The organism is Pseudomonas sp. Pseusp11, from assembly GCF_047304405.1.
Taxonomy (GTDB): domain Bacteria; phylum Pseudomonadota; class Gammaproteobacteria; order Pseudomonadales; family Pseudomonadaceae; genus Aquipseudomonas.
In genome coordinates this window covers 113707-171377 of sequence record NZ_JBGLZF010000006.1, presented here as the reverse complement: position 1 = coordinate 171377, position 57671 = coordinate 113707, and the positions used below count along the sequence as shown (strand labels likewise).

Genomic DNA, 57671 nt, shown 5'->3' with positions numbered 1-57671 from the left:
CACCGTCAAAACGGGCGGACCGATACCGCAGGATCCGATGATCCTGGCGGTGAAAGACTCTGCCGGTAATGACATAACCAATGGCGGGACCACCAACGCCACCCAGGTGACGATCAGCGGCAGCGCAATGGCCGGCCAACCACTGGAGATACTGGACGGGCAGACCGTCATAGGCATGATCACGGCAGTTTCCGGTGTCTGGGAGCTTGCGGTATCTGCGTTGACGGGCGGCCTGCACGTATTCACCGCCCGGCCCTTGAATGGCGGCGGTGGGGGCTCCACGCCGTGGACGATCGACGTCGTGCTGCTAAACTTGGAGTTGACGATTGCAGAGGCGCCCGATAACGGCAATCTGGATCCTCTTGCGGCCTTGACGAGGCTGACGGCTGTCCTGGATTACAACATGCAGGCCAACGACAGGATCAGGGTCATCTGGACGGCTGCGCCAGGAACACCCGCGGCGGGCTCGCACACCACCAATACCGTTCAGGCCGGCACTACCATCCGACCCAGGATAATCCAGCTGCCCGTTACGCTGTTGGCTTTCAGCTTGGGCAAACGGGTGACGGTGAGCTTCGAATATGATCGCGGAACAGCACCACCGGTGGATTCACGGCCGCTTGTCCTGAACATTGGGACTATTCCGGCAGACCGGTTCGTCCCTCCGGTGATCACCCAGGCGAACGGTACGACGGTGCTGAGTCTGGCCGATGTGCAAGCCGGGGCAACGCTCCTGTTTGGCGGTTGGCCGCTTATTGCCTCCGGTCAGCCGATCTGGCTGGATTTGGAGGGCCAGAACGCCAGTGGGGGCAGCCACAATCTCACCATGTGGACGGGCCTCAACTTTGCAGTGCATCGAAGTTGGGTATTGAACGGCCGCTACAGCGTTACCGTTTTGTACAGCTATTTGCAGGATCTGGCGGAAGGCAGCACGTTGTCCATTCGCTTCAGGGTCAATATGGATCAGGTCCCGAATCCGGCGACGGCGGTGGTCTTCGCCGCACGTCAGTACACCATTCGGGCCATTCCTTGAAGAAGGGCTGGCGGGAGGTTTTGGCGTTCAGTGGGTTGTGTTTAACGGCGTTTATCGTTACTTGATGAAAGCTACAGATCCTTGCGCCGTTGCCTACGACTGCGCCAGAATCCGCCGGCTTGTGCGCTTTGGGCCTGGTCTTTATCGTTTCCGTATCGCTGCCAATCAGCGATCGGGTTTAGCGACTCGACTATTCAAAGTGCATCAGTGCTCCAGACTTTATTGCCGACTTTTGACGTCTGCATAACGTTATGGTGGCTGTATGCGGGAGACTCTCGGGTCTACCGGGTGCCTTTGACCGGTTCGCTAACCTGCATACAGTCGCCACTCTTACTTGTTTAGCGACAGGTTCTGGTGGTGCTATTTCCAAAGGAGATTCACCATGTTCAAAGCCACACCTAACCCGCCAGCAACCGACGATGTTTCCCCCTACGATCCCCTCGATCCCAAAAAACTCCACGAAGCCGCCGAGCGCGCCCTCGATCACTACCTCAAGCCGTCCGATCCCAAGCCCCCGCGCAAACCGAGCACGATTTACACCGTCGCCCCGGACATCAACATCGAAGAGCTGCTGGCCAATGCCTGCGAGTCCTTTGCCTCGGCCAAGGTGATCGCCAGTGACTGTGCCGGGTTTCTGGAGGGGCCGCAGCGCAATACGATACTGGGCGTCGCGCAGCTCATCATGTTCGGCGAGTTGGCGGTGAATCGGGCGCTGGACAGTCTGGAGCTGAAGGCCAACCCGGCCCTATGACCTGAGGTCAAACGCTGACCCCTGTGGCGAGGGAGCTTGCTCCCGCTCGGCTGCGCAGCAGTCGTAAACCCTGTACATGCGGTCTACCTGATGCAATTGGGTCGAATGGTTTTGGGGCCGCTTCGCAGCCCAGCGGGAGCAAGCTCCCTCGCCACAATTCCCGCGGTACAAAGAGAGCACGTACATTCAATTTTTCCCTACCCCTTGGCGGCACTATTCAATCCAATGATTGAACAGGGGTGAGCCATGAACGCTTCGCAACGGGATGAACAGGCGCGGGATGTCGGGCTGCTGTTTCTGCGGGTCAGCGGTGGTCTGTTTCTGCTGTGGGTTCACGGCTTGCCCAAGCTGCTGGACTTCAGTGCGCAGCTGCAACTGATCGAAGACCCGTTCCACCTCGGTGCCCACCTCACCCTCAGCCTGGCGATTTTCGCCGAAGTGCTGTGCCCGCTGCTGATTGTCGCTGGTGTTCTGGCGCGTCTGGCGTGCTTGCCTATTCTGTTTGTGCTGCTGGTGGCGCTGCTGGTCGTGCACCCGCAATGGAGCGTGGCCGAAGGGCAGTTCGGCTGGCTGTTGTTGATCATCTTCACCTCTGTGTTTATCGCCGGGCCTGGACGGCTGGCGCTCAATGTTCGTTTGCCCGGAGTGCTCCGTTATGTCTGAAGCCCAAACTCAAAAAGCGCCGGGGTCCGATGAGATCGTGACGCTGATCGTCAAGCACCGGGTCAAGGCCGGTTTCGAAGCAGCCTATGAAGCCTGGCTGCGCAACATCGTCAGCGTCGCGGGGCGCACGGAAGGGCATCTGGGCGTGGACGTGATCCGCGGCAAGAACGCGGGCCTGGACATGTTCACCTGCGTGCTGCGCTTTTGCTCCACCGAGGCCATGCAGCACTGGCTCGATTCGCCGCAACGTCAATCGTTGATCGATGAAGCCGCGCCGATGCTGGCCGACGGCGACCAGACCGAGGTCAACCCGGTCAACGAATTCTGGTTTGCGCCGCTGGCCGATGCCGCCTCGCCGCCACCGCGCTGGAAGCAGGCCGTGGTGTCGTTGCTGGTAATTCTGCCGCACACCTTGCTGGTGCCGCTGCTCTGGGGGCCGCTGCTCAAACTCAACGCTTTTCTCTCCAACTACTTGGTCGCCACGTTCCTGATCACCCTGACCATCGTGGTGTCGGTGGTGTACGTGTGCATGCCGGCTGCGACTCGCTTGTTTGCGCCTTGGCTGACGGCCAGTCAGCCGCGGGAGCACCTCGAATCCAACGCAAATTCGCCGCGCTGAGCCGGCGCTTTTTTGCTTCATTTCACTGATGACGAAGGAACTGCGATGAACGCCGATCTGATTCTGTTCAATGGTAAATTTCATACCGTAGACCGCGAAAAGCCCCTCGCCAGCGCCGTAGCGATCAAGGGCGGCCGCTTCGTCGCGGTCGGCACCGACGCCGAAGCCATGGCCCTGCGCGGCTCGGGCACTCAGGTGATCGACCTCAAGGGCCGCTGTGTCATCCCTGGCCTCAACGACTCGCACCTGCACCTGATCCGTGGCGGTTTGAACTACAACCTCGAACTGCGCTGGGAAGGCGTGCCGTCCCTGGCTGATGCGTTGCGCATGCTCAAGGAGCAAGCCGACCGCACACCGACGCCGCAATGGGTACGGGTAGTCGGTGGCTGGAACGAATTCCAGTTTGCCGAGAAGCGCATGCCGACCCTGGAAGAGCTCAACCAGGCGGCACCAGACACCCCGGTGTTCGTGCTGCATTTGTACGACCGCGCCTTGCTCAACCGCGCTGCATTGCGGGTTGCCGGTTACACCCGCGACACGCCGAACCCGCCGGGTGGCGAAATCGTGCGTGATACCAACGGCAATCCGACCGGCATGTTGGTCGCAAGGCCGAACGCGATGATCCTGTACTCGACCCTGGCCAAGGGGCCGAAGCTGCCGCTTGAGTATCAGGTCAACTCGACCCGCCAGTTCATGCGTGAGCTCAACCGCCTCGGCCTGACCAGCGCGATCGATGCCGGCGGTGGTTTCCAGAATTACCCGGACGATTACCAGGTGATCGAGCAGTTGGCGAAAGATGATCAACTGACCGTGCGTATCGCCTACAACCTGTTTACCCAGAAGCCGAAAGAAGAGCTGACCGATTTCCAGAACTGGACTGGCAGCGTCAAGTTGCACCAGGGCGACGACTACCTGCGGCACAACGGCGCCGGCGAGATGCTGGTGTTCTCGGCGGCGGATTTCGAGGACTTCCTCGAACCGCGTCCGGACCTGCCGCAGACCATGGAGCAGGAGCTGGAACCGGTGGTCCGCCATCTGGTGGAACAGCGCTGGCCGTTCCGTTTGCACGCTACTTACAACGAATCCATCAGCCACATGCTCGACGTGTTCGAGAAGGTCAACCGCGACATTCCGTTCAACGGCCTGCCATGGTTCTTCGACCACGCTGAAACCATCACCCCACAGAACATCGAGCGGGTAAGGGCGCTGGGCGGTGGCATTGCGATCCAGGACCGCATGGCGTTCCAGGGTGAATATTTTGTCGACCGCTACGGCAAGCAGGCCGCCGAATCTACGCCACCGATCAAGCGCATGCTGGCCGAGGGTGTACCGGTCGGCGCCGGCACCGATGCCACGCGAGTGTCCAGCTACAATCCATGGACCTCGCTGTACTGGATGGTCAGCGGCCGTACCGTCGGTGGTCTGGCGCTGTACGAGGAAGGTTTGCCGCGCACCACTGCACTGGAACTGTTCACTCATGGCAGCGCCTGGTTCTCGTCGGAACAAGGCAAGAAAGGCCAGATCAAGGTCGGGCAACTGGCGGACCTGGTAGCACTGAGCGCGGACTTCTTCAGCGTCGAGGAAGAAGCGATCAAGTGGATCGAGTCGGTATTGACCGTGGTCGGCGGCAAGGTGGTGTACGCCGCCGGCGACTTCGAAAAACTCGGGCCTGTCAGCCTGCCGGTGCTGCCGGATTGGTCGCCGGTGGCGAAGGTTCCGGGACACTGGCGGCCGAACGCGCCAATGCAGGCGCAGGTGCACCAGTGCAGCGGCCCGTGCGCCGTGCATACCCACAGCCATGAGAAGGCCCGTATGTCGAGCGTGCCGGTGAGTGACTTCGCCGGTTTCTGGGGCGCCTTCGGCTGTTCCTGCTTCGCGTTCTGAGTCTTGCAACAAAAGCGTCGACCATGTGTGGTCGACGCTTCACTCACCACCCTCCGAGGAGTTTCACATGAGCAACGTTCCTTACAAACGTCTGAACAAAGATGACGCCGTTGTGCTGCTGGTCGATCACCAGACCGGCCTGATCTCTCTGGTGCAGGATTTCTCGCCCAACGAATTCAAGAACAACGTGCTGGCCCTGGGCGACATCGCCAAGTTCTTCAACCTGCCGACCATCCTCACCACCAGTTTCGACGCAGGCCCGAACGGCCCGATCGTGCCTGAACTGCGCGAGCAATTCCCGGACGCGCCGTTCATTCAGCGTCCAGGCCAGATCAACGCCTGGGACAACGAAGACTTCGTCAAAGCCATCAAGGCCACCGGCCGCAAGCAACTGATCATCGCGGGTGTGGTGACTGACGTGTGCGTGGCGTTCCCGACCCTGTCGGCCATTGCCGAAGGTTTTGAAGTGTTCGTGGTAACCGACTCTTCCGGCACCTTCAACACCACCGTGCAACAAGCGGCGTGGGCGCGGATGTCGGCGGCGGGTGCACACCTGCTGAACTGGTTCGCCGTGGCCTGCGAGCTGCAAGGCGACTGGCGCAACGACATGGAAGGCCTGGCCAACCTGTTGTCCCAGCGTCTGCCGAACTATCGCAACCTGATCAACAGCTACACCAAGTTCACCGCCAAGTAAGGCGTTGAAGAAAAATGCCCGCGATGTGCGGGCATTTTTTTGTGCTGCTCGAATGTCCGCTGCATCAGCGCTTCTGCAACCATCCCAGAGACCCACCTTTCCTGATCGGCACCGGTTTGGCCATCAACGCCTGCCGACTGTTCTGCTGCCGCACCGCCTGCAACTTGTTCAACGCCCGGCCCACTTCGCTGCGCTGTTCCATGCACTGGCGGGTCAGGTTCTTGTCCAGACGGTAGATGATCGAAGATGTCAGCGCGGTGAACGTTGCCTGCGACGGCGTATCGGCCAGGATGCTCTGTTCGCCCATGACTTCGCTCGGCCCCATGCGACCGGCCTCGGTGAAACCATTGCCGTCCGGCACGCTGGCGCTGACGACGCCAGTGGCGATCACGAACAGGCTGTCCGGCACTTCAGCCAGATCCAGCACCACCTCGCCGGCGGCGTATTGTTGCGCGACCATCGATTCGGCGAGGCGGTCGCGTTCCTCATGGCTCAGCGAGCGGAAAATCTTCACTTCATCGAGCAGTGCGCGGGCGCGGGTCGAGGGTTCGATCACGCCGTCGGGGTGCCGCGATATGCCGGCCGCTTCCAGGTGGCGATGGGCGAGGTCGAACAGTTGATTGCGCACGTCGCTTTTCTTGCCCAGCTCGGCGATGAAACCGCTGGCCACGTATTCGGACATCTCTTCGCCGGCCTCTTTCAACACCGCTTTGGGTGCCGGGTTCAGCAACAGGTTGCTGCTGCCTTGCAGCGTGCGGTCGAGGGCGTCGAGCACCCGGCGTGGGCGGATGTGGTTCGCCACCTTGATGCTGATCGACACCCCGTGCAGGTTGTTCGGGCGGCTGAGGTTGACGATCTTGGCCTTGGCCGCCACCGAGTTCGGCACCACGGCCATCGTGCCGGCGCTGCTCAACAGGTGCGTGGCGCGCCAGTTAATGTCCAGCACTTTGCCTTCGACGCCATCGATCACCACAAAGTCGTCCACCTGATAGGGTTTGGTGGTGTTGAGCACAATGCCGGAGAACACGTCGGCCAACGTACTCTGCAACGCCAGACCGACCACGATGGCGAACACGCCGGAAGTCGCCAGCAGACCCTTGACCGGCAGATCCAGCACATAACCGGCGGCCGCGACGATGGAGGCCAGAAACACCAGCGCACCGATCACGTCCTGCAGCAAACGGCCGCTGTGACCTATGCGTCGCATCAGCACCAGGCCGAACACCTCGGTGAGCACTCGTGCGGCGTACAGCCACCAGATAATCCCCAGCGCCGTAGCACCGAGTTGCGCCACCTGGTCATCGGCAATCAACGGTGTCTGCAACGGGCTGACGCCAGCGTTGATAATCAGCGCGCTGAACGCCAGAAACAGCACCAGCCGCACACCGACCTTTGGCGCGCGATGCTTGAACGGGACGAGGTGCCAGAGCAGGGCGTCGAGCACCAGCAGCAGGGCGCTCCAAGGCAACAGGTGGGCAGAGAAAAGGCTCATGGATTGCACTCCAGCGGGCACAAAAAAACTCGCCACACCCTGAGGTGTGGCGAGAGGTTGGGCTTAGTTCAGATGCGTCTTGAGCTCAGCCGCGGCCTGACGTACCGCCGCTTTGACTTCCGGAATCCGGTTCAGCGGATTGAGCAGGCCAAAGTCATGAATCATCCCGTTGTAGCGCACCGAGGTCACCGGCACACCGGCCGCATCGAGGTGGCGGGCGTAGCCTTCGCCTTCGTCACGCAGCACGTCGAATTCGGCGGTCTGCACCAGTGCGGCAGGCAGGCCCTTGAGTTGTTCGGCGCTGGCGTTGAGCGGCGAGGCATGAATCTGCGCACGCTCGGCCGGGTTGGTGGTGTAGTTGTCCCAGAACCACTGCATCATCCCTTTGGTGAGGAAGTGCCCCTCGGCGAATTGCTGGTACGAACCGTCGTCGAACTGCGCGTTGGTCACCGGCCACATCAACAGCTGGAAGCGCAGGGCAGGGGTTTTCTGTTCCTTGGCCATCAGCGCCACGACCGCCGCCATGTTGCCGCCGACGCTGTTGCCGGCCACCGCCAGTCGCTTGCCATCGACACCGATCTCTTTGCCATGCTCGGCTACCCATTTGGTCGCGGTGTAGGCTTGGTTGATGGCGGTCGGATAGTGCGCTTCCGGCGACGGCGTGTAGTCGACGTATACCGCGACTGCGCCGGAGCCCACTACCAGGTCACGGATCAGGCGCTGGTGAGTCGGGAAGTCGCCCAATACCCAGCCGCCACCGTGGAAGAACATGAACACCGGCAACTCGCCCTTGACCTTGGCCGGACGCACCACTTTCAGGTTGATGGTCTGGCCGTCGACCTTGATCGCCTTGTCGCTGACTTCAACACCCGACAGATCTACCTTCACCGAAGCCTGGGCACCGGTCAGCACCGCGCGGGCGTCTTTCGGGCTCAGTTGTTCCAGCGGTTTGCCACCGCCGGCGGCGAGGGCATCGAGGAAGGCCTGGGTGTTGTGTTCGACACCGGGGTTGCCGGCAGCGAATGCGTTGCCGATGGACAGGGCGAGAACGGAAGTGGCGAGGGTTTTCTTGATGTTCATGTGCAAATCCTTTTTAAACCGTTTGAGTTTTTATGCCTTGGGATCGGGCTGCTGTGGCGCTGGGGTTCAGGCCTCAGCAACACCGTGAACACAGATTAATGAGATGCCGGAAAGTGAAAAAGCGGCTATAAAGCGATTAACTGTCAACCAGAGAGTGACAATGAACCCGTTCGAAGACATGCGTATTTTTTGCCAGGTCATGGACTCCGGCAGCTTCACCGCGGCGGCCGATCAGTTGGGCCTGTCCAAGCAGTTCGTCAGCCGCCGGCTGATGCAACTCGAAGAGCGCCTCGGCGTGCGCCTGCTCAACCGCTCCACCCGGCGGCTGGACGTCACCCCGCTGGGGCAGAGCTATTACGAATCGGCCCTGCGCCTGCTCAGTGAAGTCGAGCAAGTGGAGCAGGGCATCGCCGGCCAGACCATCGAGCCTCGCGGGACCATTCGCCTGAGTGCACCGCTGTCGTTTGCCGTGGCGCATTTGGGCTGTTTGCTGCCAGTATTTTTGCAGCGTTATCGCGACGTCACCGTCGAGGTCGACCTGAGTGATCGGCCGGTGGACTTGCTCGGTGAGGGATACGATTTGGCCTTGCGCATCGGCGTGCTGGAAGACTCGACACTGATCGCCCGGCGCATCGCCTCCATCGAGCGTTTGTACTGCGCCAGCCCGGCGTATCTGGCCGAGCGTGGCACGCCGCTCAAACCCGAGGATCTGCACACCCACGATTGCCTGCCTTACGGCCATGGTCGCCAGGTGCAATGGCGGTTCGAGGGGCGGGGCAAGCCGATGACCGTCAACGTCACCGGGCGGATGCGGGTCAACAACGGTGAACTGCTCAAGGACGCGGCCATCGCCGGCATGGGCATCACGTACTTGCCGACCTTCATCGTCGATTCGGCCCTGGAAGACGGCCGGCTGGTGCCGGTACTGGATGATTTCCGCCCCGAGCCACTGACCTTGTCGGCGGTCTACCCGCAGCACCGTCAGGCCTCGCGGCCGGTGCAGGCGCTGATCGAGTTCTTGCGTGAGCGGCTGAATAAACAATAAGAGGGCTCATGTCATCGTTGATTACAAGATTGCAACAAACCCCAGATGTGGTTTTTCCTGACGCTGATCTAGACTCGTGCCGGTCAATCGAAGACCCGTGTTCTGGAGCGTGCAATGGAAGTGCCGACAAACGAAAAAGCCATCGCCAGCAATCGCGATGCATGGAATGACTCCGCCCAACACCACAAAGACACCCCCGAATGGCGGGCCCGTTTGAGTGCGGTGAGCCATGGCGATTTTTCCTGCCTGGATGACACCCTCACCGGGTTGCTCCAACAGGTCGGTGTCGACGGCAAGGATGTGGTGCAACTGGGCTGCAACAATGGCCGGGAAAGTCTTTCGCTGTTTGCGCTGGGGGCCCGCAGCGTGGTGGGCGTCGACCAGTCCGGGGCCTTTCTCGATCAGGCCCGGGAGCTGGCATCCCGTTCGCCTCATCAGCCCGAATTCATCGAGGCTGATATCCATCACCTGCCGACAGAGCTGCACCTACGCTTCGACGTGGCGCTGATCACCATCGGCGTATTGAACTGGATGCCGGACATCGGCGAGTTTTTGCGCCATGTCGCGCAAACCCTCAAGCCCGGCGGCAGCCTGGTGATTTACGAAACCCACCCGTTCCTGGAAATGTTCGACCCCGAGTCAGCCGATCCCTATCGCCCGGACAGCTCGTATTTTCGCAGTGAGCCTTTCGTCCAGGACCAACCGATCGTCTACGAAGGCAAAGTCGAACAGCAGGCCTCGGCGTCCTACTGGTTCGTCCACACCCTGGGCGCCATCTTCACCGGTGCCGTCGAAGCGGGGTTGCAGATCTGCCATTTCAAGGAGTACCCGCATTCCAATCGCGAAGAACTCTACGACAAGTATCAGCAGCAAAAGGCGCAGTTGCCGTTGTGTTACACGTTGGTGGCGGTGAAGCGAGCGACGTAGTGCCAGGGGTATTTTCAGAGCGTTGAGTGATTTGCCGCGTGCCCTGGTTGCGCGCAGAGATCAATGCCCAAGGCATGAATGACCTTTAGAACCGTATCAAAACGTGGTTTCGCCCCGGGTGCGAAGGCCTTGTACAGGCTTTCGCGCCCCATTCCGGAATCTTTGGCAATTTGTGTCATGCCGCGGGCCTTTACCACGTAGCCGATAGCACGAAGAAACTCTTCGTTGTCGCCGTCCGCCAATACCTGAGAGAGGTATTCGCTGATGGCTTCGTCACTGTCGAGCAGTGCCGCCATGTCGAAGTTTGTTAGTTTTTGATTCATGCTTCTGGCTCCTCATTCCTGTGCGAATGTATCTGTTAGCGCAGGCATGAGGAGTCAGTTGGTTCTTTTGTAATGGGTGTATTTTTCCCTGAACTGTGTAGGCAACTGACGCCATCGCGGGCAAGCCACGCTCCCACATGGGGCTGAGTCGGCCGCGAAAAAGTGGCTGATTGAGATCGATGTGGAAGCCAATCACGCCTGCGCCGCCGTCACCGGCTGCTGTTCCGGTTTGCGCAGTGCCGTCAGCCGTGAGCCGGTGTAGTAGGTTTCGCGGAAGAAGCGCCAGCGGCCGAACAGGTCGTAGACGTGGGTGATGCGCCCTTGCTCCTGGTAGTCCATGCGGATGTGCATTTTCATCGCCTGGATGTTGCGGGTATCGCAGACGTCGACGATCTTGTTGCAGCCTTTGGCCCGCATCGCGTCCCAGAGCTTGAACTGGGCGTCCATCGACAGGCTGGTGCCAAAGTAGAGCGGGATCATTTCACCGCCGAACTCGAAAAACTCACCGGGGTTGATCCGGAACCAGCAGCCGTAATAGTGCCGGTCGAAGTAGTCCCTGGCGCTGCCCCAGATGAATCCTATGGCATCACCTTCCTCGTTCACGTACATGTGTCCGGTGTGACCCTCGGCGGCGATTTCGGCCATGGCCTTGACGCGGTTACCGTAATACTTGGTGAACGCGGTGGCGTTTTCCGGGGTGATGTTCACCAGGCGCAAGCCCGAATAGGGCCGTAGATTTTGCGGCGCCACCGGGGTCACCAGATCACGTCCCAGCCACAGCAACTCCCGATGGAAGTACACATAGCGCTTCCAGAGCGACTGGAGCGTGTGGAGCAGGCCTTTTTGTTTGATGCGTTCGCGAATCTTGTCGATGGCGCTCATGAAGTCCTCCGAGGCCGAAGCCAGGGTGTGGTGGGTAACGTTTTCGATGGCGAAAAATCAGGATTTCAACGGGTGCAGTTCGGTCGGGTAGTGCGGCTCCTCTTTGGACGCCCTCGGCACAACGGCATAGGACACCCTTGGAACACCCGCAAGACGCTGTTCCAGCACAAGGCTCAGCGACTCGCCCGGGTCCAGATAGGCATCGCCAAAGTCGGCGCCGATATGGATCGGATGGACGACGATTTCCAGCAGGCCGTCGATTGGCATTGCCACGGTGCGCAGGTCGACCGGGGTGCAGACGTTCTGGGCGGTCGCTCCGGACAGGCTGTTCAAGCGATGGTTGAGCAACGTCTTGAACACTCGCTTGGGCACACTCAAATTACTGCCCAGATCGCGTGCCAGTCGCACGGGCACCCCTTGGCGGGCGGCAAACCGTGCGACGATTTCTCCGATGGGCCAGATGTTGTGCACGTGCTGATGGGAATCGAGGTGGCTGGGGTGCAGGCCGTTGTCCAGGCAGCGTTGCCATTGGGCTTCGAGTTCCTCCAGCACCGCGTCGCGATCCAGGCGGTTGAGCCAGAGGCTGTGGCGGGGCAGGCTGAGGTCGAACTCACCCTGGCTGTCGCAAAACGTCGAACGTGTGAGAATCGACAGGCTCAACGGCCGGCCATACGTGAGGTTGAAGTGCAGCCCGATCCGCCCCTTGAGCAATGGCTGCCGGGCCAGGACGCAGGCCGCTTCGAAGGCCGGCATGTTGGCCATGGCGGTCGCGGAACTGATGACCCCGGCGTGGAAGGCACCCAGTATCACCGCGTTTTCGCTCGGGCTGAGGCCGAAATCGTCAGCGTTGACTATGACTTGGCGAGGCATGGCTGCCCTCTTGGTCTTTTTCGGTGGGTGCGGCGTCTTTCGCGACAATAGGAGTCTGTATAGGTGTAAGCGTAGGAGTAACCAGCGCCGCTGCACGCCTGGCTTGCCATTTTTTTAACCAGGGTTTGATGCGGTGCCAGAGTCGCAGGGCCAGCCCGAGGGCAAGGCCGCTGGGACGCCAGGAATAGAAACTCCAGCGCCAGTGCTCCAGTTGTCCGGTCATGCGCTCCAGGAGTTGATGACTGGAGTTTTCCAGGCTGATCCGCGAGGCATCGACCCAGTGCCAGTTGTCGTCCAGCCCCCAGTGGATCCACTCTTCGAGCAGCACGCGACCACTGCCCAGGCCGGCGTACTGCGGCAAGAACGCCAGGTTGTAGTCGTACAACCGACCCCGTTCCAGCAAGCCGATGCGATAGCTGATGCAGCGCCCGTCCAGTTCCAGCACCACCACCCGCACCAGTCCCAGTTCGGCGAGGGCGGTGAACGCTTGCTCGATCCATTGCCGGTAGCGGTCATTGGTGAAAATTCCCACGCCTTGAAGGCCTTTCCAGCTCAGTGCTTCGACTTTGCCGAGGGTCCGCAACAGTGGCCTGATGGTGGCGGCGTCGGGGGTTATCCGCCGGACCTCGGCACCGCAGGCCGCAATGCGTTTACGCGCACGGCGCAGTTTGTAGCGCGGGTCGCCGGATACCTCCTGGTGGTCGGCGTCGCTGATCAGGTGCACCGGCACCCGACAACTGAGGCGGCGTTCGCCGGTCGAGCTGTGGGCCATCCAGGTGGTCAGCGCACTTTCCTCGCCGATGGGTTCGGACAATTCATTGAGTTGCAGCATCGCATGGGGCACGCGACGGCGGATGATCACCAGCGCCTTGCGCATGCTTTCGGCATCGAGGCAACTGAGCAGGGCCAGGCGATCGGTGAGGGGATAACCGAGGTGATGCAGGACTCGAAACGGTAGCCCGCCAAAGCGCTCCACGGACACCACCAACGGCAGACACAAGGCCAATTCATCGCCGTGCCAGCCGAGCAGAACGTGCAAGCGCTCCCCGGCAACCAGTGCCTGTTCCGATGCGCGCAGCCAGGCGAGGGTGTTGAACGGCGTGTGGTCCGTCATGCGCCAGCGCAACCCCTCATAAGCGGCTGTTGGAAAGTCCGGAGCGCACAACGACGTGCGCCATTCGAATCGAGCCATCATAGATTCAGACCGCCGCATAACTCATGGACGTTCATGAGGCGCTCCAGCTCAGGGCGAACAGGGTTTGCCCTGGTAGGTCGAAGCTGACGCGACCGTCCTGACAGTTGAATTTGCCTTCGCGACTGCGGCTGTCGGCACCGAAATACACCAGCGCTCCCTTGGTCAGCGGGCATGTTGCCCCGGCCAGATCGACACGCTGCAAGCGCGCGCCCTTATTGACGCCCAACAGGCTGCGTTGGTGTTCGGTGGCCATCGCCAGCACGTCGACTTCGAAGGCGTCGTTGTCCAGGCGCATGACGTTTTTCAGCCAGTGCTGCCGGATGAATTGTTGAGCCAATCCCACCGGTTTGAGCTCGAAACGATCGCCGCCCAGTACCCGCACCATACCTTTGGGGTAGTTCGGTTCATCGGCGGCCTGGAACCAGTTGAGCATGTCCAGCAAGCCGTCCTGCGCCGAGTTGATGACAACCGAGGCCCACCACAGCGAAGCGAAATGGGTTTCCTGATCGTAGGGGCTCAGACTGGAGCCGCTGGACAGGTTGGTCTGGTCCAGCAGCAAGGCCTTGCGTGGCCGGCCCTTGGCATCAAGGCCCACCAGTTCGGCGGCGCGACGCACGCTGTCGCGGTAGGCCCGGGTCGCCAGCAGGTCGCGAACCATCCATTCATGCCAGGCGAGGGCGTCGATCTGCTCGCCGGACTCGGCCAACAGGCGCCGTGCCCAGTCGATACCGCGCTTGTCGGCAGCATCGTCGGTGAACGGGCCATTGACGAAGCGCGAACTGGCGGGCATGGCAATGCGAATGCCGGCCTTGGCGTTGGCAGGATCGCTGCGCACTTGCCGGGCCATGCTGTTGAAGATCGCCTGGTAGTTGGCGTAGCTCGAGTAGTTGAGATTCGGCTCGTCGGCGAACGCGATGTAGTGAGTGCCGCCACCACCGAGGGCACGGGTGGCGGTGAGCCAGGCGTCAAGGCCGGCGTTGCTCGTGGTGTCGGCGCGCAGATCGGCCTGACGCTGGCTGCCGGCCAACAGCGTGATGTCCTGTGTGATGCCGAAGCGGTTCTGATAGAGCTGGCGGAACGCATCTTCGTGGTGCGGATTTTGCGCCGTGACGTCGACGAAACTGTAATAGGAGCCCGCCTGAGGCTTGAGGGCGTCGAGCGCCGCGAAACTGGATTGAGGCGGCAGCACGTAAGGCAAGTAAATGCCCAGGTTCGGGGTCGGGCCGAGCGTCTCTTTATGCAGGGTCAGCCGGGTCTGGCCAGTGTCCTCGCGCAGCGGCTTGAGTTGCTGCGGGTTCTGGGCGAACAGGTTTGCCGTGCCATCGAGCCAGAACGCGACCTTGCCGCTGCCTTGCAGGCGCAGGCGCCAGACTTGTTCGTCCTGGGTGACGGGCAGTTCAAGCTGATCGAATTGCCAATAGGCGCGATAGGGTTTCAGCGCCAGTGTCACTTGTTTGTTATCGCCCACACGCTGGGCCAGCAGAGCGCTGACGCCACCGTGAAATTTGCCGGCCAGCACCGCGTGTTCCCCTGGTGCGACTTTGAAATACAGCTCATCGCCGCCACGGGTTTCGGCGCTGAAATGCACCTTGGCCGGGGCGAACAATGCCACGGTGCGTTCGTCGTGTTCGACGGTGTAGCGGCGGAAGCTGTAGCCCGGAATTTCCAGTCGATAACTGGCGGCACCCGGCGCCAGCGGCCAGCTCTGCTTGCCGCGTGTTTCACTGGCAGCGATCAGGCGATCGCCCTTCAGGTTGCCGTTGCCGTCGAGCAGGTACAGGTGTTCTTCGTTGGCATCGGCCTGCCACGCCGGGACCCACTGGATGGTCAACGTGTCGGGGCGGTCCGCTTGCAGGTACAGGCTGCCGTCGCGAATGTCGGTCCAGCGCATGGGCGCCGCCTGAGCGCTCAAACCGAGACCCAGGCTCAACAGCAGCACCAGGCGTTTCATGCCGATTTCCGTTGCAGCATCTGCAGCATCGGTGCCACATCGCTGGGCAGGATGATCAGGGTTTGCCAGGCCGGTACGCCGCTCAACCGGCAGTACATCACCAGCAGCGCGACGGTCACCGCCAGGTAGGCGATGGACGATGCCGCCGCGGCACCGACGATGCCATACATCGGGATCAGCAACAGGTTCAGGGCCAGGTTCAGCAGCGCGCCGAGGCCCACCAGCAGCGAAACCGTGCCGGGGCGATTTTTGCCCAGCAAGTCCAGGCGCAGGATGCTCGCATAGCAAAGGCCGAGCAGCCCCGGCAGCAGCGCCAGCAAGGCCGGGTAGGCCGGTTGATAGGCGATGCCGAACAGGGTGACGATCAGCCATTGCCCGATCACGGCCATGGTCAGGCAGGCACCGAGCATCACCGTGGCGGTCAGGCGCAAGGCCAACGGCGTCAGGCGATCCATGCCTTCGTCCTGTTGCAGCAGGCGTTTCATCAGAGGTGTGGTCACCGCTTCCGGGACGATCAGCAGCAACTCGGCGGCAGCGCTGGCCATGGCGTAATGACCCAATGCCGTACTGCCGAGCAAGGCACCGATGAACAGGTAGTCGGAGCGCAGAATGACTTGCTGGAACAACAAATCGGGATGGCTACGGGCGCTGTAGCGCAACAGTTCTTTCTGGCTGGCGCGGTCCCATTGCAACGTCAAGGGTTGCGCACGGTTGAGCCAGACCCAGCCGGCCAGCACCACCAGGCTGATGCCGGCCAGCCAGCTGATCAGCGCCGCTTCCAGCGCGGCGTCTTTCCACATCCAGAACAAGGCGATAAATAGCAGCAGTGGTGCCAGCGACTCCACCAGCCGCAAGGCATTGAACGCCACCACACCGCCCGACGCGTTGTGCAAGGTCAGCAGGCCGCTCTTGAGCACGGTCAACGGCACCGCCAGCAGCAACAGCCAGGCGAGCAACCCCAGTTGTATGGTGATGTCGAGTTCGCTGCCGAACTCGCGGGTCAGCGCCACCACCAGCAACGTCAGCAAACCCGCCAGCAGGCAACCGAATACCAGCACCTGGCTCAGCAGCAAACCCATCGGCCGTTGCTTGGCCGCCTGATAACCCACCGCCGAATTCAGCCCGCCGCTGGTGGCGGCGCTGATCAAATCGGGCAGGGTGCTGAGCAATGCGAACAGGCCGCGCTCGCTGGGTCCCAGTATCCGCGCCAGCAACACGTTACGCAGCAGGCGCAGGCCGATCATCGCCAGTTTGGTGCCCATGCTCAGGGCCAGGTGTTTGAGGTAGTGGCTGCGACTCATGGCCGGGCTCCGCGGTAGATGCGCCACGACAGCAACTCCGGGTTGCGTGCCGTGCGCTGGCTGATGCCGATCCGTGGTAAGGCCAATGGATCGTCGACGCCACGGTAAATCCCGCTGGCGGTGCCCAGGGCAAACGCAAAGTCGTGGTCGGCCACATGCTCGCGCACCCGCGCATCGTGGTCGCCATTGGGGTAGCAATAGACCGGCAGCGGCCGGTTGCAGCCGTTCAACAGTGCATTGCGGCTGCGGCTCAGTTCTTCATCCAGGTGTTGATCGTCAAGCTCGGTGAGGATCGTGTGGCTGGCGCCGTGAGGGCCGAAGCGGATCAACCCGCTGGCTTCCAGCGCGCGCACTTGATGCCAGTCCAGGGCCTGGGGCAACGACTCTTCAGGACATTGATTGGTGAGTCGGTTGAGTTCGCCCGGCGGAAGGCTTTTCAGGCTTTGCAGAAAATGCAAAAGCGCCAGGCTACGGCGCTGCACATCCAGATCATCGAGCAGCACCGGTAACGGTCGCCCGATCTGTCGCAGGCATTCAATCAAGTGCGTCCGGGCTTTTTCACCGTGGCTGTGCCACAGGGTTTCCCCCAGGCTTTCCCACCAGAAGCGTTGCCGGCTGCCGATGAAATCGGTGGAGAGAAAAATACTCGCCGGCATCTGATACCTTTTCAGCAACGGAAAGGCATTCAGCGCGTTGTCGCGCCAGCCATCGTCGAAGGTCAGCGTGATTTTGGGGCGCTCCGACATGGCGGTGCCGGGTTGCAGAATTTCCATCAGCGGCACGCAATCGAAGTGTTTTTTCAACCAGAGCAGCAGATGGGCAAAGGCCTTCGGCCCCACGCACAGCTCATTGCGATGGGGCAGGTCGGCGGCGCGGTCATTGGGCAGCACCCGGTGCAGCATCAGGATCACCCCGGCACCGTGCAGTTGGTGACGGCCTACCGGCGAGTTGAGATAGAGCCAGCCACTGGTGCGTTTTAATAATTGTCTGATCGCCATGACGCGGTCCTGTCAACGATTTTGCTCGGGGTTCCACTGCGCGTACCGCTGTCCACGCAGGAACTGCCACAGACCGATACTCATCCCGGCAAGGGTCACCAGGAAGAAGCCGGCGAGGCGAAAGGGTTTGGGCAAACGGTGTTGCACATCCAGCAGGCCGGCGATGGCCACCGCATAACCGAGCAGTTGCGCGATCAGGCTCAGGCGATAGAAGCCATGCACGTTCCACAACCAGAAGTTGCTCAGCAACAACGGCAGCAACAGGATCGGTGCCAGGCGTCGAATCAGTTTGTGGCTGATCAGCGCAATCGCATACAAGCCATGGCGCCAGGGATTCAACAGCTCCCGACGCTGGGCCAGGCTCTGCAAACCGCCGACGGTGACGCGCAGACGACGACGCCATTGTTTGTCGATCTCATCGACGCCCTGGTCGATCACCCGGGCTGTGGGCACATAGACAATGCGTTTGAGCGCCACCGGCGCGCAGGTACTGATGAAGAAATCATCGTTGACCTCCGCCGGCACGTTCTGGAACAACTCGCGGCGCAGGGCGAGCAGGGCGCCGTCGGCGGAGACCATGCAGCCGGTGCGATTTTCCACCATACGCAGCCAGCCTTCGTAGTGCCGATAAAGGCTGTCGCCCAGGCTCAGGCCCTGGCCCGCCACCGGGATCAACATGTGCCCGGCGCAAGCCCCGACCTGTGGATCGGCCAGAGGCGCGAGCAATTGGCCGAGGGTGTCGGTCGACCATTGGTTGTCGGCATCGGTGAACACCAGAATCTCGCCCGTGCTCAGGGCAACGGCGGCATTCAAGGTGGCTGCCTTGCCCTGACGGGGCAGGTCGAGCACGCTGATGCGCGGGTCGATGACCTTGCGGGCGCAGGCCACGGTGTCGTCGGTGGAGCCGTCGCTGGCCAGAATGATCTGTAGCGAGCGCGCCTGATAATCCTGGGCGAGCAGGATGCGCAACTTTTCTTCGATGTACTGGGCCTCGTTGTGCGCGGCGATGACGATGCTCACGTTCATCGGCTGTGCCGGCCCATGACGCCGCGCGGGAAATAACGGCGCGAGCAGCGTCAGCAGCAGCGGGTAGCCGAACCAGGCGTACACCGGCAATAACAGGCACCACCAGAAAATGAATTCAGCCACGGGCGGGTCTCCTGGCATTCCAGCGACAAAGGCTCAGGATGAGCGCGGCACCCGCCAGGTGCAGACGCACCCAATGCAGGCCCCAGAGTTGCAGCATCAGGCGCAGGTCGCGGTGTATCAGGCTCTGGCGCAGACTTTGGGCGAGCGCTGGCAGGCTGGTGACGAACAGCATGAATAGCGCCAGTAGGGTGGAACCGTTGAACAGGGCGGATAGCGCCATGAAATCCAACACCCAGGCGATGATCGATAGCATCGGGAAACGCAGTAAACGCAGATTCAAGCCGTGGCTGCGCAGTAATTGCAGGTGACTGCCCTGACGCCAGAACTCCTTGCCCAGCCATTCGCGCCAACTGCTCTCGTAACCCCAATGCAGGGCAACGCTCTGGTTGACGGACAGCAGGCGTGCGCCAGAGTGGGAAAGGCGCATGGTGAAATCTTTGTCTTCGCCGGTGCGCAGGTTTTCGTTGAAGCCGCCGACCTTGTCGAACCATGGACGACGCATCAACAGGTTGGAACTGGGCAGCCATCGCACTGCTTTCACCGCTTCATCGTTCGGGCGCAACGTGCGGCGTTGCCAGGCGTTGGCATACCACGGGGCTTCGGCCGGGGTGTGCAGGTCCAGTCCCAGGACGTCGACCTGAACCGCGTGTTGGATGCTCAACAACAGCGTGAGCCAGTCCTCGGGCATCTCGATATCGGCGTCGATGAAGCCCAGCCATTCGCCTGTCGCCATCGCCGCCCCGCGATTGCGCAGGGCGCCGATCAGCAGCCCGGGCAGCACCAGCACCTGCGCCCCGAGCTGGCGAGCGATGTGCGGGCCCTGATCGTTGGAGCCGTTATCGACCACAATCAGCTCGCATTCCATCCCGGCAGCCTGCGCGGCTTTTTTCGCGGCAAGCAAGGTGCGGCCGATGTGTCTGGCCTCGTTGTACATCGGGATGGCAATGCTGATGCGGTTCATGCCCTGGCCTCCGTCGGCGGACGTTCCTCAGCCTTGAGGCGCAACACCCAGGTCAGGGCGAGCATGATCCACAGGTACTTGTGATTCGGTGCGCTGAGGAACATCAAAAACAGTGTCAACGACAGATAACTGATCCCCAGGTGGGTGATCAGGTCGGCCTGTTCCCAATCCCGTCGCAGCATCCAGGCCTGACGGGCGCGGACCAGGTTGTACATCCCAAGGCCGAGCATGCCGACGAACAACAGCCCGGCGGGAATCCCCAGTTCACTGAAGATTTCCATGTAGGTGTTGTGAGCGCGACGGTACAAGTCGCCGGGTTTGCGGTTGGCGGAAAACACCTTGGCGTAACCGGAGGTGGCGTAGTGCAGCGGGAAGGTGCCGGGGCCGGAGCCGAGTAACGGGTGTTCACGAATGATCTGGCTGCCGACCACAAGGTATGACGTGCGGCGACCGAGGGATTCGTCCTGGCTTTTGGCGCCTTCTTTCAAGACGCTCAAGGACTGGATGCGCTTGAGGTAACCGGCCGGCATCGAATAAATCCCCACCGGGATCACGAGCGCAAGGCTGAGCATGGCAAAACCCAAGTGGCGCGGCCGGATGCGTGGCAACTGCGCGCGGTAGTGCCAGGCGCCGATCATCAAGCTCAGGAACAGGACCACCAGCCCGGATCGGGAATCGGTTTTGGTCATGCCGCCCAACAGTAAAATGCAGCAGCCGCCCCAGAACAATCGGTGCAACAGGTTCGGGCCACGGATCACCAACAGCAGGGCCAGCGGCACGGCGAAGGCGATCAGCAGGGCAAACGAGTTCGCGTCTTCCAGCAGCCCGGCGGCACGGCCCTGGTCCTGATACTTGGTGGAGAACATGGCCAGCACAGAGGTCGCGGCGACGCTGAGAGTCACCAGCCGGGCGAACAGATCGAGGTTCAAGTCACGGCCAATCAGCAAGGTGATCACAAACAGCACCAGGCCGACGCTCAAATCCCGTAGATGACTTTGGGACATGTCCATGCTGTCGGTATTGATCATACTCAACCCGTACAACACCATGAATCCGATCAGGTAGCGCCAGATGTTGCTGCGCAGGCGCTCGGATGGAATCTGGTGAATGGCCAGTTGCAACATCAGGACCAGTGCCAGTGACGCACCGATGAATTTGGTGCCCGACAGCGCGTTGCCCTTGAAGAAACCTTCGAACGGCACCAGCGCCGCGATGCCCAATAACCCCCAGGCGGGTTTTCGGTAGAGCACACCGACAGCAACCATGCCCAGTACCGCGCCGGGCGCCAGATAGGGGTAAGGGCTGGCCAGCAAACCGAGGCAGACCAGGGCGAGCAGACTGACGATCGAGAGCGGAAAGATCACGCGCGTGCCTCCCGTGCAGTACGGATATAAAGCTGCGACCAGCGTTCGGCCAAGGCCTTCAGGTCGTAACGGTCCTGTTGCGTACGTCTTGCGTTGTCGATCAGTTCGCCAGCCAGTGCCGGCTCACTCAGCAGCGTGTCGAGCTGCCGGGCGAGGGCGACGCTGTCGGTGGGGGGCGCCAGCAGACCGTTGTGCCGATCCTCCAGCACATCGGGAATTCCGCCGACGCTGAATGCCACCACTGGCACTCCGGCCTGCATTGCTTCGAGCAAAATCATCGGCGTGCCCTCGGTGCGCGAGCTGATCACCAGCGCGTCGAGTTGCGGCCACCAGCGGTTCATGTCGGTCTGGTAACCCGGCAGGGTGATGCGGTTGTGCAAGCCGGCGGCGGCAATTCGCGCCAGCAGGGTTTCCCGTTCCGGGCCATCGCCGAGCATCACCGCGTCCAGTTGCGGATGTCGCTGACACAGCGTAATCAGCGCATCGAGAAACAGGTCCGGGCCTTTTTCATGGGTTAGCCGACCGACGTAGCCCGCCAGCCAGCGCGGGTGTCTGGCGTTGTGGGGCAGCAAGCCGTTGGCGGTTGGCAGACCATTGGGAATCACTTGCAGCTTCTCCTTCCGAACACTGGCCTTGCGGTGCAGCGCCGCGATGCTTTCGGCCACGCACACCACCCGATTCACCGACGCGGTGCGGCACAGTTGCAGGCTCAGCCAGCCGTAGAAGCGTTGCTTGCGACTGCGCGGGGTGAACCCGTGCTGGGTAATCACCAACGGCAAGTCAAACAATGTCGCGCCGACCCAGCCAAACACCAGGCCTTTGAAATTGTGCGTATTGATCAGCGGATGTTCAGCCCGCCGATAACGTAAATGACCCAGCAATTGCCCAATTCCCGCGAAAGCGCGGCAGTCGATCCCGGCCTCGCGGAACCGGTCGATCAGCGCCGGCGGCGCATCCAGAAACAGCACCTGGTGGTGCCCCGGCGTCGCCAGGCAATGGTCCAGCAACATCCGCTCAGCGCCATAAAAGCCGCCGCTGCTGATCAAATGCATGATCGGCAGCGCGCTGGCGTTGAGCGGCCCGTTCAATGGCGCACCCAATACATGAGGCTAGGCACGGTCCAGTTCTTGTGCGGGTTGTTCGGCAGGACGTCCTGATCGTTGATCACCAACAGCACCGGCAAGCCCAGTTCATGGGTGATTTGCGCTGGATGTTTGAAGCTGTGATCGAAGAACTCACGCACGTAGACGAAGGCAATCGCCAGCAGCAGACCGGTCAGCATCCCGAACGGAATGATCAGCAGCGGTTTGGGAAACGCCACCTCGCTCGGTTCGAACGGCGGGCTGAGCACCCGGGCGTTAGACAAATCGCTGTCCAGCGCGCGAGCGGTGCTGCTTTCGGCAAAGCGCTGGGCGTAGGTGGAGAACGCCGCGTGCAAGGCATTGATCTCGGTATCCATCTGCTGCAGCTTGCTCTGAGCCACTTGCAACTGGTGGATGCGGTTTTTGAACTCGGCGATGCGCGCGGTTTTCTGGTTGATCACCGAGGTGACAATCGCCAGGTCGCTGGTGCGTTCCTGAATCCGGTTGCTGACGATTTTCAGGAACTGCTGGCGGGTGCGGGTAATTTGCTCGCGGGCCAGCAACATCGGTTCACTGCCCGGCTGGAACACCGCCAGGTCGTTCATGTAGCGGCTGACTTGAGTCGTCAGTTGCTCACCGATCTGCCGGATCTCCCGGTCTTCGAAGGCAATGTTGTCCACCGTGGTGGTGAAGGTGAAGGGGAAGGTGTAGTCGTTGAGCCGAGTGGTATTGTTGGCCGCCGCCAGCGCGGTTTTCAGGTAGTCGAGCCAGCGCTGGCTTTGCAACAGGCGATCCTGATACTGGTTCAGGTTCTCTTCCTCGGTGTTGATGGCGTTGAGGCGGAAGGTGATTTCTTCCTTCGGATCGGACGCGCCGATCTTCTCGAGCAACGCTAGTCGAGTGCCTTCCAGGCCATCGAGCCGCCCCTGATACTGCTTCTTCTTGGTTTCGTAGAAGCTCTGTGGCAGATCGATCGATTGCAGTTCCTGACGGCTGGCCAGGTAGTTTTGCAACATCGTTGCGACAAACCGGGTGCCTTGGGCCGGATCGCTTGAGCTGTAGATAATGGAGATCACGTTGGAGCCGGGCAGGGTGTCGATCTTCAGGTTATCGATGGCCTCCTGGGTGAAAGTATCCAGGGTGGTGTCCCGCACCGGATCGATTGCAAGCCCGAGCGCGCCGCGCACCGGGTTGATCACGTATTCACGCAAGGGGTTGGTCACGAAACTCTGGATCGGTACGGTCACCAGTTTGTTGAAGGCCCCGGGGTTGGGCGTGTACTCGCCTTTGGCCTGCAGGTCGCTGATGGTCTGACGGATCAGGGCCGGCGAGCGCAGGATATTGCTCTCTGTTTCCATATCCGCCAGTGACGGCGGAATGAAAGAGGCATCACCTTGGGTCAGGGATGTGGTGGCGTCTCCCTGAGAGAGTTTTTTGGACTGCACGAGCACCTGCGCGGTGATATCGAAGCTCTGTTTGAGCACCAGCGGCAGGAGCAGGGCGATCACTGCAAAGATCAGGAAGATTCGCTTCACCAACCGCTTGTTGGCGAAGAAGATCCTGAAGAACTCATGCAGGTAGTTTTCCTTTGGGTTCATGATCGGTCACCTGAGCTTTAGTTGTTACTGCCTTTGTTGTCGACGCGGTAGCCGAAGCTGAAGCCGACCCCTTGGAACAACACCACGTCCGCCAGTTGCCGCGCGAGTTCGCCGGCGCTGGCCAGTTTGGTCTTGGGTACGTAGAGCATGTCGTCCGGTTGCAGGTAAGCAATCTGCGACGCGTCACCGGCCAAGGCTTTTTCCACGTCGTAGTGCACGGCCTGCACCTGGTTGCCGGTGCGGCGCATGATCACCACCGAATCGAGGCGCGCCTTGACGCTGGTGCCACGGGCCAGGGTCAACGCTTCGAGCACCGAGACCGGGCGGCGAATCGGGTAGGAGCCCGGCTGCCCGACTTCACCCAGTACATAGATTTCGTTGCCCGATGTGGACTTGAGCATGACGTCGACTGTCATCCGTCCCGGCAATTGCGCGTAACGTTGATTGAGGAACGTTTCGAGCTGGTTGACGGTCATGCCTTGCAGCGGCACGGAGCCGATTTCCGGGAAACTCGCATAGCCGTCGTTGCCCACGGTGATCTCCCGGCTCATGCCGGTAGCGGGGTGGTTCAGGGCGCTCTTGAGGTTTTGCTCGTTGCTCAGCGGGCTGGTGACCAGCACGGTCAACTGGTTGCGATTGGGCTGGAACAGAGCTTTGCGGTTATAGGCGCGCTGGATTTCCTCCCGGGCCTGGACCGAGGTCATCCCGCCGATTTTCACCGCGGTGTTGGCCCCCGGCAGTTCGATGGTGCCATCGGGCAGCACCAGTTGCGTGCCGTTGAGCTGACTGGCCGCGGTGAAGTTCAGGGCGACCTGGTCACCGGGCTGAATGCGGTAAGCCTCCGAGCCACTGGTGCTGACGTGGAAGATCACATCCAGCACATCCTTGGGCCGCAAGGTCTGTTCGACCTTGGGCATATCGGTGGCCTGGGCGTTGGCCGGCTCGGCCGTGAGGATCTGCACCGGCATGTTCTGGGTTTCACTGGTGCTGGAGCAACCTGCAAGCGGTAGCAACAGCAGGACAAGCACTTTGGCATTCATGACTTCATCCTTCAGGTGGGTGCTTACAGGTTTTTGTAGAGCCATTTGGGCATGTAGTACTTGCGCCGGTTGAAGACGCTGCCCACCAGTTTCGCGCCGGCCTGGGTAAGGCGTTGGGCCGCGGCCTGGGCCACTTCCCAGCGGGTGTCTTCCGCGCGCACCACCATGATCACGCCGTCCACCAAAGTGCTGATGACCAGGGTGTCGACGGCCTCATACACCGCATCGCCGTCGATCACCACGAAGCGATACCGATCGACCAACTGTTCGAGCAACGGGATCAGCTGTTCGCTGGTCAGGTGCTCGGTACCGCGGATGTGCCGCCCGTTCGGCAGGACGTGGAAGGGCAGGCTGGAGACGGTCACCAGGCAGTCCTGCAGCGGCGGCGGAGAGTCGTTGAACAGCAGGTCGCGAAAACCGCGCTCTTTGCTCAGCCCCAGCTGTTGCGTGAGGTTGCCCGTCGACTGGCTGGCGTCCACCAGCAGCACTTGGCCGTTGCTCATCGACGCCAGTTGGCTGGCCAGCGCCAGGGCACTGGTGGTGGTGCCCGTGCCTGCGTTGGCAGCGGTCAGAAAAAGGATCCGCAGATCCAGGTCGAGCACGGTCGAGGTCAGGTTGGACTCGCTCGGGCTGGCGATGGTCAGGCTGTTATTCGATGAACCGTCCATTTAACTCGCTCCGTGGCCGTTGAATACGATGAAGGGGGTTTTCAACAGAATCTTCAGATCAAGCAACAGGCTCTGCTCGGCGATGTAGGTGAGGTCCAACTCAACGCGCTGGTCGAAGTCGATATTGCTGCGCCCGGAGATCTGCCACAGGCCGGTCATGCCGGGGTAGATGCTCAAGCGTGCAAGGTGACTGTCCTTGTAACGATGGGCGTTGAACGAGGTCGGGCGCGGACCTACCAGACGCATGTCGCCGCTCACCACATTGATCAGGTTCGGTAATTCATCGAGGCTGCTGCGCCGCAGGAAGCTGCCGATGGGGGTAATCCGCGGGTCGTTGTCGATCTTGAAGTCGATGGCGTCGGCGCCGTGCTTGTTCAGATGCCGCAGGGACTCCTTGAGCTCCTCGGCGTTGACCACCATGGTGCGGAACTTGTACATGCCGAACATGCGGCCGCGGTAGCCGGTGCGTTTCTGCACGAACATCACCGGCCCCGGGCTGCTGAACTTGATCGCCAGTGCCAGGCCCAGCAGTACCGGGGAGATCAACAGCAAAATCACCAGTGCACCGAGGCAGGCGAGCACCCGATTGGTGCGCGACAGGGTCCAGGACCGACCACCGCTGCGGCCGGTCACCCAGCCGTGACCCTGCACGTGGATCGCCTTGTCGAGGCGCATCCGGTGCTCGGGATCCAGGCGGTTGTCACTCTGCATGTGATCGAGCAACATGCCTTTTTCATGTCCAGTCATAGAGTCCTCCGCTAAAGCCCGGCCATGTATGGCGAGTGGGCGCTACGCAGTGGGTAGTAGTCACGGAACCAGGCGATGAATCGTCCGAGTCCTTCATCCAGCTCTATCCGTGGCTGGAAACCGGTGGCCTGTGCCAGATCGCTGGCATCGGCGCAGGTGTTGAGCACGTCGCCCGGTTGCAGGGGCAGCAACTCGACGAGGGCCTTTTGCCCGAGGTGCTTTTCCAGCAGCGCCAGGTAGTCCTTGAGCTCTACCGGCTGCTGTCCGCCAATGTTGTAAATGCGCCATGGCGCCATGCTGCTGGCCGGGTCCGGTTGCTCGCGGTTCCAGTCCGGTGCCGGCTGGGGTGCGCGTTCGATCAGGCGGGCGATGCTCTCGATGATGTCGTCGATGTAGGTGAAGTCCCGCTGGTGCTGGCCGTAGTTGAACAGTTTCAGCGGCTGCCCTTCGGCGATCGCCCGGGCGAACTGGATCGGCGACATGTCGGGCCGGCCCCAGGGCCCGTACACGGTGAAAAAACGCAAACCGGTGCAGGGAATGCCGAACAGATGGCTGTAGCTGTGGGCCATCGACTCGTTGGCTTTTTTGGTCGCGGCGTACAGCGACAACGGATGGTCGACGTTGTCCTTGACCGTATAAGGCGTGTGCTGGTTGGCGCCGTACACCGAACTGGACGAGGCATAGATCAAGTGCCTGACCGGGTGGTGACGGCAGCTTTCGAGAATGTTGAGGAACCCGCTCAGATTGCTGTCGAGGTAGGCCCGAGGATTTTCCAGGGAGTAACGCACCCCGGCCTGGGCCGCGAGGTGAATCACCACTTGCGGTTGTTCACACTCAAACAGTGCGTCGAGGGCCTCGGCGTCGGCCAGGTCGACTTTTGCGAGGGGGAAATCGCCGACCTGCTCGCGCACCCAATCCACGCGATCATGTTTGAGTTGCGGGTCGTAGTAGTCATTGAAGTTGTCCAGCCCGCACACCTGATGCCCGTCGCTCAACAGCCGCAACACACAATGGGCACCAATGAAGCCGGCGGCTCCAGTGACGAGTATCTTCATGATCGTGGCGCCTCGGGAGCAGCCAATGCCGCAGCTTGGATCAGGCCGACGTAGCCCGTACCAAATACGCTTACGTCCATATTGGCGCGCCTCGTAAGACGGTGGATGTAACTGAAATGAGACTGTCAAAAGGGGTATAGCCCAGCCTTGGGAAAGCGTGTCAGCAAAATGACGGGTAGCGCGGGCTGAAAACCCTGATTTCACGGGCTATTTGCTATCAAGTGCTTGCCGTTGCTGGATTTGTCGCGGTTTTTAGGGGGTTCAAGAAAACGATAAACGGTCGAAAGGCTTGTATTACAAGGGTTACAGCCGTTTTGAAGCGTCAGATTTGAGTTAATGTTTTTTTGACGCTTTTGGCAAAAAACCGGCATTTCTTGCGCTTTCATGGCTCGGTGCTAGTGTCAGAAAATGGCTGATAATCATTGGTTTCCATTGGCCAATGGCAGCCATGGAGGTACTGCATCCACCATGATCCGATACTTCAAGGAACTGTTGCTGGTTCTGTATTTACTCAAAAGCTACGACTATTACCTCGATCGTCTCGAGGCATTGGGCATCGGTTTGCCGATGTTGCTGTATGGCGGGATGTTCGTGGTGCTGACGATCGCACTGTTCATGACAGCCTATATTCGTCAGACACTGATCCGTCATTTGTTCGCGTTGGCGATGTTTGGCTCGGCGGTTTTCTTTGACGTGTATACGCACGTGACCGCCAGTTACCTGACCTACAGCAGTTTTGTATCGCTGGTGTATTCCGGTGGGTTCATTCAGGAAGCGGCTTACCAGTACCGCGATGCGATCATCGGCGCGATGGTCAGTGGCTCGTTGCTGCTGTTGGGTATCGGGCTCAAGCCGCGTCGACGGCTACCATTGCCGGGGGCGCTGTTGGTGGCGGCACCGGTGCTCGGCGTGCTGCTGCTCAGTGTCGTGCTGTTCGTGCGGGCCGGCGAGGGTGCCCGTGGCTTGCCGATCATGTACACGCCGTTGGCCTATCTGAATCTGTTTACCTATGAAGCGCTGCACAATACCGTCGGCCCGCGCGAGCCGGTGAGTCTGGCGCGCATCGATCAGCCGGTGGACCACGACATCGTACTGATCATCGACGAGAGCATTTCCGGTAATTACCTGGACATCAACACGCCATTCGGTGTGCACAGCAACCTCAAGGAAGCGCACCCGGGCGTGGATATCTTCAATTACGGCTACGCCGCGTCCATCGCCAATTGCAGCGCCGACACCAACGTCACCCTGCGCTATGGCGGCACCCGTGGCGATTACATGCGGATCAACACCACGCTGCCGTCGATCTGGCAGTACGCGAAAAAGGCCGGGCTGCGCACGGTTTACATCGATGCCCAGCGCACGGGCGGCAACTTGCAGAACCTGATGAGCAATGCCGAGAAGCAGGACATCGACGAGTTCGTGCAATTCGACCAGACCAGCGTGCGTGACCGCGACATGGCCGCGGCGGCCAAGCTGATCGATCTGCTCAACGACGGCATACCGGAGCTGGTGGTGATCAACAAGGTCGGCGCGCATTTCCCGGTACACGACAAATACCCGGATGCGTTTATGGCCTACCGCCCGACATTGCCTCGGGGGCAGTTTGTCGAGGTGGCGGACACCGGTAAGCGCGATGGCTTCAACGGTCAGCCGGATGATTGGGTGTTGTACCGCAATGCCTATAAAAATACCGTGCTGTGGAATGTCGGCGAGTTCTTCGCACGGGTTTTCGCCCAGGCGGACTTGCGCAATGCGTTGCTGATCTACACCTCGGACCATGGGCAGGATCTGCATGAACGCGGTAACCCGGGGCTCAACACTCACTGCGGCAGTGATCCGGTGGAGGAAGAGGGGTTGGTGCCGTTGGTGGTGATTTCGGGCAGCGACTTGAAGACGATGGACTGGCAGGCGCAGTTGCCGGCCAACAAGGACCGCTCCAGTCACTACAACATCTTCCCGACGTTGTTGCAGTTGATGGGCTATGACCTGGCAGGGATCGAGGCGGTGTATGGCAAGCCGTTGAGCGTGTCGACGGCGGATGACTTTACTTTCAACTATCGCTTCAATGCGCGGCTCGGCGCTGTGCCTGCGTGGAAGTACATCGATCTGAAGAGCATTGTGACGCCGGGGCCGGTGGTGCCGAGTGTGGCGGTGGGGCAGTGAGATTTTGATGAAATGGCCTGGCCTTATCGCGAGCAGGCTCGCGATAAACGATAACGCGGTCCCGCTGCCGTCCGCTATCCTAGGCCCACTGCCTTCAACGAGCCTCCTCTCATGCTTTCGGTCCAGGGCGTCTTCAAAAGCTACGCCACCCCCCAAGGCCCTTTGCCGGTATTACAAGGCGTCGACCTCTCATTGAAACCCGGCAGCAGCCTGGCGTTGATGGGCGAGTCGGGCAGTGGCAAAAGCACCTTGCTGCACCTGATCGCCGGCCTGGACAAGGTCGATCGCGGCAGCATTCGCAGCGGCGAGCATCGGCTGGAACAGATGAACGAAGGCCAATTGGCCCACTGGCGGCGCACCGAAATCGGCCTGGTGTTTCAGCAGTTCAACCTGATCGGCAGCTTGCGGGTCGAAGACAATCTGGCGTTTCAGGCGCGTCTGGCCGGGCGCCACGATCCGCGCTGGCAGGCGCATCTGGTGCAGCGTCTTGGGTTGGTGGATCTGTTGCAGCGCTATCCGGAACAACTGTCTGGCGGGCAACAGCAACGAGTTGCGCTTGGCAGGGCGTTGGCCTCGCAACCGAAACTGCTGCTGGCCGACGAACCCACCGGCAGTCTCGATGAAGCCACCAGCGATGAGGTGTTGAAGTTGTTGCTGGAGCTGCTCGACGACAGCCCGACGACGTTGTTGATGGTCACCCACAGCCCCAGGGTCGCCGCGCGGCTGGCGGAAAAAGTGGTGCTGCACGGTGGCCGTCTGGCTGGCGCGGACGAGCGCTGAAGTGCGGGTTTTTCGCGAAACACTGCGGGCGCTGCTCAGCCATTGGCGGCAACATCCGGTGCAATTTTTCAGTGTGCTGACCGGGCTCTGGCTCGCCACCAGCCTGCTGACTGGCGTGCAAGCGCTGAACAGTCAGGCACGGGAAAGCTACGCACGGGCCAGTCAGTTGATCGGCGGCGAACCTCAAGCCAGCCTCAGCGCGCCTGGCGGCGGGGTGTTTCCTCAGCAATTGTTTATCGACCTGCGTCGCGCGGGGTGGCCGGTATCGCCGGTGTTGCGAGGCCGGGTGACGCTCAAGGGCCATGAAGACCAGCGCTTGCAGTTGATGGGTATCGAACCGGTGTCGCTGCCGGCCGGTTCCGCAGTGGCCGGGCGGTCGTTGCCGATCGAGCAGGTGGTCGAGTTCTTCACGGCGCCGGGCAGCACCTGGATTTCGCCGCAAACCTTGCGGGCGTTGGGCTTGGCCGAAGGTGAAACACCGGTGGCCCAGAGCGGCGTCACCTTGCCGCCCCTGCGTGCCCAACCCGATATGGCCCCCGGTGTGTTGCTGGTGGACATTGGCTTCGCCCAGCAGATTCTGCAGATGCCCGATCAACTGTCGCGCCTGCTGCTGCCCAAGGATTTCACCGCGACCCTGCCTGATCAGTTCAAGGGCCAACTCCAACTCATCAGCAGCGGCGAAGAAAACAATCTTGCGCGCCTGACCGAGAGCTTCCACCTGAACCTCGATGCCCTGGGCTTTCTGTCGTTCGTGGTCGGCCTGTTCATCGTGCACGCGGCGATCGGCCTGGCGCTGGAGCAACGTCGAGGCTTGCTCAGAACCCTGCGCGCCTGTGGCGTCAGTGCGCGAATGTTGATTGCCGGCCTCGCCGTCGAGCTGGGTGGTCTGGCGTTGATCGGTGGTGTCGCCGGTGTGCTCAGCGGCTACCTGCTGGCCGGCGTGCTGTTGCCGGACGTCGCCGCCAGTTTGCGCGGCTTGTACGGCGCCGAAGTGCCGGGACAGTTGAGCCTCAGCCCGCTGTGGTGGTTCAGCGGTATTGGTCTGAGCCTGCTCGGCGCGTTGCTGGCAGGTGCCAACAGTTTGCTGCGAGCGGCGCGTTTGCCGTTGCTGGCGCTGGCCGATCCGCAAGCCTGGCATCAGGCCCACGCGCGCTGGTTGCGGCGCCAGGGTTGGGTTGCGGCGATGGCTGCGCTGATCGCGGTATTGGCGTTGATGTTCGGCGACAGTCTGAGCAGTGGTTTCGTGCTGATGGCCGCGTTGTTGATCGGCGCCGCACTGGCCTTGCCTGTGGTGTTGAACAGCGTGCTCAACCGGGTGCTGCGGCGCAGTCGCTCGGTGCTCGGCCAATGGTTCGTCGCCGACTGCCGTCAGCAGTTGCCGGCCCTGAGCCTGGCCTTGATGGCGCTGTTATTGGCGCTGGCGGCGAACATCGGTGCCGGCAGCATGACCGCCGGTTTCCGCCAGACCTTCAGCAACTGGCTCGAACAACGGCTGACTGCCGAGTTGTATGTCAATCCGCAAAACCCCGCTCAGGCTCGAGAGCTGCACAGCTGGCTCAAACAACAACCCCAAGTCAGCGCGGTGCTACCCAACTGGCAAGTGTCGATCCAGTTGCAGGGCTGGCCGGCGGATGTCTTCGGCGTGATCGATCACCCTACCTATCGCCAGCACTGGCCGTTGCTGGAGGCCTTGGGCGACGACCCTTGGGAGCGGCTGGCCAAGGACGACGCGCTGATGCTCAGCGAACAACTGGCCCGGCGGTTGAAGGTGCACCTGGGTGATCACATGACCATTGCCACGCCCAACGGTCCATGGTCGCCACGGATCGTCGGGATCTACGCCGACTACGGCAATCCCAAGGGCCATCTGCTGGTCAACATCAATCACCTGCTGCGCGGCTGGCCGCAGCTGACGCCCGGCCGTTTCAACCTGCGCATCGAGCCAGCGTCGATTCCCGCGTTCCTGGCCGCGCTGCAAGCGCGCTTCGCCCTGGACGACAGCCGCATCGTCGATCAGGCCCGGCTCAAGGGTTGGTCCACACAAGTGTTCGAGCGCACCTTCGCCGCCACCGCCGCACTCAACAGTCTGACGCTTTGCGTCGCGGGCGTGGCGCTGTTCATCAGCCTGCTGACTCAGAGCCAGAGCCGCCTCGGACAACTCGCGCCGCTGTGGGCGCTGGGCGTGACGCGGCGACAGTTGATGCTGCTCAACCTCGGGCAGACCTGGTTGCTCGCGGTGCTGACGTTGGTGCTGGCATTGCCGTTGGGCATCGCATTGGCGTGGTGCCTGGACACGGTGATCAACGTTCAGGCCTTCGGCTGGCGCTTGCCGCTACGGGTGTTTCCACTGCAACTGTTGCAGTTGATGGGCCTGGCCTTGCTCGCCACGTTGCTTGCGTCGGCGTGGCCGTTGTATTCGCTATATCGCACGCAACCGGCGGATCTGCTGAGGACGTTTGCTCATGAAGATTAAAGTCGGCGTGTTGTTACTGGCGTTGCTGAGTGGCTGCGACAACACGCCTGCGCCGGAAAAAGGCTTCGCCGGTCTCGGCCATCAGGCTGCCGCATTTACCCCGGTGGTGCCTGGGCGAGTGTTCAGTTTCCCGGCGGACCATGGCCCCCATGATGGCTTTCGCATTGAATGGTGGTACGTCACCGCCAACCTCAAGGACGATCAGGGGCGCGAGTTCGGCGCGCAATGGACGCTGTTTCGCAGCGCCTTGAAAGCGACGCCCGAGCAACCTGGCTGGGCCAATCAGACTATCTGGCTGGGCCACGCGGCCGTGACATCCGCCGCCGCACACCATGCCGCCGAACGCTATGCCCGAGGCGGTGTCGGCCAGGCCGGAGTGATCCTTAAGCCGTTCAATGCATGGATCGATGACTGGCGTTTCAGCAGTCAGGCCACCGACGAAAACCCACTGGCAGACCTGCAACTCAGCGCCCGCGACAAGGCGTTCAGCTACCAGCTTCGACTGACATCAACCCGGCCACTGGTACTTCAGGGAGACAAAGGCTTCAGCCAGAAATCCGAACAAGGCCAGGCGTCGTACTACTACAGCCAGCCTTTTTTCCAGGCCAGCGGCACCCTCGAAATCGACGGCAAAACCTACACGGTCAACGGCCCGGCCTGGCTCGACCGCGAGTGGAGCAGCCAACCGCTGACCGCCAACCAGACCGGTTGGGACTGGTTCTCCCTGCACCTGGACAGCGGTGAGCAAGTGATGCTCTACCGCATGCGGCAAAAGGACGGCGCGCCATACCTCACCGGCACCTGGATCGACGCCCAAGGGCAGACGCAGTTGCTGCACGCCGACGACATCAGCCTCACACCGCAGGATACCGCCAAGGTCGCCGGGCGTTCGATGCCTGTGCGCTGGTCGATCAACATCCCGGGCAAGCACCTCGAAATTACTATCGACGCCCTCAACCCCAAGGCCTGGATGGACTTGCGCATTCCTTACTGGGAAGGGCCGGTGCGGCTGAGCGGCAGTCATGGGGGGCAGGGGTATCTGGAGATGACCGGGTATTGAGTTGGAGCTCTCGACGCCACGTTATTCGGTGAAATTGAAAGATCTGAAAGTAGGGTAGAGCGTTGTGCTGACCTGTAGCGATGTGCTGAAAGTGGCCTGCCAGCGCCCAAGCTGATCATTACTTGTACGTATTGATTGTTCTTGTGCGGATAGCTGTATAAGAACAATCAATTTTAATGGTCGAACCGGTGCGTTTAGGAAGTTTGTAGACGTTGTGTAAGCGGGGCCTAACGAAATATTACGTGCATAAATTTCATGTTTGTACACGAGGACATATCTGCCAAATTCTATTAAAATCCTTCCCGTTCGCCCGGTGTCAGGGCTCTTTACCGGTGCATGGATTGCCAGGCCATTACACTGGGCGAACACCTTCTTTGGGAGGTGCTGTTTAAAAGTTTCGGATATAAGAATGGGCGACCTTGGGGTCGCCCATTTTTATTGGCTGATGGAGCCAATCCGGGTCAGGATACGGTGTACGCCATCAACAGCCAGATTCTGGCGTCAACTTGAAATGGTATTCACTCCCCGCGTGCCGGCCTGGAGCTGCTGTCGGTAATTGGCTGCTCGTTGAAGCACTCGGGTCAAGGACTGAAAGTTTGTCGGTTTGGTTAAAATATCATTGGCTCCGGCGGCCCTGAAACGTTCAATCTCGCTCGAAAAAGCGTTTGCGGTGAAAGCAACGATATAGCAAGTATCGCCCAGCGGTCGTTGGCGGATTTTACGCATGGCCGCTAATCCATCCATAACAGGCATATTGATATCCATGAAAATGATATCCGGAGTCGATGTCATACACTGATTGACCGCCTCCAGGCCATTTGACGCGAGGTCAGGCGTATAGCCCAATGCCTGTAACATCGCCAGAGCAACTTTCTGGTTAATTGGATGATTCTCCACCAGCAGGATATCCAGTGGATAATCCTGGGCAAAAGAAGCGTCGAAACCAACCGCTGCCTGATTGCTTTCGATGGGTATCTCCGAAACTGAAAAAAGCTCCATGGGGAGTGAGAAAAAGAACGTCGATCCAACGCCAGGCTGACTGGTAAAGGACAACGTCCCCTGTTGTGCCTCGACCAGATTCTTGCAAATGGAAAGACCGAGCCCGCTCCCGGTAAAGCGTTGACTGGTCGGCCCTTTAAACTGGGTAAAGGGCTTGAACAGGCTGCTTTGCCGAGCCAAGGGGATACCTATGCCGGTATCGCGTATGGAGAAGTCGAGGCGCGCTCGAGGGCCGTAACCACGAGTCGTGACCACGAGTGATACTTGTCCGGCTTCGGTGAATTTGACCGCATTGCCCAACAAGTTGATCAATATCTGGCGAAGGCAATCGCTATCGGCTTTGACCCACGGCGGTACGTCCGGTGAGACCTGGGCCTCAAGGACTATTGGTTTGTCCTGAATGTTTTGCCGGATCATTTCAATACTGGATGAAACCAGTACTCTCACGTCGAATACACGAGGCTTCAATTCAAGTTTGCCCGCTTCGATTTTTGCCAAGTCAAGAATATTGTCGATAAGAGACAACAGGGTTCGTCCACTGGTATGAATCGTTTTTACCAGATTGTTTTGCTCGGAAGTGAGGGCAGACCCAGCCAACAACTCGGTCGCGCCGATAACCCCGTACATGGGGGTGCGGATTTCATGACTCATGGTGGCCAAGAATCTGGTTTTTGAACGATCAGCGTCCTCGGCGGCATTTTTTGCCTGATTCAATACCTGTTCGTTTATTTGCAATTGCTGAAGATGCGCACGCATGCGTAAAAGACTGAAGGCGAGAAATACCAGAATGGCAAGGAGGATATGGTGCAGGGAGTCCTGATTGAGTTGGTGGTAGTAATCCGCCAACGTCATCTCCGCCCCCACTACATAAACCGTTCCGTCCTGGGACTTCATCGGGACGAAGACAGCGCGAAAGTCTCCCCAGTGATCCGAGTAATCGATCCAGGTGGGCTCGGTGCGCTCAAAACTGTCGAGCAAAGCCTGACTGGCATCGGGATAAGGATCGAAAAAACGTACGAAATTCTGCTCTTGAATTTCTTTTTTCGATGCGCTGGAACTGACTAGATAGGCTTCCCCAGCGCGTTTGACCACGCTATAGACAAACGCGGTGCCCATGGACTCGTTGAACCTGGAAAGCCGCTGAATGGCATCCCAGTCTTGCGCTTCCGTTTTCGACTGTTTGTCGATCAGATTGTCATGGTAGCGGTCGCCGAGGATGGCCGAAGCGCCCAACGCGGCATGCAGCAGCTTGTTATTAATGTTGTCAGTGAGGATGCCTTGAGTCTCGACGTAAAGGTAGTAGATATAACCACTGACACCTACGATGTAGACCAAAAGTAACGCCCATGTTTTCCGTCTGAGTTTGAACATTCATCACAGCCTCCATACTGTGAGCTCAAGCATAAATTGAAGACTGGCTGAAAACCAATATTTCTCAGTGTGGAAATTACTTGACCGAAGCGCCAGTTTTTTGGGTTTCTTGGGTGGTCAAGATTTTGCGGAAGAGTCCAATATAGTGGAAGTTTGAAGGCTTTTGCTCCTGTATCAATAAATTTGCAGGTGATGTTTTAGCAGCCTCTTGCGAAATGCTGTGTGGATCAATTTGAGGAATGATATTAAACGTCGGATATAAAAATGGGCGACCCTGGCGTCGCCCATTTTTATTGGCTGAATTAAAGCTGCGCCCGTAACCGTCGTCCGACTACGTCCAGCATGCAGCACCTCGACAGGCGCTGCGGTGTCGAGCAAGCAGGGGAGGGATCGTGCAGTCGATGCCGTATCGAGTCATGGTCGAACCACCTGAACGAAATTGGGCAAAGGGCAGATTACCCGTCACGAAGATTTGAATAAGTCTGCGTCTTGCGTTCGATCATCTAGTTAAAGAAAGTCAGACTTCTTTTCTCCATGCGGAAAAGGTGATGGCTGTTCCTTCTTCCTCGTTATCCTTGATCTCGATCTTGTAGGTGGCACCACCCGCAACGCCTTCAATCAATGCCTTTTCATCGTTCGCACTTAACTCGGCACCCTTGGCATTCTGTTTGTAAAACTCGACGACGTCGGAGAACTCGGTATAGGTTTTCAGCATGACCTCGAAATCATGTCGTGGGCGGCCTGCCAATTCGTCGAAGTCACCGTAAATCGGTGCGCCTTTCATGCCGGGCGTGGTGTACACGCCATCGACGCCGGCGCCCGCCAGATGGGCATTCTTCGGAAGCAACGGGAGCATCGCCTTCGGGAAGTCGGAAGGTAATTGCGAGGCGTTCCAGGAGTCTTTTTTCGGATCAGTGGTGATGTATTCGACCGTGGCAATTTTTTGCGCTCGAGCGCGTGTTTCGGGATCTTCACTTTCGGCCCAATACGCGATCAATGGCGGCAACTGTTTGCTCCAGACAATGATTGGGTCAGCGTCGCTCTTCTTGGCGCCTTTCGCCTGGAAGATGGTCAGCACGGTTTCTGGACCGGGATTGCAGGACAACGACTCTGTGCGTGATTTGACGGTACAGTGCCCATTGACCAGCCCAACGGCGATCAACTGCCCCTTTTCGTCCAGCAACAGCGCGCCGCGTTCGTCGCCGTGGTTACCGTCATCCATGGCGGCAAGCATCTTGCGCCCGGCAGGCACACCTTCCTCAAACGTCGAGAACTCTGAATCGAGAGATTCCAGTACTTGCGTCACGATCAACGAGCCATCGTTGGTGTAGCTGCCTGTCGCGTAACCGATGAAGTCAATCAAGGCGGCCCGTATCGCCGGATCTTCGTTGAGCTGTGGTGCGTGCTCCGGGGCAGGGTCGTTGGTGAGCAGCAGCACAGTGGCACCGTCTTCGCGCTTTTCTGATCGAAGTGACAGCGCAACGGCGTCAAGAGAAAGGGTCAATGCCAGAAGCATGGCGAATGGTCGTGCAACGGTAACCAAGGGTTCATTCCTTTGTTGGGTGGTGATCCGGTTTCTTTGGGAGTGACTTGTCGATGGCAATGCATCGGAAGCAAAAGGGGGACAGATTATTTTCATGGTCACGTAGAAACAAATCTGTCTCCACCATGGTTTTTAATATCGACGAACTCCGAGCGAGCCTGTCTTCTTGGTTAACGCTAAGGTAAATGCCTCCTCCGACGTGAACTTCAGTGTTTCCAGCCAGCTCATAAACCACTCGACGTCCAGTGCCGCGAATATCTTTAGCCACTCAGCTTTTTTGCCTTCGCAAGCGGGTACTGCTGTCCCACTCAGTCCATGACCCTTGCCTTCGAAAAACAAAAAGTAGTCATCGTCGTAGCAGTAGCCGATCAATTTTGGCCAGTCAGCGCTGTGGGGTTGCTCCGGTACAAGATCCTTTTCGGCAATCACATAATAATTTCGGACTTTGTGGGGCTGTAGGGGAGGACGGTAGCTAGAAAGCCAGATCAGGCATTGAGTTGCTTTATCGGAGTCGTCCATCCAAGTCGATACTTTCTTGTCCAGTTCCGTAAATGTTCCTGCGGTGCCCATGCGATAAAACATTAACCAACCGTCTCGTCCTTCGTTGACTATTAAGTAGGTGTACCCATGAGCTTCGACGGTCAGCGACCAACAGCCGAAATATACTCGCTGATCCGAGAACTCGGTGACGGTGAATCCAGCATGTTGAACAGCATTTTGCAGATCGGGATAAGGCAATTGGCATACTCCTAGCAAAGTCTAAGTTCGCACCTTGAATTTTGCGCCTCCTCCGTGAGGAGGGGGAGGTCGGCCAGACGATTCTCAGGTTTGTTTTCATGAGCGCTTAGAAAATAAATCTGTCCCTTTGTCCTTATTTTATGCTTATAAATTTTCTAGATTTGTTGGTCCGCCATCATTTAGAAGTTTTGTCATTCGCCGATTGTAAAGCTCAATGTCTTGTGCGTTGTTGGCTTTGTTCAGTTCTTGACGCAGGAATTCCATGGAGTTAGATATTATCTGCTTTTCATTTCTAGACAAGTCGCGGATTAGATCGAACCCATTTGCAGCTAGGGCTGGAATCTTTTTTCGCATGTAGTAATAACAGCCAATATTTTCGAGAAGATCATTTGCATCTTCTACGGTGTTATTAATGGTTGCTACGTATTTTTTGAACGCGTTTGCTAATATGGACTCTGGACTTTTTTGTGTTTTTAGAAAGCCGCAAAGTCCTTGCCAGTTAATGATGTGTAGCTGAGTTCCCCAGTCAGGATCTTTCGTGAAATAAACGCCAGCCCCTCTGAAGTAGGCTGGGAATTCGTCTCTATTTAGCGCTTTTTCAAAGTTGCTGATCATTGGAGTTGTTCCCAGTCGTCAAATTGGCTCAGAAGTTTGTTCATGTCAGCTCCGTGATTGATTTTTTCGGACCCGATCAGGGCTGCTTCCTTCGTTCCGCTTTTTGTTTCGCCTCCAGGTACCCATTCTTTTGGATAGGCACCTGCTTCATTGCCATTTGGAATTTCATATTTAAATCTAGGATCATCAGGCTTGATTTTGACGAGGTAGATTTTGGCGGAGGAAAGGTCCGAGGAACCAAGGTTGAGCTCCTTGTTGAGCACTTGCCAGTTACCCCCACTAGCTTTGTATTTGGCAACCACGGTATCCATCTCTGATGGCAATCCTACAAATTTTCTAGGAGGGAATGTTGGATAACTAGAGCGTTCAATCCATTCGTCAATAACGACAAAGGAGCCTCCCTGCTGCTTGAAGGCTTCTTCGTGCATATTTACATAATGCTCCGGTAGATATTCACGTGTGTCAGCCGGCCTATTTCCTTTTTCAAGGTTAATCACTTCATCGTACTTAGCCTGGGACATGGGAATATTGTCGGGCTTCGTTGCATTTGCCGAATTATTGGGCAGCTTGCAATCAGGGCCAGGACACGTTGAACTCAACCCCAACGGATCCACCCACCCCGTAGGGTTAGGCACGTACTGGTAGTTGTTCAACCCACCCGCAAGCTTGATCGGATCCGGCGTCAGATACCGCCCAGTGCCCGGATTGTAGTAGCGATGCCGGTTGTAATGTAAGCCCGTCTCAGCATCGAAATATTGGCCCTGGAAACGCAACGGGTTTTCGATTTCTGCGATATCGAGAGTAGCGAGATTGCCGTAAGCGCGGTATTTCGCCGACCACATGATCTCGCCGCTGTAGTCGGTGAGTTCCTGCGGCGTACCCAGGTGATCGAGTTGGAAGTAGAACGGCGTGGCTTCAAGTGGGCCTTCACCATCGAGCATGGCCAGTGGGCGGAAGCTGCCGGGTTCGTAGATGTAGCTGCGATAGCGGTTGTCAGCGCTTTCGGCGATGAGACGTTCGCCTTGCCACAGGAATTCCGTGGTGTGGCCATCGACGGTTTTGGCGATGCGGCGGCCGAAGGCGTCGTACTTGTAGCTTGCGATGCTGCCGCCGGGGAGGCTGACACCGATCAGGCGATGTTGGCAGTCGTAACGATATTCGGTGACGAGTTTCTGCCCGGTGCCGCGACGTTCGCGAATCAGGTTGCCGTGGGCGTCGTAGTCATAGTGGCGGTCGCCCTGCATGAGCAGGCGGTTGCCTTTGACGTTGGCAAGATTCGCGGCCGGCTGGTCGCCTTGGCCCAGGAGGTTGCCCGCCGGGTCGTGGGCGAAGCTTTCAGGCGTAGCTCCGCGCACACTGATCAGGCGATCGAGCGGATCGTAATGGTAGCTGCGGTTGCCTTTTCGGCTGTCGTCGATACCCGCAAGATTGCCGTTTGCGTCGTAGGCGTAGCGACGACGAAACAGGTTACGGTCCTGCTGGCTGACGGTGTGAGCTTGCAGTCGGCCTTGTTCGTCGTATTGGTATTGGCTGAGCAGCAAGCCTTGCTGGCGTTGTTGTTCGCGACCAGCGCTGAACTGGTGCGTGGTGAGGCGCGAGCCGTTGAGGTCGATGCTGCTCAGGCGACCGCCGGGTTGGTGACGGTAGTCGAGTTTGCTGCCGTCGGGGAGGCGGCAGTGGTTCAGTTGGCCGAGTTTGTCGTATTCGTAACGCGTGGTGCCCCAGCCCTGATGTTCGGTGATCAAGCGGTCTTGCAGGTCATATTCGTAGGCGAGGGGCCAATGACCGTCGTCGACGTTGACCAAACGGCCGAATGCATCATAGGTGTAGTGAATTTCCTCGCCATCGGCCAGGGTTTTCACCAGCAAGCGGCCGGCGGCATCGCGCTGGTATTCGGTGACCAACTCACTGCCGTCTTCGCCGAATTCGGTTTTCTTCAGCAGTTGGCCGTTGAGGTCGTACTCGTAGGCAGTGCGGCGACCGTCGAAACCGGTTTCCTGTTGGATCAGGCCATTCGGGTAGTAATCGAGGTGGTAGTGCTCGCCACGTTCGTTTTCGATCTCAGTGAGCAGCAAGCGTGAGTTGTCGTAGCGGTAGCGAAGCTGGCTGCCATCCGGGTTGAGGCGACGGCTGACCAGGTGCAGGCCATCGGCGTATTCGTAGCGGGTGACGCGGCCCAGTTCATCGCGTTCGGCAGTGACTTTGCCGTAGGCGTTGTAGGTGAATGCGCGCGTAGCGCCGCCAGGCAAAGTGATTTGTGCGAGGCGGTTGGCAGCGTCCCATTGGTAGTGGGTGATGGCGCCGGTTTCTTCCTGACGGGTGATCTGCCGGCCCAAGGCGTCGTAGCGATATTTGCGCTGGCCGCCGTCCGGTAGCTGTTCTTCGAGCAGCTGGCCGAGGTTGTTCCAGCCCAGTTGATGACGGCTGCCGTCGGGGTGACGGATTTCCAGCAGACGGCCCTGGCGGTTGTAACTGAAGTGGGTCGAATTGCCGTCCGGGTCGACTTGTTCGGTGATGTCGCCCTGATCGTTGCGCCAGTATGTCCACTTTGCCGGGCCACGGTTCACCACACGGACGTAGCCGTGGTAGTACTCGTAAGTGGTGGTGGCGTCTTCCGGCGGAATCACCGCAACCAATCGACCGGCTTCGTTGTACTGGTATTCGGTGACGGCGCCGAGTGGGTCTTTTTCGGCGATCAGACGGCCCTTGTCATCGTAGGCCTTCAGGTGTTCGGCACCATCCGGGTCGACTTTGGCGACCAGTCGAGCCTGATCGTCGTGTGTGTAGACCTCTTCGCTGCCGTCAGCGTTGGTAACGGTGACGCTGCCCTTGTCATCCCAGGCGTAATGCGCGTCCATCTGCGAGAAGCTTGCCCAGTGATGGATGCAGCGGGCTGACTTGCCTTCTTTTTCCCATTCCCAGTAGAAGCTGGCACCACCCGCCAGTTGCCGCTCGAGAATGACGTTCTGCTCGTTATAGGCATAACGCTCGGCTTCACCGGCTGCGTTTTTGGCTTCGATCAGGCGGTGCTGGGCGTCGTAGCCATAGGTGACCAGGGTCTGGACAGTGCTCCAGGCATCTTCCAGGTTATCCGCCGGGCTAAACTGCTGGTAGTCGATGGCGACGATGTGTTTGCGGTCGTAACGCACGAGGAGGGCGCGACCGACGCCGTTATCGACACGTTTGATTCGTCCGTGAATGTCACGGGTGATGTGCAGGCGGTTGTCGTAGTTGTCGCTGATGGCGATCAGCGTCGCACCTTTGCTGTTGTAGCGGAAGTGGTAGAACTGGGTGCGTTCGCCGGCTTGGGTGAGGATCAATTCGGACGGATCGTCGCCAAGGAAAATTGCCGCTTCCGACAGGCTGTTGGTGATCGCCGGGCGCTGCACGCTGGGCAACGGGAAGGTGGTGACGCGGTTTTCGTGGTCGGTCCAGACCACCTCACCGTCGTTGATGTCGACGCGTTGCGCCAGGGCATGGCTCCAGCCGTAACCGAGGCCACAGTCGATTTCTGCGGCGCTGGTGCGATAGAGGCGCGTCCAGCTGAAGGGCAGCAGGCCACCGAGTTCACCGTCGGTCAGCGTCAGCAGCTCTTCGCCAGTAACCATCGATACCGGGCAACCATTGGTGCAGGTTTTCTTTGCACAGGCAGCGCTTTTGTCGTCAGGTGTTTTCGACTGAGTAGAAGCGTCGTCGACCTTTTCCTTTGGTGCGAGAGTAGTCTGTTTTTCTTTCTTGCCACGCGGAAACGAAGAAGCGTCTTTCACTTCCTGCTTCGGCGTATCCGTAGTCTTCGGCAGCTGATTTTTAGAACCGTTGGCGGCTGCCTCGTCGATTTTGAGCGCCGCCGTTTTGGTCGGCTTCATCGGTACGCTCTTGGCACTGGCAATCAGTGGCTTGGAAACCTCCGCGTGCGCTGGCAGGCTGTGCTTGCCGCTTAGACTCATCAGTTTCGCGGCCAGTTCTTCAAGGTATTTGAGCGCTGTGCCGGACTTGACCGTGGACAGGGTTTTGGTCCCCACCCGCACCGCGATCCCGGCACCGCCAGTGAGGCAAATACCCAATACCACGTTGATCAGGAATTCCGACGCAATGGCCGTCACCACGTCAACGATGACTTGCGGTGGCAGCATGCCGACCCACGCCACAATCGCCGAGACGTAAATGAACATCAATGGTTCGTCACTGAGGATCAGCAGACCCGAAGCAATGGACTCCTTGGACGCGGCGTAGAGCTTGTCGATCTCGACATCCGACAGGTACTTGCGCAGCTTTTCGAGGTTTTCCTTTGGGTGTGCGAGCAGTTCGAACAGGCTTTTGATGTCATCCCACAACCTGAGCAGCGCCTTCTCCAGACCATCCATCGCCCGTTTCAACAGAATGACGGAACGGCCCGCGCGGTCAGCAGCCGAGTAACTGGCCCACTGAGGCTGGAACTTGCTCGACCATTCACTTTGCAACCAGCCGTTCAGATTGCCGATCACTCCCTGGTAGGAGTCGTAGAGTGCTTTGACATTGCTTTGGGATACGTTCGGGAAAAAGGTGATGCGATACATCTGGCCCTTCTTGCAGCCGTCGATCACCTTGATGCCGCTCGGGCCGATCGTTGTTTCAATAACGGGGCCGGTGACGTCGTCGTAGAAAGTACCTTTGGTGACGGGTTCCAGTTTCACTGGTGTGTTGCCGATCGGTACGAATCGTGCTGACTCGAACATGTGGATCAGCGTGAAGTCGCCTGCCAGAGGGCAGGTCGCGTAGGTCTCGACCTTACCGGTTTTGGTCTTGCGTTTGGTCACGCTGACTTCATTGCCGACCTTGAAGGTTTGGTCGACATCCAGTGCCCAACCGGTCAGGAAGCCATCCGCCCATTCCTTGTAATCGCTCAGGCAGTTCTTGAAGTCTTTGAGAATCAGGTTCACGTCAGGGGTTTTGGCGTCCAGCACGCGCAGGACCAAGGTACCAATCGGGGTATTCATGACGTGACTTCCTTTGTCAGCTGAGCAGCAAGACGCTCTGCCAAATCTTCTGTATTGGGTTGTTGGCGAACGAAGCGCTCGACCTTTTGGCGCAAGTTATTTTCGGGAAAGGCGAAGAACAGTTCCGGGCAGTCCTCTCCCAGCCACTGCATCAGGTTGTCGACAACGGTGGTGTGATCTTTTTCCGTCAAACTATCGAGCAACTTTTGCGGCACCTCCCACCACGGCCATTCCTTCGCTGGCGGTACGGCCCTCGGCCCCACTTCCAGGCTCTGGCCATTGATCAGATAACGGTCAAACACCGGCAATACTTCACCCGCGCCAGCACCTAGCCCTTCAAGAATCGGGTAAATATGTCGCCCGTCCCAGAACCGGAAAAACACTTCGGTCCCATCGGGCATACGCACCTGGGTCAAACTGCGCAGGTGCTCGAACACCACGTCCGGCGTACTGGTGGACACTGCCAGCCAACCCCAGTCCTGGGCATCGGTTTCGGTGATCCATTGCAGAAAACCAGCATTGGGTTTCAGCTCGGCGAGGTAAGGCATGACGGGCTGCCAATCGGCGTAAGGCGTGCCGCTCCAGATCGGAATCAGTTCCGGCGCCATATGTTGCTGGTAGAAGGCCTTCAGTGGCTCGGCATCACTGGCCGCACTCACAATCAAGTACAACCGCTCACCCACCCGCAACGGCCGTTCAGCCAGCCAAGCCTGTGGAGTCATCGGATCAGATCGCACAAGCACCTGCCTTACATTTCTCGCACTCTTCACAGAACGGCGCATTGCGCTTCAGCGTATTAATCTGCGCAGGGGTCAACACCGCACCAGCCTTATCCGCATCAGCCTGTTTCAGCGCCCCAGGCATCAGCGGTGCCGCTCCAGTGCCGCTGCCCGGGCTGCCGCCGGAGTTCATGTTGATCGCCGGTCCGCTCAGCGTCACGCCGCTGGCATCGATCTTGATGAAGCTGCCGCCGCCCTTGAGGGTGAGTTCGCTGCCGGCTTCGAGCACGACTTTCATGCCGCTGCTCAGGTGGATCTCCTGGCCGGCTTCGATGAATTGGCCGGTGCCGACCTTGATGTGTTGATTGACGCCTACGGTCAGGTGGTCGTTGGCGCGGGCTTCGACTTTGCGATCGGCGTAGACAGTGTGGTGTTCTTCGGCCTTGAATTCGCTGTAGCTGTTTTGCTCGACGGTGTCGTGGCGTTCGTTGCCGACGCGGATTTTCTGGTCGTGCTCGACGTTTTCGTCCCAGTCGCGCTGGGCGTGCAGGAAGATCTGCTCCTGGCCCTTTTTGTCTTCGATGCGCAGTTCGTTGAAACCGCCGCCGCCCGGAGAGCTCAGGGTTTTGAAGGTGCTGCGGGTCTTGTTCGCCGGCAGGGCGTACGGGACGACGTTTTCCTTGTGGTACAGGCAGCCGCTGATCAGCGGTTGGTCGGGATCGCCTTCGAGGAAGCTGACCAGCACTTCCATGCCGATGCGTGGAATGGCGATGCCGCCGTAGTGGGCGCCGGCCCAGGCGGAGGAGACGCGCAGCCAGCAGCTGGTCTTGTCGTCGGCCTGACCTTCGCGGTCCCAATGGAATTGCACTTTGACGCGGCCGTATTGGTCACAGTGGATCTCTTCACCCTTGGGGCCGGTAACCACGGCGCTCTGGCTGCCGAGGATCCGTGGCTTGGGGTGGTTCAGCGGCGGGCGATTCGGCACGTCCCAAGGGGTGGCCTGGAAGCGGTTGCGGTAGCCCTGATGGAAATCGTCTTTGAGGTTGGTGGTGCTGCTGGTCACCGACTCTTCCAGCACTTGCGGCTGTTTGCCTTCGTGGAGGATTTCGGTCAGCAGCCACAGGTCGTTCCACTTGGCCTTGGGGTGTTGGGTCAGGGCCAGGAAGTGGCCGCTGACCAGCAACGGCTGATCGCTTCGGCCTTCGGCCAACTGGAAGTCGCTGCGGTGACGTTCGAGGGCGCGTTTGGCCAGATGCTTGCCGCGTTCGCGGTCGATGAAGCGGCCGGGGTAGTCGTAGTCTTCGAGGTCGGGCAGGGCGTCGCCACGGTTCTCGCTTTCCAGTTTCAGGCGCGGTTTTTCGAAGTCGTAATCGCGGCGGGTGGTGCGGCTGGTGCGGGTTTCCAGGCGCAGGTCGAAGCGCTTGATTACCGGGTCGTTGGCGACCATGCCGGAGTCTTGCTGATAGGCCACGGGCGCGAGTTTCGGGAACACCGTCTGGTCATCGCCGAACACCAGCTTGTGGGCCGTGGCGCTGTGCTGGAAGTGGTAATGGATACCTTCTTCCTCGCACAGGCGCTGGATGAACTGCAGGTCCGATTCATCGTACTGAACGCAGTAAATGCGCTCGGGATAAATCGCCCCGACTTTGAATTCGTAGGCATTGCTCTGGATGCCGTGCTCTTCGAGGACCATCCCGATGATTTTCGGCACAGTGAGGTTCTGGAAGATGCGTTGGTTGATGCGGTGCGCCAGGTAGGACAGCTGCGGGCGCAAGGTCACGGCGTAGCGGGTCAGGCGTTTGCCCGAATCGCCCTGGGCGGCGCGGTAGATCTGGCCATGAATGCCGCTGCCGTCAGGCGAGAGCTGCAAAAAGGCCGGTTTGTGCAATAGAGTTTCGAGGTCCAGGGACGGCTGCTCACTGACCAGTTCCACCTCAAACACAAAAGGCTGGCTGATGGCTTCCCGACCTTGCAGGGCAAGGACCTGGAGATCGTTTTCCAGACCTTCGACAGTCAGGGCAAAGTGAGTCTGATTGGCCGGCGCGAACATCCCTTGTTCCTCGTGCAGTGCTGCGGCGCACGCCTACACCCAAACGGGCGCTTGCGGACGCGAAAATTCCTGGAAGGCGCAAATGACATCGACCAGCAGAGCTGGCCGATGTTTGGAACCGTCAGCCGCGATTAAGCGACTGGAACACGCCAGTCATCGGAACCCGAAGTACCGGATACTTCGTGGGTCCAGGTGATTTTGCGGTAGGTGAATTGCACTTCTTCCAGGTGCGTGAAGTGCGAGTTCGACGGATCCTGGCAGTTGTGCATTTTGTTGTTGATGGCGACGATGATCGCGTCTTCCAGTTTGGTGGTGTAGTAGTGCTCTTGGGTACCTTGAGCAGAGGTGCGGTACCACTGGATAACGATTTCGCTCATGCGCTCGCCGGAGGTCAGCGCCGCTTGCAACAGTGGCGAAGACTTGTCGTATACCTTGGTGATCACGACTGGCTTGTGTACACGCTGACCGGTCGGTTGGCCGGACTGTGGGTCACGCGGGATGATCACGTCGTGGCTGAAAGCCTGAACCATGACCTGGTCTTCGTGGCCTTCCTGGTAGGTGTTGCCAACGGAGTCGGCGGTGAATGCGCCGGCAGTGATCAGGCCTTGTTTCTCGCCAGTAACGGACATGTACGCTGGTGTAGCCATGGATGTGCTCCTTGCTAAAAGTGAGGGTGCCCGGGAGGCGGTATCGCCCGGTGGGTGCCTGACTGTTATCAAGGAGCGTGCCAGAAATATTTTTTGTCATATAAATCAGGTGGTTGAGGATATTTTTTAAACGTGGAGAGGTTTTTCGGCAGCGATTACCTGAAAAAGTGCGCAACTTCTTGCGCAGTGGTGCGCAAGAAGTTGCGCACTCGGCTGGAGGGCTTGATCCACCTGGCGTTCAGCGTTGTCGAGGTGTTTTTGGGACGAATAACTGCGCAAGAAGTTGCGCATCAAGGCTATGAGCGATCATCCCGATAGACCCAGCCGTCTGTCCGGGCAATTCCAGTGGCGATGGAATTTTTTTCCGGACCTGTCGCTCTGCTGATGTAGAGACGTGCCGATTCAGCGTCCGCCAGCGAGCACCCGGTAAGCCATGAACAAGACCCTGGACGATTACAACCGCATGCGTGACTTTGTGGCGACTCCGGAACCGGCCGCCGCCAAGCGTTCGGGCAAAAAAACGGTGAAGGATCATGCGCTGCAATTCTGCATTCAGAAACATGATGCCTCGCACCTGCACTATGACTTTCGCCTGGAGCTCGATGGCGCGCTGAAAAGTTGGGCCGTGCCGAAAGGCCCGTCGCTGGACCCCAAGGTCAAGCGCCTGGCAATCCACGTCGAAGACCATCCGCTCGATTACGCCACGTTCGAAGGCACCATTCCCGAAGGGCATTACGGCGCCGGCGAGGTGATCGTTTGGGACCGTGGGGTGTGGATTCCCCAGGGCGACCCTGCCAAGGCGTACGCCAAGGGCCGGCTGAAGTTCGAGTTGCAAGGGGAGAAGCTCGGCGGCCTGTGGAACCTCGTGCGCACGCACATGCCGGGCAAGCAGGAGCAATGGTTCCTGATCAAGCATCAGGACGGCGCGGCCAGGCCCGAAAGCGATTACGACGTGGTCGCCGCCGAGCCCGACAGCGTACTCAGCGATCGCACCATTGTCGCCAAGTCGAAACCCGGTCCCGTAAAAAAGCCAGCGGCGAGGGCGCGCAGAGAGCGCTCATCACAGCTGACAGGCGCTTGTAAAGCCAGGCTGCCGGAGCTGCTCAAACCCGAATTGGCGACACTGGTGGAATCCGCACCGGACGGCGAATGGAGCTATGAGATCAAGTTCGACGGTTACCGGGTCATGGCGCGCATCGACCACGATGAGGTCAAACTCTTCACCCGCAACGGTCACGACTGGACCCACAAATTGCCGGAGCAGGCTGCAGCGCTGGCGGCGTTGGGCCTGGAATCGGCCTGGCTCGACGGCGAAATAGTGGTGGCGGACGAGCAGGGTGTTCCGGATTTTCAGGCGCTGCAAAACGCCTTCGATGCCGGACGTAGCGCCAGCATCGTTTACTACCTGTTCGATTTGCCTTACCTCAATGGCGTGGACCTGCGCGAAGTTCCTGTTGAAGAGCGCAGGACGGTGCTGGCGACTGTGCTCAAGCCCAATGAAAACCCGCTGTTGCGGTTCTCCGACACGTTCAACGAGTCCCCGGAGGCGTTACTCGACAGCGCCTGTAAAATGCACATGGAAGGGGTGATTGGCAAACGCCTGGGCTCGCCTTACGTGTCCCGGCGCAGCAGTGACTGGATCAAACTAAAGTGCAAGCATCGGCAGGAATTCATCGTGGTCGGCTTCACCGATCCCAAAGGCTCGCGCAGTGCCTTTGGCGCGTTGCTGCTGGGGCTGCACGACCGTGACAGCGGGGAATTGCGCTATGCGGGCAAGGTCGGCACCGGATTCAGCGAGGCGAGCCTCAAGCGTCTTTACGAACAACTGAAACCGCTGCAGACGAAAAAACCGTCGGTGGTCAACCCGCCCACCGGTGTTGAAGCCAAGGGTGTGCATTGGCTCAAACCCGTTCTGCTGGCGGAAGTGGCCTTCGCCGAGATGACCAAGGACGGCTCGGTGCGCCAGGCCGTGTTCCATGGGCTGCGCGAGGACAAGCCTGCCGCCGATATCACCGAGGAGCGTCCGACAACCGTGAAAACCTCAACCACTAAAACTAAAACCTCCCAAGCGGCACCGTCACAAGTCGGCCTGGAGCAGGGCAAGGTGCGCATCACGCATCCGGATCGGGTGATCGATGCCAGCAGCGGCACCACCAAGATGCAATTGGCGGAGTATTACGCCAGTGTCGCCGAGTGGATTCTGCCGCAACTCAAGGACCGGCCGGTGGCGCTGGTGCGCGCACCGGACGGCATCGCCGGCGAACTGTTCTTTCAGAAGAACGCCGAGAATCTGGCCATACCCGGCATTGTCACTCTGGACAAGGCGCTGACCGGCCAACCGATGATGGTCATCAACAATGCCGAGGCTCTGATTGGCGCAGTGCAGATGAGTACCGTGGAGCTGCACACCTGGAACGCCACGTCGGTTGATCTGGACAAACCCGACCGCTTCGTCCTCGATCTTGACCCGGATCTGGCGTTGCCCTGGAAGAGCATGGTCGAAGCGACCCGGCTGACCCTCACGGTGCTGGATGAGCTGGGGCTCAAGGCATTTCTCAAGACCAGCGGCGGCAAAGGGATTCACCTGGTCGTACCGCTGACCCGCAAACACGGTTGGGACGAGGTCAAGGACTTCAGCCACGCGATTGTCAGTCACATGGCCAAGCTGCTGCCGGAACGTTTTTCCGCGGTGTCGGGGCCGAAAAACCGGGTTGGGCGCATCTTCATCGATTACCTGCGCAACGGTTTGGGCGCCACCACGATCTGCGCCTACGCCGTGCGCACCCGCGAAGGGCTGCCAGTGTCGGTGCCGATCTTTCGCGAAGAAGTGGCTGAGCTCAAGGGGGCTAATCAATGGAACCTGCACACCGTGCATGAGCGCCTGGCCGAGGTGGGCGATGAGCCCTGGGCCGACCTGAAGAAAACCCGGCAGACAATTACTGCCGAGATGCGGCGGCGGATCGGGATGAAAAAATAGTGAATCAGAAGACTGTGGCGAGGGGGCTTGTCGGAACGCCGCATCGCCCCGTTTGAGTGCGTAGCACTCACAAGATCTTTGGGACATCGGAGATTTTGGGGCTGCCTTGCAGCCCAACGGGGGCAAGCCCCCTCACCACAACAACTATTGCTTGCCGACTGCGGCAGCGAGCAGCGGCGCCACCTGTTCATCGGTCAATGCGGCGTGGACTTCCATGTTCATGAGGTCGCTCCATTCCAGCACCCACTTCTGAATCGCCACTGGATCACTGGCCTCGGCAATGCCCACACCACTGGAGCCGCCGACAGCATGCCAACGCCCCAGCATGCTGACGCCTGCGGGTGGGGCACCACCGGTCTTGAGAAAACGTTCGATCGCGCTGTTACGTTGCTGCGGACTGATGGACCAACGGACCATGAATAACATCTGCCACCTCCTGCTACGGACTGGCACCTTTGATCTTCGCGTTCCTGGCTGGCGCCGGGGCCACGGTCACGCCTGAGTTTCCAGCTACGTCCTGGCTGGCCTGAAACCTGTTCTCCCATGAGAAGGCATAGCAGCGGACCGTGCCGCGCGTACGACCGCTGATCCTGTTTCAGGGCATTCTAATGAACGTATCGGGATAACGGTGCAAGCCATCAGGCATCACGCAACAAGTCGTTGGCATTGAGCAGCTCGTAGGCGACTTCCGGATGTTTCTCCAGCCCTCGGCGAATGGCCGCCGGGATCGACTGACGGGTTTTGCGGCACAGGCCCGGCAGTTCGCCCAAGGTGATATTGATACCGCGCATGGTGCGCACTTCATTGAAACCCGGAGCGATCTCCACGCGCAGACCCAACTGCTCATACATTCGCCGTTGCAGACGCTCCAGGTCGCTCAGGCTCTGGAGGTTTTCCAGGCGTTCGATCAGGCGTTTCTCTTCCGACTGGGTCAGGCTCAGGATGCGCAGGTCCGTGCCGGGAGTTTCCAGCAGCTGCTCACGCTCGCAGATGCAGGCACCGGGAGGGCAGGGTTGGCGAATCGGAAGAGAGGTCGTCATGGGGTTCAATCATAGAGCGCTATGATCGGGTTTGCCCATGGGGTAGTTGTAGCTTTGAGCGTGATGTATTCCGTCGATGCAACACGCCTCCTGTTTACACAGTGTCTAGTGTGTTGCATCGACCGGTTGAATCTATTTTATCTGCACAATCACCGGACCTTCCGTCACGATCGGTGGTTTCGCCTGGATATGCGAAGCATTTTTCTGAATCCAGTCGCGCGCGACTTTCAAGCTTGCATCGGTGCCGGTCTTGTCTGTGCAAACCGTCACTGATGTACCGCCATCACCCGTATTGAGTAGTGTGTAGCTTACGATGCCAGGCACTGTCCGCAGGGCCGTTTCGACATCGGCATTGCGCTCTTCCAGAAACTCGAAAAGCTGCTTTGCTCCAGCACCCAGGTAAGTTCTTATCACCGCATACATAGTCGTCTCCTCTGGGAGTACCGTCTTGATGCCCATCCAGATCCGCTGATGGCCGCCATCACTCCGGTATCAGTTCACCCCCGATTTATTCAGCTTAGCCAAACGTCGGCGACAAGCGACATGCCACGACCACCGGCCACTTTTGGCAGTCTAGCGACGGTTGGCGGCGACCGTCGCCGGGCGGATTTACACCTCTGTCTGTTCTCAGGGTCTTTACTTCCAGTCAGGCCCTGTATGTACAGAGAGGAGAGCACGATGAGCAACGAACAGGCGGCACCCGAAACGCAAGGTGTGGCGGTGAAGTTACTGGCAACGGTTGACCTTGGCCCCGAGATCGAAGGCATGGCAGGGCGCCAACTTAGAATGCGCATGGTGACCATCGAGCCTGGAGGCGTCTTCGGGCCGGTTCACAACCATAAAGACAGACCCGGCACCGTCTACATACTGCAAGGAACCATTACCGACCATCGAAACGGCGTCGCCACGGATTATGGGCCGGGCGTGGGCTGGCCCGAGGACAGGAACACCACGCACTGGCTTGAGAACCGGGGCACGATTGCGGCGGTGGAGATCTCGGTCGACATTGTCAGGCAGGAGTAAGTTCAGGCCCGACATTCACATCTGCGGAGGCCAATTATGCGACTCGCCCTGACACTCCTTGCACCAGGCATAGAGGGCGTCATACATGATCAAACCATGTGCCAGCATTTCGTGGTCATCGGCATAACGCTGCGATAGTCCCAGCGAAATCGCATAGAGCCCAGCCGATTGCGGCGTCAGATCCAGGCGGGAGGTATCTGCGCCGCGCACGATTTCGGCCAACTGCTGCAAGGCAGGATCACTGAGCTGGTACTTCTTCAGGAACGCATCGAAGCTGCACAGCTCACCTACGTGGGAAAGCTCAACGCCCGGAATGTCATAAGGCGTTGCATTTTTCTCAACGGCAATCTGCAAAACCTCTCTGCTGGGCACGTACAAGAACTCGGCCTCAGGGTCGATAAAACGGGTGATCAGCCAAGGACAGGCAATGCGATCAATTTTGGGTCGTTCACGGGTAATCCACCTCATGGAACACCTCCTGCCTAATTCAGTAGGCTGGGTGATCTGGCAGGCCCGGTGCCCGCCAGAGAATAGTTGATCATTGCGCGCTCTAGCGCAGCAGGTGCACGGCCAAACCAACGAGTGCACAGGCCATCAGTACCTGAATCACGCCGCGCTTGAAGCGGAACAAGGCAATCGCCGCCGCAATCGCGATCAGCGCGGACGGCCAGTCCAGGTTGCCGCTGAACCCTTTGGGCCACAGCACGTGATAGCCAAAGAAACACGCCAGATTGAGAATCACCCCAACCACAGCGGCAGTAATCCCGGTAAGCGGTGCGGTGAACCTGAGTTCATTGTGAGTCGACTCCACCAGCGGGCCACCTGCGAGGATGAACAGGAACGAAGGCAGGAAGGTGAACCAGGTCACCAGCGTGGCGGCGACGGCACCAGCCAGAAACACTTGATCGGCCCCGAACACCTGCGAAACATAGGCGCCGACAAAGCCGACAAAAGCCACCACCATGATCAGTGGCCCCGGGGTGGTTTCACCCAGCGCCAGGCCATCGATCATCTGTGTCGGCGTCAGCCACCCATAGTGACCGACCGCGCCCTGGTAGACATAAGGCAGCACCGCATAAGCACCGCCAAACGTCAGCAGCGCGGCCTTGGTGAAGAACCAGCCCATCTGAGTCAAGGTACCTTCCCAGCCAAAGAGTGAGGCCAAGATTCCCATTGGCAATGCCCATAACGCGGCGCCGATAAGTGCCAATAGTGCCAGTTTCAACCAGCTGAACCGGGCATGCTCCGGAGACGGGGTGTCGTCATCGATCAATGCCGGGCCGAAAGATTTTTTCGCGGCACTGTGACCCCCGGTTCTGAATTTCTCGGGCGCCAGGCGACCGCCGACATAACCGATTAACGCAGCTCCGAGCACGATCAGCGGGAACGGCACATTGAACGCGAAGATCGCGGTAAACGACGCCGCCGCTATCGCCCACAGCCAATTATTCTTCAATGCCCGTGAGCCGATCCGATGGGCCGCCTGCACGACGATGGCCGTTACGGCAGGCTTGATTCCATAGAAAAGCCCGGCCACCACCGGTACTTCGCCGAAGGCGATGTACATCCAGGACAGCGCGATCAGGATGAACAGTGAGGGCAGCACAAACAGCCCCCCGGCGATCACCCCACCCCAGGTTCGATGCATCAACCAGCCGATATAGGTGGCTAGCTGCTGAGCCTCCGGCCCTGGTAACAGCATGCAGTAGTTGAGGGCGTGCAGAAACCGCCGCTCGGAAATCCAGCGCCGCCGCTCTACCAGCTCCTGGTGCATGATCGAGATCTGTCCTGCAGGCCCGCCAAAGCTAATGAATCCCAGCTTCAGCCAGAACCAGAATGCCTCACGCAAACTGATCGGTTCAGGCCTCGACAGATCCTCTTCAGCCGCTGATGGGGAAACCTTAATCATTGGGATGTTCCTCTTTCACAAACTCGGCGAGCAGACCATCAAAGATGCCGCTGGCAGCAGCCAGCAAGTGGTCATCATGGGTAATGGTTTCGCGTAGCCCTGCCAGCACCCGTTCGATGCCGACAGCCTCCACCGGCTGAATGCCACCGATATCGAGGTAATGCACCAGTGCAGCGATGCGGTTCAGGCCTGGCTCTTGAAGTTCAAAGCTGGCTTGCAGGGTTTCAAAGGTCACGCGGTTGCCGACATGACTGAAAGTTGCGTCATCGAAGTCGAAACCCAATGCATCTGCCGGGCAGTCCTGTGGAGTGTTGAGCCAGAGGATCTGAGCCTGCGGATCAATGAAGCGCCGAATCAACCAGGCGCAAGCCAGGCGGTCGACCCATGGGCGTTTACGCGTTGCCCAGACACGACCTTGAAAGTCGCCAAGGCTCAGCGCCGTGATTGGCTGGTCGCGGCTATGCGGCTCATCCGCAGACAGCGCTCTGCTGACCGCTGTCTCCAATTCCTGCAAAGCCGAATCGATCTGCTGTTTCGGTTTACCTGGAAAGTAATCGATGCTGGCGAGCTGTTCATAGGCTTTGCGCAGCTTGCGAATTTGTTTGGTGGTGGCCAGCGCATTCTCGGCATTGAGCTGTGCCCGGCATGCTTCGATCTCGGCGCGTAGCTTGGTGTAATCATCGCTACGGTCGAACAGCTCAATAAAGCGCTCTCCATCAGGATCAACGACAGGCAGGACGTAGGCAGTGCCATTGATGGCCAAGATGTCGCGCTCGACAGACGTTAGCGCTTCTCGACAGGCAGCGGTATCAGGTAAGAGATAGGCGCCATCGCGTAAGACCGCCGCTCCAGAGGCTTTTAGCGCGCGCCAGGCACGCATGCGTTCGGTGGCATTGGCGGTCGGCAGACCTAATATCAAAGCTAGCCAATTTTTCATGTAGCGTTTTCTACGATTTATGTAGGTCTTGCTACTTTATTCCTGATTCGGGCCATGGGGAAGCGCTCCTTCAGAAGTAGGGCGGCAAACGACCCTGAACGGTCATTCTCGATTGCCTCAACGATCAAGAGGTCGCGACTGAAATACCCGTCCGGGCAACCAGTGTTTCGGACGCGATCATGAACTGTCTGATGTGCGCTTCAGTCATGCCTGCAGACGGCAGGATCGCTTGGCCCTTGTTGTTGAACATCGCGCCGCTGCGATCCTCGATCTCAGGGGCAACCAGTAGCGGGACGATTCTCTTCGCATAAGTTTCGGCGGTGGGTGTCAGCAGCCCGATCAGGCCCTCCGCGATGCGCGATTTCAGCGAGCCCTTGCCGAAAAAATTATCGCGGATACTGGTTTTGATAAGGCCGGGATTCAGGCCAAAAACGTCCAGGTGCGGGTAGCGCTTCACCGCATCCAGAACAAGCATTTCGTTGCCGGCCACCGTGTTCATATGCGCGGACATGGCCTTGTAGGACCTTTCAGCATTGAGGTCGTCGAACGTCCCTATCTGGCCTGTGCCGGGATACCCCACGACAATCACCCTTGGTTTGCTCGTAGTCGTGGGCCTGTCTGTACCCAACTTCGACCCGACGCTGCGCAGGATGACCATGCGGTTCAGATAACTGACCGCCAGATCGCGCTCAATGCCCTCCGCTGTTTCCTGACGTTGGGAGGCGGCAAAGATACCGGTGGTGAAAATGAGCAGGTCCAGGGATTCCGCCGGCAGCAGCCTGGCGACCTGCAGAGCCTCACTCATCAGGCTCAGGTCCGCCTGGAGAAATTCGATTCCCTGGGTGCCAGCATCGCGAAAGGTTTGCCCGACGACCAGGACGCGAGCGCCGCGAGAGGCCAGCAAGCGACTCAATGCCTGACCGATGCCACCGGTGCCACCCACGACGGCAACCCGCATCCCGTTTAGGTCAAGGTTCTCTGCATCGACATGGCGCCACGTCAGGCTGGTGTCACGCTTCATGATGGCTCTCACATAAATGGCTGGAGGCGCATCATCCGCTCTATTGTTTTTGGGATAAATATGGGTTTTTGGATTTGACTGATCCATTTATGGAGCAAACGCCCAACCCTTTGAACATCAAGGATGTCGAGGAGGTTCTGACTGGGCCACGCTGGCTCTTAGCGCTCTGGCTACCTTGGCTTGAATCTCGTAAGCAGGCGCCTCGACGGTTGTGTAATCACGGGTATAGCGAGTGGAAAACCCCCGAACTCCCCATTGCTGGTACTGCTGCACGTGCTTCAATTCATGCGCCCACAGCGCGACATTGTTAAGAGCATCATCCGCACTGCGAAAGACGATGATGTCTATCAGGGTGACCGCAGTGACATCGGGATTCTGCAACATGGTGTTTGCGGCGTTAAGCTCCACATCATCGCCTACCTTGTAGCGGGCCGAATCAAGCACTTGAATGTCATAGTAGGGTTCGAGTTGGGCTCGGATATTCAGCGGAATTGTCCGAATATCACCAGTTGCCGCGGTGTCGCGAGATTGCACGATCCAACTCTGTAATCCAGAGGAAGCCATTTTGTTCATGCTTTCAAAGATCGGCCCCATTTCCTCTTTGGAGCCTGGAGCACAAAAACAAGTGACCACGCAGGCTTCGTACTGCCCTGCTGGGCAGGCGTAAACAGAGAACGAAGTGCCAACGGAAAAGAGCAGTACCGATAACCGGAAAACTTGACGCAAAAAGACAGCTGACAATTGGTTCTCCCAGAGGTAGTGGCGGTCGGCAGGTGATGCTTCTGGTAGCTCGCACCTGGTGTTCAACCGCGCGTTGGACCGTTGCGGCCACCGTTTGTTGCCTTCAGAGCCCACAGCTTTTTCAGGCCACTTCCCACATTACCTGAAAGGCCGCGCTTGGCCGTTTCTACCCGTCGCGTTCACAACCGCGCGGCCGACAAACGGTCGGTCGCGCGCTGTCGATCAATTGTTCATGATGGGGGCCAGTGCGGTCTGAACCCTGGACATCTGTGCTGGCGTTGTCATGCGCGTCAGCAGCCGGCCAAAGTGTGGATGCTGCACGCCCGAGATAATGTACTGCCAGCGATAGGCGCTCAGCACGCAGGCATGGATCTGCGCTGTCTCATCGACACTGAACGATCGCGAGACACTTTGAATAAAGTAGTCGGCATCGGATGCCGATTGTGCCTGCAGGATTGCATCGACGGCCGCCACCAGCGCAATCAGATCGTTCACTGCCTGGTCACACTCGGCT

49 protein-coding genes (2 of these 49 only partly in view) are annotated in these 57671 nt (G+C 59.2%); 14 read left to right on the top strand and 35 right to left on the bottom strand.

Annotation, left to right across the window (positions count from 1 at the left end; genetic code table 11):
- The 6 genes from ACCC96_RS07290 to ycaC all read left to right on the top strand — a co-directional run.
- A protein-coding gene (locus tag ACCC96_RS07290; RefSeq protein WP_413695339.1) for a hypothetical protein crosses the window boundary here: on the top strand, window positions 1–1033 show its 3' portion. Its footprint begins 1472 nt before the window's first position; the window shows 1033 of its 2505 coding nt (coding positions 1473–2505); its start codon lies beyond the left edge, outside the window; the stop codon is at window positions 1031–1033.
- Window positions 1034–1415: 382 nt separating this feature from the next.
- Window positions 1416–1784 (top strand): DUF6124 family protein, encoded by a 369-nt coding sequence (locus ACCC96_RS07285; protein WP_413695338.1) that lies wholly within the window; start codon window positions 1416–1418, stop codon window positions 1782–1784.
- A gap of 246 nt (window positions 1785–2030) precedes the next feature.
- The gene (locus ACCC96_RS07280) at window positions 2031–2447 is read left to right on the top strand and encodes a DoxX family protein (RefSeq protein ID WP_064618759.1); all 417 of its coding nucleotides are present in this window, start codon (window positions 2031–2033) and stop codon (window positions 2445–2447) included.
- On the top strand, window positions 2440–3066 hold the full coding sequence (locus ACCC96_RS07275) for an antibiotic biosynthesis monooxygenase (RefSeq protein WP_018925556.1): 627 nt from the start codon (window positions 2440–2442) through the stop codon (window positions 3064–3066). Before ACCC96_RS07280 ends, ACCC96_RS07275 begins: the two co-directional genes overlap by 8 nt.
- A gap of 45 nt (window positions 3067–3111) precedes the next feature.
- Window positions 3112–4950, top strand: a complete 1839-nt coding sequence (locus ACCC96_RS07270; protein WP_413695337.1) for an amidohydrolase — start codon at window positions 3112–3114, stop codon at window positions 4948–4950.
- Window positions 4951–5017: 67 nt separating this feature from the next.
- Window positions 5018–5644, top strand: coding sequence for an isochorismate family cysteine hydrolase YcaC (gene ycaC, locus ACCC96_RS07265; RefSeq protein WP_028941293.1), 627 nt, complete (start codon window positions 5018–5020; stop codon window positions 5642–5644).
- 64 nt (window positions 5645–5708) lie between these two features.
- Here the strand turns inward: ycaC and ACCC96_RS07260 are convergent, their stop codons facing one another.
- Both ACCC96_RS07260 and ACCC96_RS07255 read right to left on the bottom strand, forming a co-directional pair.
- Complete coding sequence (locus tag ACCC96_RS07260) at window positions 5709–7136, bottom strand: mechanosensitive ion channel domain-containing protein (RefSeq protein WP_413695336.1); 1428 nt, start codon at window positions 7134–7136, stop codon at window positions 5709–5711.
- A gap of 63 nt (window positions 7137–7199) precedes the next feature.
- The gene (locus tag ACCC96_RS07255) at window positions 7200–8216 is read right to left on the bottom strand and encodes an alpha/beta hydrolase (protein WP_413695335.1); all 1017 of its coding nucleotides are present in this window, start codon (window positions 8214–8216) and stop codon (window positions 7200–7202) included.
- 160 nt (window positions 8217–8376) lie between these two features.
- Here ACCC96_RS07255 and ACCC96_RS07250 point away from each other — a divergent pair, with 160 nt between their 5' ends.
- Together ACCC96_RS07250 and ACCC96_RS07245 are read left to right on the top strand one after the other, a co-directional pair.
- Entirely contained in the window at window positions 8377–9261 is an 885-nt protein-coding gene (locus tag ACCC96_RS07250) for a LysR family transcriptional regulator (protein ID WP_413695334.1), read from the top strand.
- 114 nt (window positions 9262–9375) lie between these two features.
- Window positions 9376–10188, top strand: coding sequence for a class I SAM-dependent methyltransferase (locus tag ACCC96_RS07245; protein ID WP_413695333.1), 813 nt, complete (start codon window positions 9376–9378; stop codon window positions 10186–10188).
- Window positions 10189–10202: 14 nt separating this feature from the next.
- Here ACCC96_RS07245 and ACCC96_RS07240 read toward each other — a convergent pair whose 3' ends face one another.
- The 16 genes from ACCC96_RS07240 to ACCC96_RS07165 all read right to left on the bottom strand — a co-directional run bounded on the left by ACCC96_RS07240 (window position 10203) and on the right by ACCC96_RS07165 (window position 27372).
- Entirely contained in the window at window positions 10203–10511 is a 309-nt protein-coding gene (locus tag ACCC96_RS07240) for an addiction module antidote protein (RefSeq protein WP_007937045.1), read from the bottom strand.
- A 192-nt stretch (window positions 10512–10703) separates the two neighbouring features.
- Window positions 10704–11393: an N-acetyltransferase gene (locus tag ACCC96_RS07235; RefSeq protein ID WP_413695332.1), complete on the bottom strand. Its 690-nt coding sequence runs from the start codon at window positions 11391–11393 to the stop codon at window positions 10704–10706.
- 57 nt (window positions 11394–11450) lie between these two features.
- Window positions 11451–12263 (bottom strand): ChbG/HpnK family deacetylase, encoded by an 813-nt coding sequence (locus tag ACCC96_RS07230; RefSeq protein WP_019648509.1) that lies wholly within the window; start codon window positions 12261–12263, stop codon window positions 11451–11453.
- Window positions 12235–13458: a GNAT family N-acetyltransferase gene (locus ACCC96_RS07225; protein ID WP_413695331.1), complete on the bottom strand. Its 1224-nt coding sequence runs from the start codon at window positions 13456–13458 to the stop codon at window positions 12235–12237. Before ACCC96_RS07225 ends, ACCC96_RS07230 begins: the two co-directional genes overlap by 29 nt.
- A 31-nt stretch (window positions 13459–13489) precedes the next feature.
- Window positions 13490–15409, bottom strand: a complete 1920-nt coding sequence (locus tag ACCC96_RS07220; RefSeq protein ID WP_413695330.1) for a hypothetical protein — start codon at window positions 15407–15409, stop codon at window positions 13490–13492.
- Window positions 15406–16710 (bottom strand): oligosaccharide flippase family protein, encoded by a 1305-nt coding sequence (locus tag ACCC96_RS07215; RefSeq protein ID WP_413695329.1) that lies wholly within the window; start codon window positions 16708–16710, stop codon window positions 15406–15408. Before ACCC96_RS07215 ends, ACCC96_RS07220 begins: the two co-directional genes overlap by 4 nt.
- Entirely contained in the window at window positions 16707–17708 is a 1002-nt protein-coding gene (locus tag ACCC96_RS07210; RefSeq protein ID WP_413695328.1) for a polysaccharide deacetylase family protein, read from the bottom strand. Before ACCC96_RS07210 ends, ACCC96_RS07215 begins: the two co-directional genes overlap by 4 nt.
- Window positions 17709–17720: 12 nt before the next feature.
- Entirely contained in the window at window positions 17721–18857 is a 1137-nt protein-coding gene (locus tag ACCC96_RS07205) for a glycosyltransferase (protein ID WP_019648514.1), read from the bottom strand.
- The gene (locus tag ACCC96_RS07200) at window positions 18850–19818 is read right to left on the bottom strand and encodes a glycosyltransferase (protein ID WP_413695327.1); all 969 of its coding nucleotides are present in this window, start codon (window positions 19816–19818) and stop codon (window positions 18850–18852) included. Before ACCC96_RS07200 ends, ACCC96_RS07205 begins: the two co-directional genes overlap by 8 nt.
- Entirely contained in the window at window positions 19815–21182 is a 1368-nt protein-coding gene (locus tag ACCC96_RS07195; protein WP_019648516.1) for an O-antigen ligase family protein, read from the bottom strand. Before ACCC96_RS07195 ends, ACCC96_RS07200 begins: the two co-directional genes overlap by 4 nt.
- A complete protein-coding gene (locus ACCC96_RS07190) occupies window positions 21179–22234 on the bottom strand; it encodes a glycosyltransferase family 4 protein (RefSeq protein ID WP_258674200.1) in 1056 nt (351 codons plus the stop codon). Before ACCC96_RS07190 ends, ACCC96_RS07195 begins: the two co-directional genes overlap by 4 nt.
- 32 nt (window positions 22235–22266) lie before the next feature.
- On the bottom strand, window positions 22267–23862 hold the full coding sequence (locus ACCC96_RS07185; protein ID WP_413695326.1) for a GumC family protein: 1596 nt from the start codon (window positions 23860–23862) through the stop codon (window positions 22267–22269).
- 17 nt (window positions 23863–23879) lie between these two features.
- A complete protein-coding gene (locus ACCC96_RS07180) occupies window positions 23880–24902 on the bottom strand; it encodes a polysaccharide biosynthesis/export family protein (protein WP_007937032.1) in 1023 nt (340 codons plus the stop codon).
- 23 nt (window positions 24903–24925) lie between these two features.
- Entirely contained in the window at window positions 24926–25570 is a 645-nt protein-coding gene (locus tag ACCC96_RS07175) for a CpsD/CapB family tyrosine-protein kinase (protein ID WP_019648520.1), read from the bottom strand.
- The gene (locus ACCC96_RS07170; protein ID WP_258669292.1) at window positions 25571–26317 is read right to left on the bottom strand and encodes a sugar transferase; all 747 of its coding nucleotides are present in this window, start codon (window positions 26315–26317) and stop codon (window positions 25571–25573) included.
- An 11-nt stretch (window positions 26318–26328) separates the two neighbouring features.
- Window positions 26329–27372, bottom strand: a complete 1044-nt coding sequence (locus tag ACCC96_RS07165; RefSeq protein ID WP_413695325.1) for an NAD-dependent epimerase — start codon at window positions 27370–27372, stop codon at window positions 26329–26331.
- Window positions 27373–27840: 468 nt separating this feature from the next.
- Between ACCC96_RS07165 and ACCC96_RS07160 the strand changes: the two genes are divergently transcribed.
- From ACCC96_RS07160 to ACCC96_RS07145, 4 genes are all read left to right on the top strand, one after another.
- On the top strand, window positions 27841–29538 hold the full coding sequence (locus ACCC96_RS07160; protein ID WP_413695372.1) for a sulfatase-like hydrolase/transferase: 1698 nt from the start codon (window positions 27841–27843) through the stop codon (window positions 29536–29538).
- Between the two features lie 111 nt (window positions 29539–29649).
- Window positions 29650–30318 carry an ABC transporter ATP-binding protein gene (locus ACCC96_RS07155; RefSeq protein ID WP_413695324.1) on the top strand — a complete coding sequence of 223 codons (669 nt, stop codon included), beginning with the start codon at window positions 29650–29652 and terminating at the stop codon, window positions 30316–30318.
- A gap of 1 nt (window position 30319) precedes the next feature.
- On the top strand, window positions 30320–32791 hold the full coding sequence (locus ACCC96_RS07150) for an FtsX-like permease family protein (RefSeq protein ID WP_413695371.1): 2472 nt from the start codon (window positions 30320–30322) through the stop codon (window positions 32789–32791).
- Window positions 32781–33851 carry a lipocalin-like domain-containing protein gene (locus ACCC96_RS07145; protein ID WP_413695323.1) on the top strand — a complete coding sequence of 357 codons (1071 nt, stop codon included), beginning with the start codon at window positions 32781–32783 and terminating at the stop codon, window positions 33849–33851. Before ACCC96_RS07150 ends, ACCC96_RS07145 begins: the two co-directional genes overlap by 11 nt.
- A 501-nt stretch (window positions 33852–34352) precedes the next feature.
- Here the strand turns inward: ACCC96_RS07145 and ACCC96_RS07140 are convergent.
- From ACCC96_RS07140 to ACCC96_RS07105, 8 genes are all read right to left on the bottom strand, one after another.
- Window positions 34353–36221 (bottom strand): ATP-binding protein, encoded by a 1869-nt coding sequence (locus ACCC96_RS07140; protein ID WP_258669282.1) that lies wholly within the window; start codon window positions 36219–36221, stop codon window positions 34353–34355.
- Between the two features lie 517 nt (window positions 36222–36738).
- Entirely contained in the window at window positions 36739–37737 is a 999-nt protein-coding gene (locus ACCC96_RS07135; RefSeq protein ID WP_413695322.1) for a hypothetical protein, read from the bottom strand.
- Between the two features lie 159 nt (window positions 37738–37896).
- The gene (locus tag ACCC96_RS07130) at window positions 37897–38502 is read right to left on the bottom strand and encodes a hypothetical protein (RefSeq protein ID WP_413695321.1); all 606 of its coding nucleotides are present in this window, start codon (window positions 38500–38502) and stop codon (window positions 37897–37899) included.
- A 144-nt stretch (window positions 38503–38646) separates the two neighbouring features.
- Window positions 38647–39117 (bottom strand): hypothetical protein, encoded by a 471-nt coding sequence (locus ACCC96_RS07125; RefSeq protein WP_413695320.1) that lies wholly within the window; start codon window positions 39115–39117, stop codon window positions 38647–38649.
- Window positions 39114–44093, bottom strand: coding sequence for an RHS repeat-associated core domain-containing protein (locus ACCC96_RS07120; protein ID WP_413695319.1), 4980 nt, complete (start codon window positions 44091–44093; stop codon window positions 39114–39116). Before ACCC96_RS07120 ends, ACCC96_RS07125 begins: the two co-directional genes overlap by 4 nt.
- Window positions 44090–44815 (bottom strand): DUF4123 domain-containing protein, encoded by a 726-nt coding sequence (locus ACCC96_RS07115; protein WP_413695318.1) that lies wholly within the window; start codon window positions 44813–44815, stop codon window positions 44090–44092. The genes ACCC96_RS07120 and ACCC96_RS07115 overlap by 4 nt, the downstream gene beginning before the upstream one ends.
- 4 nt (window positions 44816–44819) lie before the next feature.
- Window positions 44820–46862, bottom strand: a complete 2043-nt coding sequence (gene tssI / locus ACCC96_RS07110; protein WP_413695317.1) for a type VI secretion system tip protein TssI/VgrG — start codon at window positions 46860–46862, stop codon at window positions 44820–44822.
- Between the two features lie 131 nt (window positions 46863–46993).
- Complete coding sequence (locus ACCC96_RS07105; protein WP_007900657.1) at window positions 46994–47509, bottom strand: Hcp family type VI secretion system effector; 516 nt, start codon at window positions 47507–47509, stop codon at window positions 46994–46996.
- A 433-nt stretch (window positions 47510–47942) separates the two neighbouring features.
- Here ACCC96_RS07105 and ligD point away from each other — a divergent pair, with 433 nt between their 5' ends.
- A complete protein-coding gene (gene ligD / locus ACCC96_RS07100) occupies window positions 47943–50486 on the top strand; it encodes a DNA ligase D (RefSeq protein WP_413695316.1) in 2544 nt (847 codons plus the stop codon).
- 144 nt (window positions 50487–50630) lie between these two features.
- Here the strand turns inward: ligD and ACCC96_RS07095 are convergent, their stop codons facing one another.
- The 3 genes from ACCC96_RS07095 to ACCC96_RS07085 all read right to left on the bottom strand — a co-directional run bounded on the left by ACCC96_RS07095 (window position 50631) and on the right by ACCC96_RS07085 (window position 51949).
- A complete protein-coding gene (locus tag ACCC96_RS07095; RefSeq protein ID WP_007937010.1) occupies window positions 50631–50912 on the bottom strand; it encodes a DUF3303 domain-containing protein in 282 nt (93 codons plus the stop codon).
- Between the two features lie 212 nt (window positions 50913–51124).
- Window positions 51125–51526, bottom strand: a complete 402-nt coding sequence (locus ACCC96_RS07090; RefSeq protein ID WP_007937009.1) for a hypothetical protein — start codon at window positions 51524–51526, stop codon at window positions 51125–51127.
- Between the two features lie 132 nt (window positions 51527–51658).
- Complete coding sequence (locus ACCC96_RS07085) at window positions 51659–51949, bottom strand: hypothetical protein (protein WP_026345742.1); 291 nt, start codon at window positions 51947–51949, stop codon at window positions 51659–51661.
- 255 nt (window positions 51950–52204) lie between these two features.
- On the opposite strand from ACCC96_RS07085, the gene ACCC96_RS07080 reads away from it, so the two are divergent.
- Window positions 52205–52549 (top strand): cupin domain-containing protein, encoded by a 345-nt coding sequence (locus ACCC96_RS07080; protein WP_018925601.1) that lies wholly within the window; start codon window positions 52205–52207, stop codon window positions 52547–52549.
- Window positions 52550–52564: 15 nt separating this feature from the next.
- Here the strand turns inward: ACCC96_RS07080 and ACCC96_RS07075 are convergent, their stop codons facing one another.
- From ACCC96_RS07075 to ACCC96_RS07050, 6 genes are all read right to left on the bottom strand, one after another.
- A complete protein-coding gene (locus ACCC96_RS07075) occupies window positions 52565–53017 on the bottom strand; it encodes a chromate resistance protein ChrB domain-containing protein (protein WP_258669237.1) in 453 nt (150 codons plus the stop codon).
- Window positions 53018–53099: 82 nt separating this feature from the next.
- Window positions 53100–54458 (bottom strand): chromate efflux transporter, encoded by a 1359-nt coding sequence (gene chrA, locus ACCC96_RS07070; RefSeq protein ID WP_413695315.1) that lies wholly within the window; start codon window positions 54456–54458, stop codon window positions 53100–53102.
- Window positions 54451–55395: a chromate resistance protein ChrB domain-containing protein gene (locus ACCC96_RS07065; protein WP_413695314.1), complete on the bottom strand. Its 945-nt coding sequence runs from the start codon at window positions 55393–55395 to the stop codon at window positions 54451–54453. Before ACCC96_RS07065 ends, chrA begins: the two co-directional genes overlap by 8 nt.
- Before the next feature lie 124 nt (window positions 55396–55519).
- The gene (locus tag ACCC96_RS07060; protein WP_413695313.1) at window positions 55520–56416 is read right to left on the bottom strand and encodes an SDR family NAD(P)-dependent oxidoreductase; all 897 of its coding nucleotides are present in this window, start codon (window positions 56414–56416) and stop codon (window positions 55520–55522) included.
- A gap of 117 nt (window positions 56417–56533) precedes the next feature.
- Window positions 56534–57157, bottom strand: a complete 624-nt coding sequence (locus ACCC96_RS07055; protein WP_413695312.1) for a DUF4157 domain-containing protein — start codon at window positions 57155–57157, stop codon at window positions 56534–56536.
- A gap of 222 nt (window positions 57158–57379) precedes the next feature.
- On the bottom strand, window positions 57380–57671 hold the 3' end of the coding sequence (locus tag ACCC96_RS07050) for a diiron oxygenase (protein ID WP_413695311.1). 662 nt of this gene lie beyond the right edge of the window; only the last 292 of its 954 coding nucleotides appear in the window; its start codon lies off the right edge, out of view; it ends in the stop codon at window positions 57380–57382.

What these genes read in the sequence shown, in the direction of transcription:
- ACCC96_RS07285 (WP_413695338.1), top strand. Translation starts at nt 1,416, where the DNA reads ATGTTCAAAGCCACACCTAACCCGCCAGCAACCGACGATGTTTCCCCC.
- ACCC96_RS07280 (WP_064618759.1), top strand. Translation starts at nt 2,031, where the DNA reads ATGAACGCTTCGCAACGGGATGAACAGGCGCGGGATGTCGGGCTGCTG.
- ACCC96_RS07275 (WP_018925556.1), top strand. Translation starts at nt 2,440, where the DNA reads ATGTCTGAAGCCCAAACTCAAAAAGCGCCGGGGTCCGATGAGATCGTG.
- ACCC96_RS07270 (WP_413695337.1), top strand. Translation starts at nt 3,112, where the DNA reads ATGAACGCCGATCTGATTCTGTTCAATGGTAAATTTCATACCGTAGAC.
- ycaC (WP_028941293.1), top strand. Translation starts at nt 5,018, where the DNA reads ATGAGCAACGTTCCTTACAAACGTCTGAACAAAGATGACGCCGTTGTG.
- ACCC96_RS07260 (WP_413695336.1), bottom strand. Translation starts at nt 7,136, where the DNA reads ATGAGCCTTTTCTCTGCCCACCTGTTGCCTTGGAGCGCCCTGCTGCTG.
- ACCC96_RS07255 (WP_413695335.1), bottom strand. Translation starts at nt 8,216, where the DNA reads ATGAACATCAAGAAAACCCTCGCCACTTCCGTTCTCGCCCTGTCCATC.
- ACCC96_RS07250 (WP_413695334.1), top strand. Translation starts at nt 8,377, where the DNA reads ATGAACCCGTTCGAAGACATGCGTATTTTTTGCCAGGTCATGGACTCC.
- ACCC96_RS07245 (WP_413695333.1), top strand. Translation starts at nt 9,376, where the DNA reads ATGGAAGTGCCGACAAACGAAAAAGCCATCGCCAGCAATCGCGATGCA.
- ACCC96_RS07240 (WP_007937045.1), bottom strand. Translation starts at nt 10,511, where the DNA reads ATGAATCAAAAACTAACAAACTTCGACATGGCGGCACTGCTCGACAGT.
- ACCC96_RS07235 (WP_413695332.1), bottom strand. Translation starts at nt 11,393, where the DNA reads ATGAGCGCCATCGACAAGATTCGCGAACGCATCAAACAAAAAGGCCTG.
- ACCC96_RS07230 (WP_019648509.1), bottom strand. Translation starts at nt 12,263, where the DNA reads ATGCCTCGCCAAGTCATAGTCAACGCTGACGATTTCGGCCTCAGCCCG.
- ACCC96_RS07225 (WP_413695331.1), bottom strand. Translation starts at nt 13,458, where the DNA reads ATGATGGCTCGATTCGAATGGCGCACGTCGTTGTGCGCTCCGGACTTT.
- ACCC96_RS07220 (WP_413695330.1), bottom strand. Translation starts at nt 15,409, where the DNA reads ATGAAACGCCTGGTGCTGCTGTTGAGCCTGGGTCTCGGTTTGAGCGCT.
- ACCC96_RS07215 (WP_413695329.1), bottom strand. Translation starts at nt 16,710, where the DNA reads ATGAGTCGCAGCCACTACCTCAAACACCTGGCCCTGAGCATGGGCACC.
- ACCC96_RS07210 (WP_413695328.1), bottom strand. Translation starts at nt 17,708, where the DNA reads ATGGCGATCAGACAATTATTAAAACGCACCAGTGGCTGGCTCTATCTC.
- ACCC96_RS07200 (WP_413695327.1), bottom strand. Translation starts at nt 19,818, where the DNA reads ATGAACCGCATCAGCATTGCCATCCCGATGTACAACGAGGCCAGACAC.
- ACCC96_RS07190 (WP_258674200.1), bottom strand. Translation starts at nt 22,234, where the DNA reads ATGCATTTGATCAGCAGCGGCGGCTTTTATGGCGCTGAGCGGATGTTG.
- ACCC96_RS07185 (WP_413695326.1), bottom strand. Translation starts at nt 23,862, where the DNA reads ATGAACCCAAAGGAAAACTACCTGCATGAGTTCTTCAGGATCTTCTTC.
- ACCC96_RS07180 (WP_007937032.1), bottom strand. Translation starts at nt 24,902, where the DNA reads ATGAATGCCAAAGTGCTTGTCCTGCTGTTGCTACCGCTTGCAGGTTGC.
- ACCC96_RS07175 (WP_019648520.1), bottom strand. Translation starts at nt 25,570, where the DNA reads ATGGACGGTTCATCGAATAACAGCCTGACCATCGCCAGCCCGAGCGAG.
- ACCC96_RS07170 (WP_258669292.1), bottom strand. Translation starts at nt 26,317, where the DNA reads ATGACTGGACATGAAAAAGGCATGTTGCTCGATCACATGCAGAGTGAC.
- ACCC96_RS07165 (WP_413695325.1), bottom strand. Translation starts at nt 27,372, where the DNA reads ATGAAGATACTCGTCACTGGAGCCGCCGGCTTCATTGGTGCCCATTGT.
- ACCC96_RS07160 (WP_413695372.1), top strand. Translation starts at nt 27,841, where the DNA reads ATGATCCGATACTTCAAGGAACTGTTGCTGGTTCTGTATTTACTCAAA.
- ACCC96_RS07155 (WP_413695324.1), top strand. Translation starts at nt 29,650, where the DNA reads ATGCTTTCGGTCCAGGGCGTCTTCAAAAGCTACGCCACCCCCCAAGGC.
- ACCC96_RS07145 (WP_413695323.1), top strand. Translation starts at nt 32,781, where the DNA reads ATGAAGATTAAAGTCGGCGTGTTGTTACTGGCGTTGCTGAGTGGCTGC.
- ACCC96_RS07140 (WP_258669282.1), bottom strand. Translation starts at nt 36,221, where the DNA reads ATGTTCAAACTCAGACGGAAAACATGGGCGTTACTTTTGGTCTACATC.
- ACCC96_RS07135 (WP_413695322.1), bottom strand. Translation starts at nt 37,737, where the DNA reads ATGCTTCTGGCATTGACCCTTTCTCTTGACGCCGTTGCGCTGTCACTT.
- ACCC96_RS07125 (WP_413695320.1), bottom strand. Translation starts at nt 39,117, where the DNA reads ATGATCAGCAACTTTGAAAAAGCGCTAAATAGAGACGAATTCCCAGCC.
- ACCC96_RS07120 (WP_413695319.1), bottom strand. Translation starts at nt 44,093, where the DNA reads ATGAATACCCCGATTGGTACCTTGGTCCTGCGCGTGCTGGACGCCAAA.
- ACCC96_RS07115 (WP_413695318.1), bottom strand. Translation starts at nt 44,815, where the DNA reads ATGACTCCACAGGCTTGGCTGGCTGAACGGCCGTTGCGGGTGGGTGAG.
- tssI (WP_413695317.1), bottom strand. Translation starts at nt 46,862, where the DNA reads ATGTTCGCGCCGGCCAATCAGACTCACTTTGCCCTGACTGTCGAAGGT.
- ACCC96_RS07105 (WP_007900657.1), bottom strand. Translation starts at nt 47,509, where the DNA reads ATGGCTACACCAGCGTACATGTCCGTTACTGGCGAGAAACAAGGCCTG.
- ligD (WP_413695316.1), top strand. Translation starts at nt 47,943, where the DNA reads ATGAACAAGACCCTGGACGATTACAACCGCATGCGTGACTTTGTGGCG.
- ACCC96_RS07095 (WP_007937010.1), bottom strand. Translation starts at nt 50,912, where the DNA reads ATGTTATTCATGGTCCGTTGGTCCATCAGTCCGCAGCAACGTAACAGC.
- ACCC96_RS07090 (WP_007937009.1), bottom strand. Translation starts at nt 51,526, where the DNA reads ATGACGACCTCTCTTCCGATTCGCCAACCCTGCCCTCCCGGTGCCTGC.
- ACCC96_RS07085 (WP_026345742.1), bottom strand. Translation starts at nt 51,949, where the DNA reads ATGTATGCGGTGATAAGAACTTACCTGGGTGCTGGAGCAAAGCAGCTT.
- ACCC96_RS07080 (WP_018925601.1), top strand. Translation starts at nt 52,205, where the DNA reads ATGAGCAACGAACAGGCGGCACCCGAAACGCAAGGTGTGGCGGTGAAG.
- ACCC96_RS07075 (WP_258669237.1), bottom strand. Translation starts at nt 53,017, where the DNA reads ATGAGGTGGATTACCCGTGAACGACCCAAAATTGATCGCATTGCCTGT.
- chrA (WP_413695315.1), bottom strand. Translation starts at nt 54,458, where the DNA reads ATGATTAAGGTTTCCCCATCAGCGGCTGAAGAGGATCTGTCGAGGCCT.
- ACCC96_RS07065 (WP_413695314.1), bottom strand. Translation starts at nt 55,395, where the DNA reads ATGAAAAATTGGCTAGCTTTGATATTAGGTCTGCCGACCGCCAATGCC.
- ACCC96_RS07060 (WP_413695313.1), bottom strand. Translation starts at nt 56,416, where the DNA reads ATGAAGCGTGACACCAGCCTGACGTGGCGCCATGTCGATGCAGAGAAC.